General features: G+C 69.7%; 47 protein-coding genes and 2 tRNA genes (1 of these 49 running past the window's edge). 32 read left to right on the top strand and 17 right to left on the bottom strand.

Annotated features, from left to right (window positions below; all coding sequences use genetic code 11):
• Positions 1-207, top strand: partial view of an HAD family hydrolase gene (locus ASE56_RS01590; protein WP_056224330.1) — the final stretch only. The gene continues 693 nt to the left of window position 1, outside the view; only the last 207 of its 900 coding nucleotides appear in the window; its start codon lies off the left edge, out of view; the stop codon is at positions 205-207.
• 30 nt (positions 208-237) lie between these two features.
• On the opposite strand, the gene ASE56_RS01585 is transcribed toward ASE56_RS01590, so the two are convergent.
• Both ASE56_RS01585 and ASE56_RS01580 read right to left on the bottom strand, forming a co-directional pair.
• Positions 238-528 (bottom strand): PLDc N-terminal domain-containing protein, encoded by a 291-nt coding sequence (locus ASE56_RS01585; RefSeq protein ID WP_056224328.1) that lies wholly within the window; start codon positions 526-528, stop codon positions 238-240.
• Positions 529-658: 130 nt separating this feature from the next.
• Complete coding sequence (locus tag ASE56_RS01580; RefSeq protein WP_056224326.1) at positions 659-1,918, bottom strand: DUF2254 domain-containing protein; 1,260 nt, start codon at positions 1,916-1,918, stop codon at positions 659-661.
• Between the two features lie 261 nt (positions 1,919-2,179).
• Here ASE56_RS01580 and ASE56_RS01575 point away from each other — a divergent pair, with 261 nt between their 5' ends.
• From ASE56_RS01575 to ASE56_RS01555, 5 genes are all read left to right on the top strand, one after another.
• Positions 2,180-2,896 (top strand): cohesin domain-containing protein, encoded by a 717-nt coding sequence (locus ASE56_RS01575; RefSeq protein WP_056224323.1) that lies wholly within the window; start codon positions 2,180-2,182, stop codon positions 2,894-2,896.
• 41 nt (positions 2,897-2,937) lie between these two features.
• The gene (locus tag ASE56_RS01570) at positions 2,938-4,761 is read left to right on the top strand and encodes an amidase family protein (RefSeq protein ID WP_056227997.1); all 1,824 of its coding nucleotides are present in this window, start codon (positions 2,938-2,940) and stop codon (positions 4,759-4,761) included.
• Positions 4,762-4,860: 99 nt separating this feature from the next.
• Positions 4,861-4,945, top strand: a tRNA-Ser gene (locus tag ASE56_RS01565).
• A 269-nt stretch (positions 4,946-5,214) separates the two neighbouring features.
• Complete coding sequence (locus ASE56_RS01560; protein ID WP_056224321.1) at positions 5,215-6,504, top strand: LCP family protein; 1,290 nt, start codon at positions 5,215-5,217, stop codon at positions 6,502-6,504.
• Between the two features lie 95 nt (positions 6,505-6,599).
• Positions 6,600-6,688: transfer RNA gene (locus ASE56_RS01555), tRNA-Ser, on the top strand.
• 83 nt (positions 6,689-6,771) lie between these two features.
• Here the strand turns inward: ASE56_RS01555 and ASE56_RS01550 are convergent.
• The 5 genes from ASE56_RS01550 to ASE56_RS01535 form a co-directional block, all read right to left on the bottom strand.
• Positions 6,772-7,608: an alpha/beta fold hydrolase gene (locus ASE56_RS01550; RefSeq protein WP_056224319.1), complete on the bottom strand. Its 837-nt coding sequence runs from the start codon at positions 7,606-7,608 to the stop codon at positions 6,772-6,774.
• 204 nt (positions 7,609-7,812) lie between these two features.
• Complete coding sequence (locus tag ASE56_RS16785) at positions 7,813-7,968, bottom strand: DUF2510 domain-containing protein (protein WP_156371574.1); 156 nt, start codon at positions 7,966-7,968, stop codon at positions 7,813-7,815.
• A gap of 93 nt (positions 7,969-8,061) precedes the next feature.
• Positions 8,062-8,322, bottom strand: coding sequence for a DUF6510 family protein (locus tag ASE56_RS01545; protein ID WP_056224317.1), 261 nt, complete (start codon positions 8,320-8,322; stop codon positions 8,062-8,064).
• The gene (locus ASE56_RS01540; RefSeq protein ID WP_056224314.1) at positions 8,322-9,053 is read right to left on the bottom strand and encodes an FAD-binding oxidoreductase; all 732 of its coding nucleotides are present in this window, start codon (positions 9,051-9,053) and stop codon (positions 8,322-8,324) included. The genes ASE56_RS01545 and ASE56_RS01540 overlap by 1 nt, the downstream gene beginning before the upstream one ends.
• Positions 9,050-9,640, bottom strand: coding sequence for a molybdopterin-dependent oxidoreductase (locus ASE56_RS01535; protein ID WP_056224312.1), 591 nt, complete (start codon positions 9,638-9,640; stop codon positions 9,050-9,052). Before ASE56_RS01535 ends, ASE56_RS01540 begins: the two co-directional genes overlap by 4 nt.
• A gap of 238 nt (positions 9,641-9,878) precedes the next feature.
• Between ASE56_RS01535 and ASE56_RS01530 the strand changes: the two genes are divergently transcribed.
• Entirely contained in the window at positions 9,879-10,766 is an 888-nt protein-coding gene (locus ASE56_RS01530) for a DUF808 domain-containing protein (RefSeq protein WP_056227994.1), read from the top strand.
• Positions 10,767-10,769: 3 nt separating this feature from the next.
• On the opposite strand, the gene ASE56_RS01525 is transcribed toward ASE56_RS01530, so the two are convergent.
• A complete protein-coding gene (locus ASE56_RS01525) occupies positions 10,770-11,282 on the bottom strand; it encodes a class I adenylate-forming enzyme family protein (RefSeq protein WP_056224310.1) in 513 nt (170 codons plus the stop codon).
• Positions 11,283-11,291: 9 nt separating this feature from the next.
• On the opposite strand from ASE56_RS01525, the gene ASE56_RS01520 reads away from it, so the two are divergent.
• On the top strand, positions 11,292-12,017 hold the full coding sequence (locus ASE56_RS01520) for a PDR/VanB family oxidoreductase (RefSeq protein WP_082450273.1): 726 nt from the start codon (positions 11,292-11,294) through the stop codon (positions 12,015-12,017).
• Positions 12,018-12,121: 104 nt separating this feature from the next.
• Here ASE56_RS01520 and ASE56_RS01515 read toward each other — a convergent pair whose 3' ends face one another.
• On the bottom strand, positions 12,122-12,685 hold the full coding sequence (locus ASE56_RS01515) for a flavin reductase family protein (RefSeq protein WP_056224308.1): 564 nt from the start codon (positions 12,683-12,685) through the stop codon (positions 12,122-12,124).
• Between the two features lie 247 nt (positions 12,686-12,932).
• On the opposite strand from ASE56_RS01515, the gene ASE56_RS01510 reads away from it, so the two are divergent.
• From ASE56_RS01510 to ASE56_RS01445, 14 genes are all read left to right on the top strand, one after another.
• Positions 12,933-13,916, top strand: coding sequence for an ABC transporter substrate-binding protein (locus tag ASE56_RS01510; protein ID WP_056224306.1), 984 nt, complete (start codon positions 12,933-12,935; stop codon positions 13,914-13,916).
• A gap of 100 nt (positions 13,917-14,016) precedes the next feature.
• A complete protein-coding gene (locus ASE56_RS01505; RefSeq protein WP_056224304.1) occupies positions 14,017-15,624 on the top strand; it encodes a sugar ABC transporter ATP-binding protein in 1,608 nt (535 codons plus the stop codon).
• Positions 15,621-16,664, top strand: a complete 1,044-nt coding sequence (locus ASE56_RS01500) for an ABC transporter permease (RefSeq protein ID WP_056224302.1) — start codon at positions 15,621-15,623, stop codon at positions 16,662-16,664. Before ASE56_RS01505 ends, ASE56_RS01500 begins: the two co-directional genes overlap by 4 nt.
• Positions 16,664-17,683: an ABC transporter permease gene (locus tag ASE56_RS01495; RefSeq protein ID WP_056224301.1), complete on the top strand. Its 1,020-nt coding sequence runs from the start codon at positions 16,664-16,666 to the stop codon at positions 17,681-17,683. The genes ASE56_RS01500 and ASE56_RS01495 overlap by 1 nt, the downstream gene beginning before the upstream one ends.
• Before the next feature lie 79 nt (positions 17,684-17,762).
• Positions 17,763-19,298 (top strand): sugar ABC transporter ATP-binding protein, encoded by a 1,536-nt coding sequence (locus ASE56_RS01490; RefSeq protein ID WP_327037356.1) that lies wholly within the window; start codon positions 17,763-17,765, stop codon positions 19,296-19,298.
• The gene (locus ASE56_RS01485) at positions 19,291-20,328 is read left to right on the top strand and encodes a LacI family DNA-binding transcriptional regulator (protein ID WP_056224297.1); all 1,038 of its coding nucleotides are present in this window, start codon (positions 19,291-19,293) and stop codon (positions 20,326-20,328) included. The genes ASE56_RS01490 and ASE56_RS01485 overlap by 8 nt, the downstream gene beginning before the upstream one ends.
• Positions 20,329-20,582: 254 nt before the next feature.
• The gene (locus tag ASE56_RS01480; protein WP_056224295.1) at positions 20,583-24,923 is read left to right on the top strand and encodes a family 43 glycosylhydrolase; all 4,341 of its coding nucleotides are present in this window, start codon (positions 20,583-20,585) and stop codon (positions 24,921-24,923) included.
• Between the two features lie 227 nt (positions 24,924-25,150).
• Positions 25,151-29,311 carry a LamG-like jellyroll fold domain-containing protein gene (locus tag ASE56_RS01475; RefSeq protein ID WP_200914098.1) on the top strand — a complete coding sequence of 1,387 codons (4,161 nt, stop codon included), beginning with the start codon at positions 25,151-25,153 and terminating at the stop codon, positions 29,309-29,311.
• Positions 29,312-29,482: 171 nt separating this feature from the next.
• The gene (locus ASE56_RS01470; protein ID WP_056224293.1) at positions 29,483-30,484 is read left to right on the top strand and encodes a LacI family DNA-binding transcriptional regulator; all 1,002 of its coding nucleotides are present in this window, start codon (positions 29,483-29,485) and stop codon (positions 30,482-30,484) included.
• A 101-nt stretch (positions 30,485-30,585) separates the two neighbouring features.
• Positions 30,586-31,836, top strand: a complete 1,251-nt coding sequence (locus tag ASE56_RS01465) for an extracellular solute-binding protein (protein ID WP_082450272.1) — start codon at positions 30,586-30,588, stop codon at positions 31,834-31,836.
• A gap of 28 nt (positions 31,837-31,864) precedes the next feature.
• Positions 31,865-32,839, top strand: a complete 975-nt coding sequence (locus ASE56_RS01460; RefSeq protein ID WP_056224291.1) for a carbohydrate ABC transporter permease — start codon at positions 31,865-31,867, stop codon at positions 32,837-32,839.
• Positions 32,839-33,654 (top strand): carbohydrate ABC transporter permease, encoded by an 816-nt coding sequence (locus tag ASE56_RS01455; RefSeq protein WP_056224288.1) that lies wholly within the window; start codon positions 32,839-32,841, stop codon positions 33,652-33,654. Before ASE56_RS01460 ends, ASE56_RS01455 begins: the two co-directional genes overlap by 1 nt.
• A gap of 17 nt (positions 33,655-33,671) precedes the next feature.
• Positions 33,672-35,429, top strand: coding sequence for an amylo-alpha-1,6-glucosidase (locus ASE56_RS01450; protein ID WP_056224286.1), 1,758 nt, complete (start codon positions 33,672-33,674; stop codon positions 35,427-35,429).
• Positions 35,426-37,480, top strand: a complete 2,055-nt coding sequence (locus ASE56_RS01445; protein WP_056224283.1) for a TIM-barrel domain-containing protein — start codon at positions 35,426-35,428, stop codon at positions 37,478-37,480. The genes ASE56_RS01450 and ASE56_RS01445 overlap by 4 nt, the downstream gene beginning before the upstream one ends.
• A 165-nt stretch (positions 37,481-37,645) precedes the next feature.
• Here ASE56_RS01445 and ASE56_RS01440 read toward each other — a convergent pair whose 3' ends face one another.
• Positions 37,646-39,172: a CitMHS family transporter gene (locus ASE56_RS01440; protein ID WP_056224281.1), complete on the bottom strand. Its 1,527-nt coding sequence runs from the start codon at positions 39,170-39,172 to the stop codon at positions 37,646-37,648.
• A gap of 168 nt (positions 39,173-39,340) precedes the next feature.
• Here ASE56_RS01440 and ASE56_RS01435 point away from each other — a divergent pair, with 168 nt between their 5' ends.
• The gene (locus ASE56_RS01435) at positions 39,341-40,972 is read left to right on the top strand and encodes a sensor histidine kinase (protein ID WP_200914096.1); all 1,632 of its coding nucleotides are present in this window, start codon (positions 39,341-39,343) and stop codon (positions 40,970-40,972) included.
• The gene (locus ASE56_RS01430) at positions 40,969-41,619 is read left to right on the top strand and encodes a response regulator (protein ID WP_056224280.1); all 651 of its coding nucleotides are present in this window, start codon (positions 40,969-40,971) and stop codon (positions 41,617-41,619) included. The genes ASE56_RS01435 and ASE56_RS01430 overlap by 4 nt, the downstream gene beginning before the upstream one ends.
• Before the next feature lie 3 nt (positions 41,620-41,622).
• On the opposite strand, the gene ASE56_RS01425 is transcribed toward ASE56_RS01430, so the two are convergent.
• The 3 genes from ASE56_RS01425 to ASE56_RS01415 all read right to left on the bottom strand — a co-directional run bounded on the left by ASE56_RS01425 (position 41,623) and on the right by ASE56_RS01415 (position 44,449).
• Complete coding sequence (locus ASE56_RS01425; RefSeq protein ID WP_056224278.1) at positions 41,623-42,909, bottom strand: alpha-amylase family glycosyl hydrolase; 1,287 nt, start codon at positions 42,907-42,909, stop codon at positions 41,623-41,625.
• Positions 42,910-43,009: 100 nt separating this feature from the next.
• A complete protein-coding gene (locus tag ASE56_RS01420) occupies positions 43,010-43,294 on the bottom strand; it encodes a hypothetical protein (RefSeq protein ID WP_056224276.1) in 285 nt (94 codons plus the stop codon).
• Positions 43,295-43,426: 132 nt separating this feature from the next.
• Positions 43,427-44,449: a LacI family DNA-binding transcriptional regulator gene (locus ASE56_RS01415; protein WP_056224274.1), complete on the bottom strand. Its 1,023-nt coding sequence runs from the start codon at positions 44,447-44,449 to the stop codon at positions 43,427-43,429.
• A 179-nt stretch (positions 44,450-44,628) separates the two neighbouring features.
• On the opposite strand from ASE56_RS01415, the gene ASE56_RS01410 reads away from it, so the two are divergent.
• Genes ASE56_RS01410 through ASE56_RS01390 form a run of 5 tightly spaced genes read left to right on the top strand, consistent with a single transcriptional unit; the run spans position 44,629 to position 49,916 of the window.
• Positions 44,629-45,981 carry an ABC transporter substrate-binding protein gene (locus ASE56_RS01410; protein ID WP_056224272.1) on the top strand — a complete coding sequence of 451 codons (1,353 nt, stop codon included), beginning with the start codon at positions 44,629-44,631 and terminating at the stop codon, positions 45,979-45,981.
• Positions 45,981-46,952, top strand: a complete 972-nt coding sequence (locus ASE56_RS01405) for a carbohydrate ABC transporter permease (protein WP_235556897.1) — start codon at positions 45,981-45,983, stop codon at positions 46,950-46,952. Before ASE56_RS01410 ends, ASE56_RS01405 begins: the two co-directional genes overlap by 1 nt.
• Positions 46,949-47,773 (top strand): carbohydrate ABC transporter permease, encoded by an 825-nt coding sequence (locus tag ASE56_RS01400; protein WP_056224270.1) that lies wholly within the window; start codon positions 46,949-46,951, stop codon positions 47,771-47,773. The genes ASE56_RS01405 and ASE56_RS01400 overlap by 4 nt, the downstream gene beginning before the upstream one ends.
• A 29-nt stretch (positions 47,774-47,802) precedes the next feature.
• Positions 47,803-48,759, top strand: a complete 957-nt coding sequence (locus ASE56_RS01395; RefSeq protein ID WP_056224267.1) for a glycoside hydrolase family 68 protein — start codon at positions 47,803-47,805, stop codon at positions 48,757-48,759.
• Positions 48,756-49,916, top strand: coding sequence for a serine hydrolase (locus ASE56_RS01390; RefSeq protein WP_056224265.1), 1,161 nt, complete (start codon positions 48,756-48,758; stop codon positions 49,914-49,916). The genes ASE56_RS01395 and ASE56_RS01390 overlap by 4 nt, the downstream gene beginning before the upstream one ends.
• A 9-nt stretch (positions 49,917-49,925) precedes the next feature.
• Here ASE56_RS01390 and ASE56_RS01385 read toward each other — a convergent pair whose 3' ends face one another.
• The 4 genes from ASE56_RS01385 to ASE56_RS01370 are packed head-to-tail and all read right to left on the bottom strand — an operon-like array spanning position 49,926 to position 54,017.
• A complete protein-coding gene (locus ASE56_RS01385; protein ID WP_056224262.1) occupies positions 49,926-50,738 on the bottom strand; it encodes a glycosyltransferase family 2 protein in 813 nt (270 codons plus the stop codon).
• Positions 50,735-51,739, bottom strand: a complete 1,005-nt coding sequence (locus ASE56_RS01380) for a hypothetical protein (protein ID WP_074694841.1) — start codon at positions 51,737-51,739, stop codon at positions 50,735-50,737. The genes ASE56_RS01385 and ASE56_RS01380 overlap by 4 nt, the downstream gene beginning before the upstream one ends.
• A complete protein-coding gene (locus ASE56_RS01375; RefSeq protein WP_056224258.1) occupies positions 51,736-52,872 on the bottom strand; it encodes a glycosyltransferase in 1,137 nt (378 codons plus the stop codon). The genes ASE56_RS01380 and ASE56_RS01375 overlap by 4 nt, the downstream gene beginning before the upstream one ends.
• Positions 52,869-54,017 carry a glycosyltransferase gene (locus ASE56_RS01370; protein WP_056224256.1) on the bottom strand — a complete coding sequence of 383 codons (1,149 nt, stop codon included), beginning with the start codon at positions 54,015-54,017 and terminating at the stop codon, positions 52,869-52,871. Before ASE56_RS01370 ends, ASE56_RS01375 begins: the two co-directional genes overlap by 4 nt.
• 31 nt (positions 54,018-54,048) lie before the next feature.
• Here ASE56_RS01370 and ASE56_RS01365 point away from each other — a divergent pair, with 31 nt between their 5' ends.
• The 3 genes from ASE56_RS01365 to ASE56_RS01355 are packed head-to-tail and all read left to right on the top strand — an operon-like array spanning position 54,049 to position 57,319.
• Entirely contained in the window at positions 54,049-55,017 is a 969-nt protein-coding gene (locus ASE56_RS01365) for a WcbI family polysaccharide biosynthesis putative acetyltransferase (RefSeq protein ID WP_156371572.1), read from the top strand.
• A gap of 17 nt (positions 55,018-55,034) precedes the next feature.
• Positions 55,035-56,009, top strand: a complete 975-nt coding sequence (locus ASE56_RS01360) for a hypothetical protein (RefSeq protein ID WP_056224255.1) — start codon at positions 55,035-55,037, stop codon at positions 56,007-56,009.
• The gene (locus ASE56_RS01355; RefSeq protein ID WP_056224253.1) at positions 56,006-57,319 is read left to right on the top strand and encodes a glycosyltransferase family 2 protein; all 1,314 of its coding nucleotides are present in this window, start codon (positions 56,006-56,008) and stop codon (positions 57,317-57,319) included. The genes ASE56_RS01360 and ASE56_RS01355 overlap by 4 nt, the downstream gene beginning before the upstream one ends.
• Positions 57,320-57,671 lie beyond the last annotated feature (352 nt).

Genomic DNA, 57,671 nt, shown 5'->3' with positions numbered 1-57,671 from the left:
GTGCGCGGGTGGCTGGGCATCGCCCCCGAGCGCGTCCTGGTCATGGGCGACGGTCGCAACGACATCGAGATGATGCAGTGGGCCGTCCGCAACGGCGGGCGGGCGATCGCGATGCACCAGGGTCCTCCCGAGGTGCACGCCGCCGCGGGCGAGGTCGGCCTCTCGGTGACCGAGGGCGGCGTGGCCGCGATCCTGCGCGCGCTCTGACCCGCTGCAGGATCGGCGGCCCGGGGGGCGTCAGACCCGCGCGGACCCGCCCGCCACGTGCGCGGCGCGGTGGGCGAGGTACGCGGTGCGATCCACGACGGTCATCGGGCGACGGGCGGCGCGGCTATCAGCCAGGCGGGCCGCTTCCCACGCGAGGAGTCCGACCGGCGGCAACAGGAGCAGCGCGGCGACCCACGTCGCCTTGAGGCCGGGGGACGCCTGCGGATCGCGGACGGCGACGATCGCGGCGAAGACGGATGCCGCGTAGACGAGCGCGAAGACGGCGAGAACGATCTGCGCTGACAGCGTGGTGACGAGCATGGTGACCTCCTCAACTCGGACGGCCCGACGGGCCGTGGGTGTGATGTTCTCGGTCTACGCCGGGCGCGAGCGCGCGGCAATCCCTCCGCCGAGGAGCGCAGGAAGTCCATAGCTGGGGCGTAGCCGACGCTCAGACCCTTTCGCGCGCCCAGGCCTGCCGCACGGCCGCACGCAGGGTGCGCGTGTCGGAGCGATCGAGCTCCCGACGGCTGCGGTCGAACGCGGCGCGCGCGGCCTCCCGGAAGAGAGGGGCGTGGCCGGGTGAGGATGCGGCGAGCGACGCAAGGCACTTCTGCAGGCGCACCTGCACCTCGATCACGGCGGCGCCGTCGCGCGCCAACGGTCGGAAGGCGTCGTTGACGAGATCGATGAGGCGTGGCGCCGGGACGAACACCCGCTCGAAATCCACGGTGGAATCGATGGGGACGGCGAAGGCCCTCGAGAAGACGCGGTGGAGCGCCGCGATCACCTCGATCGCCGTACCGGGGTCGTTCGTCGCGGACGAAAGGGCACGGCTGCCGATCTCGGTGAGAGCGATCACTCCGAATCGCGGGTCCTGCTCGTACGTGCGGTGGTTCTCGATTCGGAAGGCTCGCCGCACCGCCGCGGCGACGTCGGCATCGACGGGGCCGTCGACGAGGGCGAGGGGGACCCGTGCATCGGCGATCCTGCCGGGGACGGCGCGGACGTGCACATCGATCTGGTGCTGGCGTGCGAGTCGGTCGAGCCCCGCGACGTCGACATGGGTGACGTATCCGACGCCGTCCGCGTGTACGGGCACCGCTCCCGCTGGGGGCGTCGTGGCGGATCGCGCGCCCAGCGTCGGCCGCGCTGCATGCCACTCGAGTGAGGTCGTGGCCGCCTTCTCGACCCGATCGATGACGTCTGCCATCCGTCCGAAGGTCGACAGGTGGGCGATCCACCGCAGGAGCGTGACGACGACGATGGCGATGATGACGAGGGTCGCCACGAAGAGGATCGTGCGTCCCTGGCTTTCGTAATACCCGGTGGAGAGGGCGACGATTCCGACGAGCGAGAACGCGAAGGCGCCGACGAACGTCGATACGGCATTCTGCGAGGTCGGGTCGGCGATCAGCAGCTGCGTCGATCGTGGGGTGGCGGTCGTCGTCGCCGACGAGAAGGCCGTGACCATCGCCGTGACCGAGAAAGTGCTCACGGTGAGCATCGCCGTGGCGATGATCTGCAGCAGCTCGTCGACGGAGCCGGCCGCGAGATCGACGCTGAACGAGAAGGGCAGCAGAGGCCCCACGAACCGCGCGGCGAGCGCCACCACGATCGAGATCGCGGTGAAGAACGCAGCGCGCACCCACACCTGCCGTCCGAGCCGGAGGAAGAAGGATGCCAGCGGGCTTCGCGTCATCGTCGCCATGGACGCGACGTTATCCGGCGCGCCCCCGCGAACCCGGGGGCTGGACGGATGAGGGACTCGCCTGAAAACGCGCCCTCATTCGCCTACGGATATGCGATGGAAATGTGGGGCAACTTGTCGGACATGCCGTGCTGACAAGGTCGGGTCACCCAACGATCGTCGGATGCCGAGAGGCCCACGCGGATCCCGGTCGTGCTCGTTCCATCACCCGAGGAGCCTGACCCACGCATGTCTGCACACAGCCCCGCATCACGCCCGAGAGTGTCACGCCGCCTCGGCGCCGCCCTCGTGGCGGCCCTGACCCTGTTCGGGCCCGTGCTTGCCGCGCCCGCGGCGCACGCCGCCCCTCCCGCGGCGACCCTGTCGCTGTCGGTGAGCCCTATGAGCGTCACCGCCGGTGACGCGCTCGTCGCCACCATCACCGGATCCGGTGTGAGCGACCTCTACTCCTATGACCTCGAGATCACGTTCGACCCGACGCTGCTCGCTCCCGCGGCCGATGCCCCGACCGGTCCCGCCGGTGGGTTCACCTCGACCGTCACGGGCCCCGGCTCCCTCACCGTCTCGCACACGCGCCTCGGTACGTCTCCCGGTCTGAGCGGCGCGAGCGGTGTGATCCTGGCATCCATCCCCCTCCGGTCGCTCGCGGCCGGGTCGGCCGTCGTCGAGCTGTCGTCGGTGCGTCTCGTGTCGTCGACCGGTGACGTCGTGACGGCCGCAGCGGTGGCCTCCGGAACCGTCGTCATCGCGGCGGCACCCGTCCCCGTTCCGCAGCCGTCCACGTCGTCACCCGCGCCCTCACCCGAGGCGTCCGCGTCCGCGTCGGCGACTCCCGCCCCCGCGGCGAAGGGCCCGGGCGACCTGGCCACGACCGGTGTCGATGCGACGCCGTGGTGGATCGCCGGTGCTCTCGGCGTCGCCCTCATCGCCGGAGGCGCGCTGTTCGTCCTCCGCCGCCGTGAGGCGGTGCAGGAATGACCGCGTCCCGTTCGTCCGTCTTCTTCCGCGAAGGATCCGTCATGACCCCCCTGGCCCGCCGTGTTCTGGCCGTGTCCGCCTCGATCGGTGTCGTCGTCGCCGGGGCCGTCGTCGCCCCCACCGCGGCGCTCGCCGCCCCCGCGCCCGCGCCGTCCGCCGCGCCTTTCCTCGCCCCGTACTACACCGAGCTCGACGTCACCGGCGATGCCCAGGTGACGACGGCCGACCTCGCAGCCCTTGCCCCCCACCTGGGGATGACCTCGAGCGATGCCGGATGGGCGGATGCCGCGGGCTTCGACCTCGACGACGACGGTGCCGTGACGGCATCCGATCTCGCCTTGCTGTCGGAGCGCATCATCTACGACGACGGTCCCTTCCAGATCGTCGAGGCCGATGCCGTGGCGATGCAGGCGGCGATGAACGCGGGCGTGATCACCTCGGTCTCGCTGACCCAGCAGTACCTCGACCGCATCGCCGCGTACGACAAGGTCGTGCGCCCGACCGGCGTGCGACCGCTCAACTCGATCATCACGACGAGCAAGGTCGCGCTCGCCGCCGCAGCGGCAGCAGACGCCATCCGCGCCGAGAAGGGCATGACAGGCATGCTTCTCGGCATCCCGGTGGCGTTGAAGGACAACTACAACACCGCCGACATGCCCACCACCGCCGGCTGCGGCTGCTGGAGCGGCAACCAGACCTCGAGCGACGCGACGATGGTCACGGGGCTCCGCGCCGACGGAGCCGTCATCGTGGCGAAGGCCTCGATGGACGAGTTCGCGATCAACCTGTCGTCGCAGTGGTCGGCGTTCCAGCCCGACGGCACCGCGCTGACCGTGTCGAGCCCGTACGACACGACCCAGACCTCGGGCGGATCGAGCGGCGGCACGGGAGCCGCGATCGCGGCGAACCTCGCCGGCATCGGCTTCGGCACCGACACCGGCGGGTCGATCCGCATCCCCTCGACCTACAACCAGCTCGTGGGCGTACGCCCGACGGTCGGTCTCGCCAGTCGCGACGGCATCGTGCCCCTCGCCCTCTCGCAGGACACCGGTGGTCCGATCGCCCGTTCGGTCCAGGATGCCGCGATCGCCCTCGACGCGGTCGTCGGCGAAGACGCGGGTGACCCGGCCACCGCACGCCAGGCCGGAAAGGTCCCCGAGACGTACACGTCGTACCTCGACGGGGAGTCGTTGAAGGGCAAGAAGATCGGCTACATCGCGTCGATGCTCGGAACGAACCCCACCACCCAGCGTCTCTTCGCCCAGGCGAAGGCGGCCATGGAGGCACGGGGTGCGACCGTGGTCGCCGTCACGGCACCCGACGGGTTCTCGGCGATCGTGGGTGAGGGGAGCGGCAGTGGTCCCGAGTTCAACCACGACCTGCAGAACTACATCACCGCCTACCTCGACCCGACGGTGAGCGCGCGCAGTCTGCTCGCCATTTCGCAGTCGCCGAACATCGTGCCGGGCCGCGCGAGCAACCCGTACGGTCAGCGCGCCGCCGTCACCGAGTCGACCTATCAGGCATGGGCCGGTCCGCAGGGCTCGCACACCCTGCAGCTCGCGAAGGGCAAGCAGATCATGACCGCGTTCATGGACGACCAGAAGCTGGATGCCGTCGTCTACCCGACCGGCAACCCTTACGGCACCATCGGCACGAACATGCGTCTGAGCCCGAACACGGGTCTGCCCGCCGTCACGGTGCCGATGGGCCAGGGGCTCTCGACCGAGGCGTCGACCGGGGGAGTGAACCTCGAGTTCCTCGGCCGCGACTTCGCCGAGGGTCCCCTTCTGGGCCTCGCCTACGGCTTCGAGCAGGCGACCCACGCCCGCACGACGCCCGCGGCCTACGGCCCGCTGGGCTGAGCGATGAGGCGGTCCCGGGCGCTCGCTCGCCCGGGGCCGCCTCGCGCGGGTCCTGTCGTGCGACCTCGAGTTCGCGGCTCGGTAGACTCGGGTCGTTCGGGAGGGTTGTCCGAGCGGCCGATGGACCTGGTCTTGAAAACCAGTGGGCAGCAATGTCCCGTGGGTTCGAATCCCACACCCTCCGCAACGACGAAGCGGGCCCCGCAGGGGTCCGCTTCGTCGTTATCACCGGCTGAGCGGGATGAGAACGTCGTTGGGCCCACGCCGCGCGACTCGTCGACCCGGGTCGTCTCGATCACGCACCGTCGGGACGCCTCCCGCACCTGACCCGCGCCGAAACGCCCGATCTTCACGGGATTCACAGATCCTGATCCCTAGTATTACTGCGACCTCCGGCCGTGCCGCGGGTCGACGTGCTGCCGGGCCGGTGGCATCCGTCTCGAAAGGACCCGAGTGAGCAAGACCTCCACCCCGCGCGGTCAGCGGACCGTCGCGCGCCACGGGCGACTCACCTCGCCGGGCCCCCTCGCGCAGCTGTTCCGCGGCGTGGCGATCGCCCTCGCCGTCCTCCTCGTGTCGGGTGGTGCGGTCCTCGCGTACGCCGCGGTCGACCTCACTCAGAGCTTCACCGCGGACGCGGTCGAGCTCAAGGGTCAGCCGGCGGTCCCGCCGGACCTCGGCGAGCTCAAGGGCGGCGTCAACATGCTCCTCGTCGGCACCGACGAGTGCGAGCCCAGCTTCGCCCAGCTCTTCGGCGATCGCTGCACCGGTGCCGACTCCGAGGGCAGCCTCAACGACGTCAACATGCTGGTCCACATCTCCGACGCGCCCCGCCGGGTCACGGTCATCTCGTTCCCGCGCGACCTGATGGTGCCGATCCCCTCGTGCACCGACAAGGACGGCAACGAGACCTCGGCGATGAGCAAGCAGCAGATCAACTCCGCGTTCTCGTACGGTGGCCTCTCGTGCGTCGTGCAGACGGTCTCGGAGCTCAGCGGCCTCGAGATTCCCTTCGCCGCCAAGGTCAGCTTCGGCGGGGTGATCAACATCACCGACGCGATCGGCGGTGTCGATGTCTGCATCGCGAACGGGATCAAGGACCGCTACACCGGCATCGACTGGCCCGCCGGCATGCGCACGGTGCAGGGTCTCGACGCCCTGCAGTTCCTCCGCACCCGTCACGGCGTCGGCGACGGCGGCGACCTGGGGCGCATCTCGAACCAGCAGCAGTACATGTCGCGTCTGGCCAACAAGCTGAAGAGCCAGGACGTGCTGTCGAACCCCGCGACGCTCTACAAGCTCGCCTCCACCGCTCTGCGCAACGTCGACCCGTCGACCTCGCTGACGAACCCGCTGACGCTGGTGCAGATCGCCTCCGCGGTCAAGGACGTGCCGTTCAACGAGATCGTGTTCATCCAGTACCCGACGTACACCGATCCCTCGAACCCCAACCGCGTCGTGCCCGACCGTACCGACGCCGACACGCTGTGGGCGGCCCTCGCCGCGAACCAGCCGCTGGAGCTCTCTGGCAACCTCAGCGACGGCAACGGCGTGGTCGCCGACCAGAACGCCACCCCGGCGCCCACGCAGGCTCCCGCGCCGGTCGACACCGCCAGCCCCACGCCCACCCAGACGGCCCAGGCCTCCCCGGCCCCGACGTCGGACGCGATCCAGCTGCCGAGCGGCATCGCCGGGCAGACCGCCGCACAGGCGACCTGTTCGAACGGAAACGTCCGCGGTTGACCCTCGCCGCCCGGCATCTCGGACGTGGTTCGAATGCCGGGCGGCATCCGGTTAGTATGGACCGGTGTGTTCGCGCCGCAGGGCGTCGATCACCTGGAGACGTCGCATAGTCAGGCCTAGTGCACCACCCTGCTAAGGTGGAGTCCCCGTAAGGGGACCGAGGGTTCAAATCCCTCCGTCTCCGCAGAAAAAGCCCCGGTTCGCCGGGGCTTTTCTGGTTCCTGCCGACGGCGCCCGCGGGGTGCCGCGAGCGCCGTCGGGTGGCGGTCAGGAGCGGATGAACGCCAGGATGTCCGGGTTGATCACGTCGGCGTGCGTGGTGAGCATGCCGTGGGGGTAGCCCTCGTAGATCTTCAACGTCGCGTTCGACAGCAGCTCGGCCTGCTTGAGGGCGGCGGCCTGGTAGGGCACGACCTGGTCGTCGTCCCCCTGCAGCACGAGCACGGGCACCGAGATCGCTTTCAGATCCTCGGTCTGGTCGGTCTCGGAGAACGCCTTGATGCCGGCGTAGTGGGCGAGGGCGCTGCCGGTCATGCCCTGGCGCCACCAGTTGTCGATCACTCGCTGTTGTACCTCGACGCCCTCGCGGTTGAATCCGTAGAAGGGTCCGGATGCCACATCCTCGAAGAACTGCGCGCGGTTGGCGGCGAGGGCGTCGCGGAACCCGTCGAACACCGACATCGGGAGCCCATCGGGGTTGTCGTCGGTCTGCAGCATCAGGGGCGGAACGGCCGCGACGAGCACGGCTTTGGCGACCCGGCCCTGGGGCTCGCCGTACTTCGCGACGTAGCGGGCGACCTGTCCGCCACCGGTGGAGTGGCCGACGTGGACGGCGTTGCGCAGGTCGAGGTGCTCGACGACAGCGTTCACGTCGCTCGCGTAATGATCCATGTCGTGACCGGTGCCGATCTGCGACGAGCGACCGTGGCCGCGTCGGTCGGTCGCGATCACGCGATAGCCCTCGTTGAGGAAGTAGAGCAGTTGCGCGTCCCAGTCGTCGGATGACAGGGGCCACCCGTGATGGAACACGATGGGCTGAGCGTCGTGATCGCCCCAGTCCTTGAAGAAGATCTCCGCGCCGTCGTCCGTCGTGACGTACCCCATGAGTGAACCTTTCATGTTCTGCTGCTCGGCGGTAAGTGGAGCGAGCGCATCTGGGAGCGCTCACACAACAGCATGAAACCCTCCTCGTCGCCCCGTGTCCAGCACGAGTGCGAAGTGTTCAGCCGCGATGCACCTCGAAGGCACGCGAGTCGTGAACGGATCATCGGTCACGGCGCCGCGGGATCGTCGTCACCGGCCGGGTGGTCAGCCCTGCCGCTCGAACACCATCGTGGCCTGGAAGCCCGCGACGCCCGGTTGCGGGGCGGCCGGCTCCTGGAACTGCTCGGTCCACCGCTGCCCGTCCCACCAGCGCATGCGCCCGGAGCCGTCGTCGTACCACTCTGCCCGCGCGTCGCTCATCGACCGCCCCCTGTTCGTCGCTCCGGACCCCACGGCCGGGTGCCGCTGGGTTCGAGTGTTTCGGAGCCTGCTGCTCCGCTGCAACGCGCGGGGTCAGGCGCGGTGCATCTCCACCGCACTCACGCCCGAGAGCCCCAACCAGGAGCGGCCGTCGGGACCGTCGACCATGGTGAGGAGCACGGCCTCGCACCCGCGGCACCGCGCGACGGCTCCCATCGCCGAGGCGTAGACGGCCGCCGTCGCGAGCAGTCCCGTCAGCCCGCAGTGGGTGCATCGAACTCCGGATGCCGTGGCGTCCCAGCCGAGCAGATCGTCGAGGCGACCGGCGAGGGCATTGCCGTCGAGAAGCGTCATCAGGAGCCTCCGAATCGCTCGGTGCGGATGCGGGTGGATGAGTGACCCGCCTCGATGAGCCAGCCCGCGACCGCCTCGACGAACGGAGTCGGTCCGCAGACGAAGACGCGCGGCTGCTGATCGGCGGGGATGACCGCAGCGCGCAGTCCCTCGGCGGTCAGTCGCGCGGGTGCCCGTTGCGCGTCGGCCGGCGCCCGGCGCGTGTAGACGAGGTCGAGGGCGAAGCGATCATCGACCAGCGTGGCGAGCTCGTCGGCGAAGAACACGTCGTCGGGGGAACGGACGGAGTACAGCAGTCGGAACGTGCTCGGATCGGCGCTGGCCGCGTGCGCGGAGGCCATGGCGAAGAGCGGGACGACCCCGGAGCCACCCGCGATCAGCTGCACCGGAGCGGGGTCGTCGGACGGCGTCCACACGAAGAACGCCCCGAGCGGCCCGTGCACCTCGATCCGGTCGCCCTCGCGCAGATCGTGGACGAGGAACGGCGAGACCTCCCCGTCGGGCACCTCGTCGACGGCGAGCACGATGCGCGTGCCCGGGCCCGCCGATGCGATCGAGTACGACCGGCTCGCCTGGTAGCCGTCGGGTGCGGTGAGGCGCACGTCGAGGTGCGAACCCGCCTCGTTGCCCGGCCACGTGGGCACATCGAGCTCGATGCGTCGGGCGGTCGCGGTCTCGGGGCGCGAGGCGACGACCGTCGCGGTGTGCCAGGCCGCGGTGCGCGCGGTCACCCGTACCGTTCCTCGGGCCAGGGGTCGCCGTGCAGGTGGTAACCGTTCTGCTCCCAGAAGCCCGGCTTGTCGGCGGGCATCGTGATGAGCCCCTGCACCCACTTCGCGCTCTTCCAGAAGTACAGGTGCGGCACCAGTAGGCGGGCAGGTCCCCCGTGCTCGGGCGTCAAAGGCGCCCCGTCGGCCTCGAAGGCGATCCAGCTCTTGCCCCCGAGCAGATCGTCGACGGCGATGTTGGTCGTGTACCCGCCGAACGAGTGCACCATCGCGAAGCGGTGAGAGGTGTCGACCTCGGCGAAGAGACGATCGAGAGAGACGCCGCGCCACGGCATGTCGAGCTTCGTCCAGTGCGTGACGCAGTGGATGTCGACGGTGACGTCCTCGACCCCGAGGGCCTCGAGCTCTGCCCGCGTCCAGCGGTGCACGCCGTTCTCGGTGCCGATCGCGAACTCCCAGCCGTCGTCGTCGACGCGGGGTGTCGGGCCGGCCGACAGCACGGGCCAGTCCCCGACGAGCGTCTGACCGGGAGGGAGTCGGGGGTCGCGCTCGCGTCGTCGTCCCGAGAATCCGCGTGTGATGAACGACATGGGTCTCCTCTGCGGTGGCGGTGGCTTCACCCTAGCCACGGTCGCGTGGCGGCGACAGGGCGCCGAGTGCCGGGGTCTGCCGACGCAGGACGACGCGTGCGCGATGCGACCTCTCGTCGCCGGAACACCTCCCATGGCCATCCGGCCCGGCGCCACCCCGTCGGCCACGGCCCCGCGCCCCGATAGGGTCGTGCCTGCGGTGCGCACCTCGCGCGCCCTCGCACCCCGGGAGAATCGCATGTCCGTCGGACTCCTCGCCGTCGTCGATGACATCCTCAGCGCCGCGATGCGCGCGAGTGCCAAGACGGCCGGAGTCGTCATCGACGACGCCGCCGTCACTCCGCAGTACGTGCAGGGGCTGACGCCCGCGCGCGAGCTGCCCGTGGTCTGGAAGATCGCGCTGGGCAGCATCATCAACAAGTACGTGATCATCATCCCGATCGCGTTGCTGCTCACGACGTTCGCCCCGTGGGTGCTTCCCTACCTGCTCATCATCGGCGGCGGGTTCCTGTGCTTCGAGGGGGCCGAGAAGGTGCTCGAGTGGTTCGGCGTGCACCACGAAGACGCCGAGTCCGACGAGCCGCGCGACGAGAAGAAGCTGGTGCTGGGGGCCGTGCGCACCGACCTCATCCTCAGCACCGAGATCATGCTCATCGCCCTCTCGAGCCTCGACCCGAACTTCGGAATCTGGATGACGCTGGGGGCGCTGCTCATCATCGGTCTGGCCATGACGGTGGTCGTCTACGGCGCGGTCGCGCTCCTGGTCAAAATCGACGACATCGGCCTGCGCTTCATGAAGAGCGAGTCGCGGGGCGTCCGCCGCTTCGGGGCCCGGGTCGTGGCATCCATGCCCGCCGTCTTCCGCGTGATCAGCGTGATCGGCACGGTCGCCATGCTGTGGGTCGGGGGTCACCTGGTGCTGCAGAACCTCGCCGACACCCTCTGGTCGGGCCCGTTCGATCTCGTACACGTCGTGACCCACGCGATCGAGGCCGCGGGACCGGTCGTCGAGTGGATCGTCGAGACGGCGATGTCGGCGGTGTTCGGACTGATCCTGGGGCTGATCATCGTGGGCGTCGTGACGGGCATCTCGCGACTGACGCGCCGGGGCGCGACCGCGCACTGACGCTCAGGCGTGGGCGGTCGAGAAGCGCTCGTGCAGCTCGGCCTTGATCACCTTGCCCGACGCTGTGCGGGGGAGGGCATCGACGATCACGACCTCTTTCGGCAGCTTGTAGCGGGCCACCTGGCCGTCGAGGTGGGCGCGGACGGCGGCGGTGTCGACCTGCGCCCCGGGGGCAATGGTGACCACCGCGAGGGGCACCTCTCCCCAGCGATCGTCCGGGATGCCGATGACCGCGACCCCCGTGATGCCCGGGAGGTCCGCGATGAGCGACTCGACCTCGGCGGGGTAGATGTTCTCGCCACCCGAGATGATCATGTCCTTCGACCGACCGCACACGTACAGGTAACCGTCGGCGTCGAGGTAGCCGAGGTCGCCGGAGCGGAACCAGCCGTCGTCGGTCGTGGCAGCGCGGGTGGCGTCGTCGAGCCCGTGGTACCCGGCGAACACGTTCGGCCCACTGATCTGGATCTCGCCGACCTCTCCGGACGGGACCGGCAGCCCCTGCTCGTCGACCACGCGGCGGTGATGAACGCCCTCACGCCGGGGGACCGGCTGGAGCTGACCCAGCCGCTGAACGACTTCCCGCTCAGGCCCGGCGCCGACCGCTACGTGCTGATCGCCGGCGGCGTGGGTATCACCGCGATGGTGGGCATGGCCGCGCGTCTGCGCGACCGGCGGGCCGACTACCGGCTGCTCTACGCCGGTCGTAGTCGACCGCTCATGGCCTCCGTCGACGACCTGCGCGAGGCGCACGGCGAGCGACTGCGGTTGCACGTGCGCGACGAGGGCACGTCGCTGTCGATCCCCGACCTCGTCGACGGCATCGCGGTGGGGACGGAAGTCTACGTCTGCGGGCCGATCCGCCTGATGGATGCCATCCGGCGGGAGTGGATGACGCAGGGGCGCCCCATCGCGGATCTCCGCATGGAGACCTTCGGCAACAGCGGCTGGTTCGAGGCGCAGGAGTTCGTCGTCCGCGTGCCGGCGAGCGGCATCGAGGCGCGCGTCCGTCCGAATCAGTCGATGCTCGAGGCTCTCGAAGGCGCCGGCGCCGACATGATGTGGGACTGCCGCAAGGGGGAGTGCGGTCTCTGCGAGGTCCGCGTCGTCGGCCTCGCGGGCGACATCGACCACCGGGACGTGTTCTACAGCGAGCGCCAGAAGAACGCCTGCTCGAAGATGTGCTGCTGCGTCTCGCGCGTCGTCGCACGGGACGGCGGCTCCGCCGTGGTGGAGATCGTCACGAGCTGAGGGCCGTGTGGCGCGCCGTCGAGATGGCGGGCGCTGCGCGAGACGACGACGAATCGTGGATCGCCCCGCGCCTCGCGGGTGATCTGGGCGCGTGACCCCGTGCGTCAGTCGTCGAGGCGCGAGTGCTCGCCGAGGCGGTGCCAGGCGCGGTTGTGGTACACCAGCGCGGCTCCGGATTCGCCGGGCTCGAGGTCGCGTTCGACGTCGACCTGCAGGGCTTGAGCGGCGATGACCGTGGAGCCGCCGGCATCCATTCTGCTGACGACCTTGCACCGGAGCCACGCGCGCACGCCGTGGTAGACCGGCTCGCCGGTGGGCAGGCGCGACCACGTCGAGGTGTCGGCGAAGCGATCGAGGCCGCTGGTGGCCCCCGCCCGAGCGAGCGAGATGTCCTCCGCGTCGAGCAGGTGCACCACGATCGTGTCCGCCGCGATGATCGTGGGCGTCGCCGACGACAGCGCGGAGACCGAGAAGATCAGCAGCGGCGGGTCGGCGCTCACCGACGACACCGACGAGGCGGTGAGGGCGACGGGGCCGTTCTCGCCGAACGCGGTGATCACGGCGATGCCGCCGGGGTGGCCGCGGAAGGCCCTCTTGAAGTCGTCCGCCGAGACGGAGGTGCCGATGGCGGGGGTGCTCTCGGGGGCGCCGTGCGGAAGCGAAGTCATGAATACGACGGTAGGCGCTCGCGCGGTGCGAAGGCTCTGCTGGCGCAACACGGCGAAACGCTCTGAGCGATCACGTCCGTGGTGATCTCCTCCGTGTGAGGCTTCACATTTATCAATCCGTGATCATTCGAACGCCCGAATTACTTGACACGGCGCGTTCTGTGAGCGCTAACATTCACACACGGCTCACCCGAGGGGCTGCATCACATGACCGGCATCGGAGCCGGCGAAACGAGGAGGTTTCATCATGAAGGCGAACAAGATCATCGCGGGCATCGCGCTCGTCGGCGCGATCGCGTTCACGGCCACCGGCTGCGCCGGAGCGGGCGGCGGCGGAAACGCCGGCGGCGGCAGCGGCGACAAGATCACGGTCGGCTTCGCCCAGACCGGTTCCGAGAGCGGATGGCGCAGCGCCAACACCGAGTCGATGAAGGAGGCGTTCAGCGAGGCCAACGGCTTCAACCTCGTCTTCAACGCGGCCGACAACAAGCCCGAGGCGCAGATCGCCGCCGTCCGCAGCTTCATCAACCAGGGCGTGGACGCGATCGTCCTCGCACCCATCGTGAGCGACGGCTGGGACGACGTCCTCAAGGAAGCCAAGGACGCCAACATCCCCGTCATCCTCGAGGACCGCACGGTCTCTGCATCCGAGGACCTCTACGCCAGCTGGATCGGCCTCGACTTCAAGAAGGAGGGCGAGACCGCCGGCAAGTGGGTCGCCGACAACTTCGGCACGACGCCCACCAACATGGTCGTCCTCGAGGGCACCACCGGTTCGTCCGCCGCCACCGACCGCGCCACCGGCTTCAACGACGCGATCAAGGGCACCGACATCAAGGTCCTCGACTCGCAGACCGGCAACTTCACCCGCGCCGACGGCAAGACGGTCATGGAGGGCTTCCTCCAGAAGTACGGCTCGCAGATCAACCTGCTCTTCGCCCACAACGACGACATGGGCCTCGGCGCCCTCGAGGCGATCAAGGCCGCCGGCCTCAAGCCCGGCACCGACATCAAGATCGTCACGATCGACGCGGTGAAGGACGGCATGACCGCCCTCTCGAACGGCGAGTTCAACTACATCGTCGAGTGCAACCCGCTCCTCGGTGAGAAGACCGCCGAGGTCGTCAAGAAGGTCGTCGCCGGCGAGTCCGTCGACAAGAGCTACATCGTCGAGGACCAGGCGTTCGACCAGGAGCAGGCCAAGAAGGTCCTGGACAGCCGCCCCTACTGATCCGCAGGGATCCGTCGCCGACTCCCCTCGGCGACACCCCGTNGTGCGGGGTCGGTATCCACCGGCCCCGCACGCTCCCGATCCGAGAAAGCGATCGACAATGACATCCGAACGGGCCGCCGCGACGACCTCCGAACGGGCAGCCGTGGTGGAGATGCGCGGCATCAGCATCCAGTTCCCCGGCGTGAAGGCGCTCGACGGCGTCGACTTCACCCTCTACGCCGGCGAAGTCCACTCCCTCATGGGAGAGAACGGCGCCGGAAAGTCCACTCTCATCAAGGCCCTGACCGGCGTCTACGGGATCGACGACGGCGTCATCCGCGTCGAAGGGACCGAGCGACAGTTCCGGGCCACCGCCGATGCCCAGGCCGCGGGAATCGCCACCGTCTATCAAGAGGTCAACCTCTGCCAGAACCTCACCGTCGGTGAGAACGTCATGCTCGGCAACGAGATCCGACGCGCCGGCATGGTCGACTGGAAGGCCACGCACGCCGCGGCCGCCACCTACCTCGCCGAGCTGGGCGTGCATATCGACACCCGATCGATCCTCGCCAGCCACTCGATCGCCGTGCAGCAGCTGGTCGCGATCAGCCGTGCCATGGTGGTCGACACGAAGGTGCTCGTGCTCGACGAACCCACCTCGAGCCTCGACCGCGGCGAGGTCGAGCAGCTGTTCGGCGTGGTCCGCGATCTGCGCGACCGCGGCGTGGCCATCCTCTTCGTCTCGCACTTCCTGGACCAGATCTACGAGATCTCCGACCGCCTCACGGTGCTCCGCAACGGCACCCTGGTGGGGGAGTACCCCGTCGCGGAACTGGGCCGCGAACAACTCGTGGCGAAGATGATCGGCCGCGAGCTCGGAGAGCTGGATGCCATCTCGGCCAGCGCCGAACGCCCGATCGACCGCACCGGAACGCCGGTGCTGCGCACCCTCTCGCTCGGGCGGAAGAACGCCCTCGAGCCCGTGGACCTCGACGTCTACCCGGGCGAGGTCGTGGGGTTGGCCGGGCTCCTGGGTTCCGGCCGCACCGAGCTCGCCCGCCTCATCGCCGGTGCGGATCGTCCCGACGACGGCACCGTCCAGGTGTCGGGCTCCGGGGCGCGCACCGGGTCGCCGCGGCACGCTCTCGACCGCGGCATCGCGTTCTCGTCGGAGGACCGTCGCGCCGAGGGCATCGTGGGCGACCTGACCGTCGCCGAGAACATCGTGCTCGGCATCCAGGCGCGCCGCGGCGCCCTGCGCAAGATCAGCGCCGCGGAGAAGCAGGCCGTCGTCGAGGAGTACATCACGGCCCTCGGCGTGCGCCCCGCCGACCCCAACGCCCTCATCCGCAACCTCTCGGGCGGCAATCAGCAGAAGGTGCTCCTGGCGCGCTGGCTGGCGACCGCTCCCGAGCTGCTCATCCTCGACGAGCCCACGCGCGGCATCGACGTCGGCGCGAAGGCCGACATCCAGCGCAAGGTCGCCGAGCTCGCCGAGAAGGGCCTCGCGGTCATCTTCATCTCGTCCGAGCTCGAAGAAGTGCTGCGCCTCGCGCAGCGCGTGGCCGTTCTGCGCGACCGTCGTAAGATCGGCGAACTGGCCACCCGCGACGTCGACCTCGACGCGCTCGTGGCCTACATCGCCGAGGGGCAGCCCGAATCGGCCGCAGCCGCGTCACACACCGCACCCGAGACACTGTCGTCCGATCGGGAGAAGATCGCATGAAGAAATTCCTCACCCACCGCCTCGTGTGGCCGATCGCGGCTCTGCTCGCGCTCATCGCCATCAACACGATCTCGCGGCCGTCCTTCCTCAGCATCACCATGCAGAACGGTCAGTTCTACGGGTCGCTGATCGACATCCTGCGCAACAGCGCGCCGCTCATGCTCGTCGCCCTCGGCATGACCCTGGTCATCGCCACCCGGGGCATCGACCTCTCGGTCGGCGCGATCATGGCTGTCTCGGGTGCCGTCGCCCTCACGGTCATCGAGGCCTCGCCCGACCCCGGCAACCTCGGCGTCGTATTCACGGCGATCGCCGCGGCCGTCGGCGTGGCCCTGCTCCTCGGAGTTTGGAACGGCTTCCTCGTGTCGGTGCTCGGCATCCAACCGATCATCGCCACGCTCGTGCTGATGCTCGCCGGTCGCGGCGTCGCCCTGCTCATCACGGGCGGCTTCATCACCACCATCAACAGCGATCCCTACAAGTTCATCGCCGGCGGATACGTCCTGGGGCTCCCCTTCGCGTTCTTCGTCGCGATCTTCGCGGTGATCGTGGTCGGCGTGCTCGAGCGTCGAACGGCCCTCGGCATGCTGACCGAGGCGGTGGGCATCAATCCTGAGGCCAGCCGACTCGCGGGGGTCCGTTCGCGCGGCATCATCTGGGGCGCCTACATCGCCAGCGGCGCTCTCGCGGGGATCGCGGGCATCCTCTACAGCTCGAACATCATGGCCGCCGACGCCAACGCGGCGGGTCTGTACATCGAATTGGATGCCATCCTCGCGGTCGTTCTGGGCGGAACCTCCCTCGCGGGCGGCAAGTTCAGTCTCGCCGGCACGGTCGTGGGCGTCTTCACGATCCAGACGCTGAAGAGCACCATCACGTTCCTCGGCGTCCCCCCGGCGGTCAGCCCCGTGTTCATGGCCGCGGCCGTGCTCATCGTCGTGCTGCTGCAGTCGCGTCGCTTCCGCGCGTACTTCCACACGGCGGGGCGCAGTGCTCTCCGTCCGATCACCCGACGTCCTGACGCAAAGGTGCTGTCCTGATGGCCACTCTCACCGAAGAACGACGCTCGACGTCGTCGTCCGCGGTCTCGTACCGCCGCTTCCTCAGCCGTCACATCTCGTGGGTGCCGGTGTTCGCCGCGGTGATCATCCTGGTCGTGATGATCGCGGGAGCCATGTGGTACTTCCCGAACTTCCAGCTGAACCGCATCATGTCGTCGATCCTGCTCGACAACGCGTACCTGCTCGTCCTCGCGGTGGGAATGACGTTCGTCATCCTCACCGGCGGCATCGACCTCTCGGTCGGGGCGGTCATGGCCTTCACCGGCATCCTCTGCGCGAAGATGCTCGGCGACGGCGTGCCGGTCGCGGTGGCGATCCCCGCGATGGTGCTCATCGGCGCGGCGATCGGTCTGCTCATCGGCATCCTGGTGCAGTTCTTCGACGTGCAGCCGTTCATCGCCTCGCTGATCGGCATGTTCCTCGCTCGCGGTCTCGCCTTCGTCGTCAGCCTCGAATCGATCAAGGTCGACAACGAGGGTCTGCTGTGGCTCCAGTCGACGCGCTTCTCGTTCGCGGGGTGGTACATCACCCCCACCGGGATCATCGCGTTGCTGACCGTCGCTCTCGCCGCGTTCGTGCTGCGCTACACGCGCTTCGGCCGCACGGTGTACGCCGTCGGCGGCAACGAGCAGTCGGCTCGCCTCATGGGACTCCCCGTCGTCCGCGCGAAGCTGTCGGTCTACGTCATCAGCGGGGTGTGCGCGGGACTGGCCGGGATCGTCCTGACCGCGTACTCCGGTGCCGGCTACCCGCTGAACGGTGTGGGCACCGAGCTCGACACGATCGCCGCGGTGGTCATCGGCGGCACCCTTCTGACCGGAGGCAGCGGATTCGTCATCGGGTCGATGATCGGCGTCTTCGTGTACGGCCTCATCCGCACGATCATCTCGTTCTCGGGTGCGGAGCAGTCGTGGACGCGCATCACCGTCGGCGCCCTGCTGCTGCTGTTCGTGGTCGTGCAGCGGGTGATCGTCTCGCGCTCCGCCCTCAGCAGGTGAGGCCTTCACCCGCGGCGGCGCGAAACATGCTCCGCGGCGGTGTTAGCGCTCTCGCTCCGTCGCGGGCATGATGGAACCCATGCCCGCCGCCGTCGCCCCGCCCCTCCTCGAGGTGCGCGGGGCGTCGGTGCGTTTCGGGGTCGAGGCGGCCTTGTCCGGAGTCGACTTCCGTCTGCGAGCCGGCGAGGTCCACTCGCTGATGGGCGAGAACGGGGCCGGCAAGTCGACGCTGATCAAGGCGATCACCGGGGCGTTGCGTCTCGACGACGGCGAGATCCTCATCGAGGGACGACCGGTGCGGCTGTCGTCTCCGGCCGAAGCCCAGGCCGCCGGCATCTCGACGGTCTACCAAGAGATCGATCTGCTGCCCAACCTCACGGTGGCCGAGAACATCTCCCTCGGACGTGAGCCCCGCCGGTGGGGGATGATCGACCACGCCGAGATGCGCCGCCGAGCCTCGTCGGCCCTGGCGGCTCTCGGCGTCGACGTCGACCCGGCGTCGGTCCTGTCGTCCCACCCGCTCGCGGTGCAGCAGCTCGTCGCGATCGCCCGCGCTGTGTCGGTCGAGGTGAAGGTGCTCGTCCTCGACGAGCCCACCTCGAGTCTCGACGCCGACGAGGTCGCCGAGCTCTTCCGCGTCATCCGCGAGCTCAAGGACACCGGTATCGCGGTGGTGTTCGTCTCGCACTTCCTCGATCAGGTCTACGAGATCTGCGATCGCGTCACCGTGCTGCGCGGCGGCCATCTGGTCGGCGAGTACGCCACGCGCGAGCTCCTGCGGATCGATCTCGTCGAGAAGATGCTGGGCGCCGCCGCGGGGGTCCTCGCCCCGCTCGGGCAGCGCACCGTCGACGACAGCGAGGGGCCGGCGGTCGTCAGCGCACGCGGGCTCACCGCCGGACCGCGGCTACGTGAGGCCGACCTCGACCTCGCCGAGGGTGAGGTCATCGGGGTCGCGGGCCTGCTCGGATCGGGTCGCAGCGAACTCGCCCGGGCGTTGACCGGGGTCGACCGCCCGGGATCGGGCGAGGTGTTCGTCGACGGTGCTCCCGTGCGCTTCGGCTCGCCGCGCGAGGCGATGAGCCGTCGCATCGCCTACTCGTCCGAGAACCGGCGCACCGAGGGGGTCATCGGCGACCTCAGCGTGCTCGACAACATCAGCCTCGCCCTCCAGGCGCAACGCGGCGTCCTGCGCCGGATGAGCACCGCGCGACGCCGTGAGTTGGCAACCAGCTGGGTCGAGGCTCTGCACATCCGCCCCGCGGACATCGATCGCCCCGTCTCGACGCTGTCCGGAGGCAATCAGCAGAAGGTGCTCCTCGCGCGGCTTCTCGCGCTCTCTCCCCGCGTGATCGTGCTCGACGAACCCACGCGCGGCATCGACGTCGGTGCCAAGGCCGAGATCCAGCGCCTCGTGGGGGAGCTGTCCGACAACGGTCTCTCGATCATCTACATCTCGGCCGAGCTCGACGAGGTGCTCCGCGTCGCCCACCTGGTGGCCGTCATGCGTGACGGCGTCCTGGCGCAGATCGTCCCCGCCGCCGATCTCACCCCCGATGCCCTCCTGGCTCTCGTGGCCAAGCCCGAGAGTCCCGGTGAGGCGGCGAATGGCTGACGACAAAGCGGCACGCACGGCGAACATCTTCGATGTGGCCCGGCTGGCGGGCGTCTCGCACCAGACGGTCTCGCGCGTGCTCAACAACATGCCGAACGTGCGTCCCGCCACCCGCGCGCGCGTCGAGCAGGCCATCGCCCAGCTGCGGTACAGCCCCTCGCCGGCGGCGCGCGCCCTCGTGACGCGGCGCACCCGCACGATCGGTCTGGTCACCCCGGGCAACGTCGACTACGGTCCCTCGTCTATCGCCATGAACTTCAACTTCGCCGCGCGCGCGGCGCGGTACAACGTAGATGCCATCAGCTCCCCGCAGAGCGACGCGGTCGCTGTGCGCGCCGCGATCGACGGTCTTCTCAAACAGCGCGTGGATGCCATCGTGCTCATCGTCGTCGACACCGAGGTGCTGGCATCCGTCCAGGCCCTCGACCTGGACATCCCCATCGTCGCCTCGGCCACGACCAGTCGTCCGCACCCGCGGCTCGTCGCGATCGATCAGTATCGCGCGGGCCGCAGCGCCGTGCGGCACCTGCGCGAGGCGGGGTACGGTCCGATCCGTCATATCGCCGGTCCCGCTCGCAACCCCGACGCGGTGGAGCGCATCCGCGGATGGCGCGAGGAGCTCGCGTCCTCGCGCAGCGAATCGACCGCCCTCGTCCACGGCGACTGGTCGGCCGAGAGCGGTTACCGCATCGCGAGCGAGGCCGACATCGCCCCCGGCGAGGGGATCTTCGTCGCCAACGACCACATGGCGATCGGTGTTCTCTCGGCCCTCCGCGAACGCGGACTGCGGGTGCCCGAAGACGTCGGGGTCGTCGGAATCGACGACGTCCCCGAGGCGGCGTTCCTCTACCCGTCGCTGACGACCGTGCGGCAGGACTTCGCCGCCCTGGGCGAGATCCTCATGCAGAAGGTGCTGCTGGCGGTCGAAGAACCCGACACGGTGAGCGAGAGCACGCCCCTGCCCACGCGCCTCATCGTGCGCGATTCGGCGCCGGTCGAACGGCCTGTCGGCTCACGCCGACCCCGCTGACCTCGAGCTCGCCGCCGGCGTGTCGGGGCGATCGAGGCGGCCCCGAGACCCCACCGCCGCCGTGACGACCACGTCCGCGGAGCGGGACGCCGTGCTGGCCGGGAAACGAGATGTGATGACACGCCATCGGGGCACCAGGCCCGCGGCTGTTGACGTAACCATGCTGGTGGTCTGGGCGTGTGAGCGCTAACATGCGAGGACCGTCGAAGACGACGGTTCCTGCAATGACGCACCCACGAGAGGACCCCACCCCCGTGACCCCTTACGATCGCTCGGCGCCGCCACGACGCCGTTCTCGCTGGACGCTCGCCGTCCCGGTCATCGCCGCCCTCGTCGCGGCACCCCTCACCGCCCCCGTGATCGCCGGCGCTGTCGCCGCCGACGCGGGCCTCGTCGCCTCCTACCCCCTCGACGAGACCTCCGGAACAGTCGCGCACGACACCTCCGGCAACGGCCGCAACGCCACATTCGAAGGCGGCCCGACCCTCACCGGCGCCGACGGCGCCCGCCTCGACGGAAACGACGACGACGTCAAGCTGCCCAACGACATCCTCAAGGGCCTGGACTCCATCACCGTCAGCACCGACGTCATCGTGCGCCCCGAGCAGAGCGGCAACTACTTCATCTGGGGCCTCGGCAACACCACGGACTGGTACGGCAACGGCTACCTGTTCGCAACCGGCAACCCGGCGCGCACCGGCATCGCCCTCGGCAACTGGACCACCGAGCAGAAGGCCGAGAGCACCACCGCCCTCGAGCGCGGGGTCTGGAAGAAGTTGACCTACACGCTCGATGCGGCGTCGAAGACATCGCGTATGTACATCGACGGCGTCCAGATCGCCGAGAACACCAACACGACCTCCCTACCGAGCATGATCGGCGGCGGAACCACGACGGCGAACTATCTCGGCCGGTCCAACTACACCCCCGACAAGCGCCTGGCCGGTAGCCTCCGCGACTTCCGCATCTACGACCGTGCGCTCACCGCAACCGAGGTGAAGGGCCTGGTCAAGACCCCCGAGGACAGCGCAGCAGTGCAGTCCGCGCTCAGCGCGCTGGCGGTCACGAACATCGATGACGTCCGCGGCAACCTCACGCTGCCGGGCACCTCGCAGGGGCTCCCCGTCACCTGGACGACCTCGAACGCCTCGGTGGTCACCGCTGACGGCGTCGTTACGCGACAGAGCGCGGACGCGACGGTGACGCTCACGGCATCCATCACGAAGAATGCCGTCACCTCGACGCGGGCGTTCACCGCGACCGTCCGAAAGGCCGCGCAGATCGGGCCCTTCGAGGGGTACACGTTCGCCTACTTCACGGGCAACTCCGTCGCGGGAGAGAACATCTACTTCGCGGCGAGCAACGGCAACAACGCGCTGTCGTGGACAGAGCTCAACAGCGGGCAGCCGACGCTCACCTCGACCTTCGGCGAGAAGGGTCTCCGCGACCCGTTCCTCATCCGCTCTCCCGAGGGCGACACGTTCTACCTCATCGCCACGGATCTCTCGATCGGTCGCGACAGCAACTGGGACCGCGCGCAGCGCACGGGATCCAAGTACCTCGAGGTGTGGGAGTCGCACGACCTCGTCACCTGGAGCGCTCAGCGCCACGTGAAGGTGTCGCCGGATACGGCGGGCAACACCTGGGCCCCCGAGGCCTACTGGGACGAGTCGCTCGGCCAGTACGTCGTCTTCTGGGCCTCGAAGCTCTACCCCGAGAACGACCCCAACCACACCTCGAACGTCGCCAACAGCATGCTGTACGCCACCACGCGCGACTTCGTGACCTTCAGCGACACCAAGGTCTGGCAGGGCGGCATGTCGCGTATCGACTCCACCGTCATCAAGGCGAACGGCGTCTACCAGCGCTTCACCAAGGACGAGGGCGCCGGCACCACCGGGTGCAGCGACATCATCCAGGAGAGCTCGGCCGTGCTGACGGCACCGCTCGACCAGTGGAAGCTCGTCACCTCGTGCATCGGCAAGAACGCCGGCACGCAGGCCGTCGAGGGACCGAGCATCTTCAAGTCGAACCCCGGCGACGTCAACGGAGACAAGTACTACCTCTTCGTCGACGAGTACGGCGGACGCGGGTACATCCCCCTCGCAACCACCGACATCGCCAACCCGGACTGGAAGGTCCCGGCCTCGTACCGCCTGCCCGGCAGCCCGCGGCACGGAACCGTCATGCCCGTCACCCAGGCCGAACTCACGGCCCTGCGTGCGAACCTGCCGCAGCCGCTCGCGGCCAACGAGAAGGGCGAGCTCCTGCGGTACGACTTCACCGACGGGTCGGGGTCGACCCTGCACGACCGCTCCGGTGCGGGGCGCGATGCGCAGATCAAGGGCAACGCCGTGTGGAACGCCGACGCCCTCACCTTCGACGGCACCGACGACTACGTCGACCTGCCCGACAACGTGCTCGCGGGGACGACCGACATCACGGTCCAGGCCGAGATGCGCGTGGACGCCGCGCAGAAGAACCCGTACTTCCTATACGCGTTCGGAAACACCGCGCAGGATGGCACCGGCAACGGCTACCTCTTCGCGACGGGGAACAACCAGTTGCGCGGGGCGCTCACCACGGGCAACTGGTCGGGGGAGCAGAACGCGCAGTCCTCGGCCGCCCTTCCGCGCGACCGGTGGGTGAACGTCACGTACACGCTCAGCGGGTCGACGGCACGCCTGTACCTCGACGGGCAGCAGGTGGCGGAGAACACCAACGTCACGGTGCGCCCCGGCGACATCGGCGGCGGTCGCACCCTCGCCAACTACATCGGCAAGTCGGTCTACAACGCCGACAACCTGCTCCGTGGACAGGTTCGCGAGTTCGCGCTCTACAACCGGGCCCTGAGCGCGGACGAGGTCGCCTCCGCGAACCCCGGCGTGCTGTCGAAGGTCAGCCTGCAGGACCCCAGCGTCCTGAAGGTCGCGCCGATCATCGACTCGGCGACGCGAACGATCACGTTCCCGGTGACGCCGGGCACCGACCTGACGAAGCTCCGTCCGACCTTCACCACCGCGTCGGGGACGACGGCGACCCCGGCCTCGGGGACGCTGCGCAACCTGAGCTCCCCGGTGACGGTCACGCTCAAGACGGCGGGGCAGGATGACACGGTCTGGACGCTGACGGCAGTCGAGATGAAGAGCCCGGTCCTGCCGGGGCTGTACGCCGATCCGAACATCGCGGTGTTCGGCGACACGTACTACATCTACGCCACGACCGACGGCACCCCGGGCTGGGGCGGCAACACCTTCTACGTCTGGAAGTCCAAGAACCTCGTGGACTGGACGCGGTCGGACAAGCCGTTCCTCACGCTCGACGGCGCCAAGGGCAACGTCCCCTGGGCCACCGGCAACGCGTGGGCTCCGACGATCATCGAGAAGGGCGGGAAGTACTACTTCTACTTCAGTGGCCACGAGCCGAACGCCAACCGCAAGATGATCGGTGTGGCCGTCGCAAACAGCCCCGAGGGCCCGTTCACCGCCGAGGCGCAGCCGATGATCACCAACGGCGAGAGCGTCAACAGCGGGCAGGCGATCGATCCGGCCGCGTTCCGTGATCCTCAGACCGGCAAGTACTACCTGTTCTGGGGCAACGGCAAGCCCGTCTACGGCGAGCTGTCCGATGACATGAAGAGCATCAAGGCGGGCACGATCAAGCCGATCACCGGTCTGCCGGACTTCCGTGAGGGGCTTTTCATGAACTTCCGAGACGGGACGTACCACCTGACGTACTCGATCGACGACACCGGATCCCCCGACTACCGCGTCGGCTACGCCACGTCGACGAGCATCGACGGACCGTGGACCTACCGCGGCATCCTGCTGCAGAAGGATCCGTCGCAGGGCATCCTCGGACCGGCGCACAGCTCGATCATCAACGTGCCGGGCACCGATGAGTGGTACATCGCGTACCACCGCTTCGCGATCCCGGGCGGTGGTGGGACCAACCGCGAGACGACGATCGACCGGATCCAGATCGGCTCCGATGGGCTCTTCCAGACCGTGAAGCCGACGCTCACCAGCGTCGCTCCGCGCGAGGTCCCCACGGAGACGAACCCGGAGCCGAGCCCGTCGCCGTCGCCCAGCGGTTCCTCGACCGGCAGCCCGTCGCCCTCGCCGAGCGACGCGCCCACCGGGACGCCGTCGCCGACCGTCGCCCCGACGGGGCAGCCCACGGCGCAGCCGACGGCGTCTCCGGCGGGCCCCTCGGCCTCGGTGTCGACGTCGACCGTCGAGCGCGGCGGCACGGTGCGGGTGACCGTGACGGGCCTGAAGGCCGGTGAGCAGGTCACCGCCGAACTGCGCAGCACGCCGATCCGCATCGCCGGCATCCCTGTCGCCGACGCGGCAGGTCGGGTCGTCTTCGACGTCCGCATCCCCGCGGACCTCGAAGCGGGCGCGCACACGATCGTCGTCTTCGCGGCGGATGGCTCGATCATCCAGCGTCTGCCGATCACGGTCGTGCCGAAGGGTCAGCTCGCCGCCACCGGTGCGCAGGGCCCGCTCGGGGGAGCACTGCTGGCGACGTTCCTGCTGGTCGCGGGAGCGGCGGTCTGGGCGACGCGTCGACCGCGTCGCACGGTGTCGTAGCAGGCAGAAGGTGAAAAGGGAGGGGCCCGGGTGCCATGGCATCCGGGCCCCTTTTCTGTGGAGCGGACGCGGGATGGGGCGCATCGCGGGCGGGAGACGCGACGACCTGCGCCCGCCCCGCGACCTCGAAATCACCCATTGACCTTCCGCGGGTCATCCGTCTACTGTGTGTCGAACCGGTTCGATGATTGAACCGTATTTCCCCTCGACGATGAGAGAAGAGTTCCATGAGGTCGACACGACGGCGTGCCGCACGCGCGCCCATCGCCACTGTCACCGCAGGGCTGGCCGTCGCCGCCCTCGCCATCGGTTCCCCCGCACATCCCCCGCAGGCCGAGGCGGCGGCAGGCGCCGACGCCGGCAGCCACATGATCCTCGACTACGACTTCGACGGTGCGGCATCCGTCACCACGACGGTGAAGGACGAATCGGGCAAGGGGCGCGATGGTCTGCTGGCAAACCCGGGCTCGGCGCAACTCGTCGACGGCCCGTCGGGCGGAAAGGCCCTCCACCTCTCGGGCGGCGCGGCCGGCTCGACCACTTCCCCCTACATCACGGTGCCCGCGGGACTCTTCCAGGGGCTCACCTCGACGACCATCTCCTCATGGGTCAACTGGGACGGGGGCGACGCCTTCCAGTGGTTGTACACCCTGGGTAAGGACAAGGACAGCGCGGCCTTCTACACCCCCCGGTTCCAGGGCGACGACAAGGCCCGCTCCAACGTCAAGCCCACCACCCAGGGCGAAGTCGGGGCGTCGGGGTCGACGGCTCTGCCCACCGGTGAGTGGCACCTCGTCACCACGACCATCGACTCCGGGGCGCTGGTCTCCTACCTGGACGGTCTCGAGGTGAGCCGCACCACCGTCGGTGCCGACGTCTCCTCGGCCCTCTTCGGCTCCTCGTCCCCCACCTCCGGTTACATCGGGCAGCCCTTCTGGACCGGGGTGCACCCGTTCTTCGCCGGCGCCATCGACGACTTCCAGGTGTACGACACCGCCCTCACCCCCGGACAGGTGCGAGCACTCGCCGGCGACGCTGCGCCGAAGCTCACAACCGTCCTGCAGAAGAACGTCGAGGTGCAGACCGACGTCGGTGCAGCTCCGAACCTCCCCGGGGTGAAGGCCGAGTTCGACGATGGTCAGCAGCGCCTCGCTCCCGTCACCTGGGCCGATGTGCCGGCATCCGCCTACGCCCAGCGCGGCGTCTTCACCGTCACCGGCACGGTGGACGGGACCGAGACCGCGGTCACCGCGACAGTGCGCGTCACAACGCCGGATGAGTTCTCGATCGACGTCGGCGACCGAACCGGGGCGTTCATGGGCGGCGCGTCCGGGACGCTCTACGGGCTCTACGGTCCCGGCCTCCCCTCGAACAATCTGATCGACGGTATCCAGCTGCGCACCGTCTCGACCAAGGCTCAGGACGGGCCACAGCACCCCGGTGCCGACGCCCTCGAGGTGGTCAAGCCGCTCGCCGACTCCTCGAACGGCGACGTGTACATCTACATGACCGACATCAATCGCGGCTTCCCGTACGAGGTGCCCGGGGCGAACGGCGCGGAGAAAGAGGCGTGGTTCCTCGATTCGATCGGCAAACAGGTCGACCAGGTCCTTCAGCTGCCCGAGGAGTACCGCAAGCGCATCGTCTTCGTGCCCTTCAACGAGCCCGAGGGCAACATGTACGGCAACGGCGGCCAGTCGTTCTGGGGTCAGAGCTGGCTCGACAACCCCGATCGCTTCTTCAGCGCCTGGGATCGCGCATACCGGCTCATCACCTCGAAGATCCCCGATGCGCGAATCGGCGGCCCGAACACCAGCGTGCTCTTCGATCAGGACTACGGGTTCCTCCAGCACGCGATCGCCGACGACACCGTGCCACAGGCCTTCACCTGGCACGAGCTCAGCAATCCCGCCACGATCCGCGACTCCGTCGCGAAGTACCGCGGGTGGGAGGACGAGCTCTTCGCGGGAACGAAGTGGGCGGGTCAGCACCTGCCGATCAACGTCAACGAGTACGCGTTCAACTACCACACCTCGGTTCCGGCGCAGATGATCCAATGGATATCCGCGATCGAGGACAGCAAGATCGACGCCGACATCGCCTACTGGAACATCGACGGCAATCTGAGCGACTCCGCCGTCCAGTCCAATCGCGGCAACGGCCAGTGGTGGCTGTTGAACGCCTACGGCAACATGACCGGGGACACGGTGACGGTGCATCCGCCGCGCCCCGGCCAGAGCTACACCCTTCAGGGCGTCGCCACCGTGGACGACGCCGACAAGAAGGTCCACGCTCTGCTGGGTGGCAGCTCGGGTGACCAGAACGTGTACTTCGACCGCTTGCCGGACTACCTGTCGCAAACGGCTCACGTCCAGGTGCGAGACATCCGCTGGACCGGTCAGATCGGCGACTCGGGCGAGCCGCAGACGGTCGCGGAATTCGATGCTCCTGTGACGAACGGGTCGCTCGGGCTTCGATTCGGCGAGGGTGGCCTGCCGCCGCTCGGTACCGACTCGGCCTACGAGATCATCGTCACTCCGGGGCAGAACGCCTCGAGCCCGGCGCAGTCGCCGGTGTCGTGGCGCGGCGTCTACGAGGCGGAGAACGCCCGGTTCGAGGGAGCCACCCCCGAAATCAACGGTCCCGAGGGAACGCCCGGCAATGTCGGTGGCTTCTACACCTCGGGGACGAAGGATGTGGGCGGCATCCGCGCAGGATCCAACCTGCGGATGACCTTCGACGTCGACGTTCCGGCTGCGGGGTCGTACGACCTCAGTGTGCTCGCGAGCGCTTACAACAAGGACGCTCTGAACCTCGCGCAGGGGCCGGTGAACATGTTCGTGACAGTCGACGGCGGCGCCGAGCAGGAGATCTACGCGGAGCTCGGCTACAAATGGGTCGTCTGGAACCACGCCGACACGAAGGTCGATCTGAAGGCGGGAAAGAACAGCATCACGATCGCGGCGAAGAGTCTCGATGGAACGAGGCAGACCGTCGGCACGGCCATCATCGACAAGATCGACCTGACCCAGCCCAACCCCGCGTACACGCCGATCTATGAGGCGGAGAACGCCGTGCTGCACGGCGCCTCGGCGGCCTACGACAGGGCAGGCGTCTCGGGTTCGGGTTACGTGCCGCTCTCGAACGGTCAGTCGGCCACCTTCTGGGTCTACAACGCCGACGACTCCGAGAAGGCCCTCGAGGTGAAGACCCTCGGGGGCGGCACTGCGACGCTCCGGGTGAACGGTGTGGACCTGGGGACGGTGTCCGACGCCGCGACCGTTCCGGCCTTCCTCGTGGGCGGTGTCAACAAGGTGGAGGTCGTGGGGACATCGGGGACGATCGCTCTGGATCGCGTCGCGGTGCGCGGGTCGGAGAAGGCCCTGGCGTCGCAGACCATCGAGGCGGAGGCGGGAACCCTCGCGGGATCCGCCAAGGCCCAGGACCTCTCGCTCGCCAGTGGCGGCAAGGCGGTGGTCGGCATCGGTGGAGCGCCCGGCAACGGCAACACCCTCACCCAGAAGGTGACCGTCGACCAGCCGGGGACGTACGCGATGACCCTGCGCTACTCCAACGAGGAGCAGTCGCCGTCGTCCCACTACAACCCCGACCCGGTGGCTCGTCGTGCCGACATCTCCGTCAATGGAGGCCCGGTGCAGAAGGTGCTGTTCCCGCAGAGCTACAACGCCAACCAGTTCTGGGAGCTCACCGTCGAGGTGCAGCTGCAAGCGGGGGAGAACTCGATCCGGTTCGCGTCGGAGGAGCAACCCGACTTCAACGGGGTCACGTATATCTCCGAGCGGTACCCCACCCTGGGACTTCGTTCGCAGTGGGCGCCGAATCTCGACCGGATGACCTTCACCGCCCTTCGGCCCGACACCACCCCGGCCGCCGCAACGGTCGCGACCAACGCCTCCTCGGTCGCGCAGGGGGGATCGATCGAGGTGTCGGGCGCCGGATACGCGCCGGGCGAGAGAGTCGGGTTCGTCCTGCACTCCGACCCGATCGTGCTGGGCGAGGCGACAGCGGATGCCGCGGGTGCGGTGTTGACGACCCTCACGGTGCCGGCATCGGCCCCGGTCGGAGACCATCAGTTGATCGCCACGGGGGCGCTCTCTCAGCGCTCGGCGTCGACGGCTCTCGCGATCACCGCCGCGGTCGGCGGCGGAGCGGGCGGCGGTGGCGCCGGGGCGGGCGACGGTGTCTCCGGCAACGGCGGGGGAGCAGCGGCCGGCGGATCGGGCACGTCGACGACGGCGTCCGCGTCGGGTTCCCTCGCGATGACCGGCACCACCTTCGCGGGCTTCGGTGGGCTCCTCGCCGGAGCGGCGGCCCTCGCGGCAGGCGTGGCCCTGATCGCTCGTCGACGGGAGCGCGCTCGCTCCTGACCGCACATCGCGGAGACGCCCCGGGAACCGGAACCCCGGGGCGTCTTCGCGCCGTGGAGCGTGCGCGGACGGGTGGAAATAAGCACACTCGTTCGACTGCGAAAATGTTGCTGAGCGCGATACACGGCGCTAGACTGATCGAACCGGTTCGACGATGAAGGGAGCGGGTGAATGACCACCATCGGTGACGTGGCCAAGGCTGCGGGAGTCTCGCGCAGCACCGTCTCGTACGCGCTCTCCGGCAATCGCCCCATCTCTCGCGAGACTCGCGAGCGCATCGACGCCGCGATCTCCGAGCTGGGCTTCACCGTGAACGCGGGCGCTCGCGCCCTCGCCACCTCGCAGACCATGGTCCTCGGGCTGCTGTTGCAGTTCCACGAAGACGAGTTCCCGCCGGCCATGCTGCAGTACATCCTCGCCGTGTCAGACGCTGCCCGTGAGCTCGGCTACGACATCCTCATGGTCACCGACGGTGATGGTCCGGGAGCGATCCGTCGCATCACGTCGTCGAACATGGTCGACGGTGTCGTCCTGCTCGACGTCACTCACGACGACCCCCGTCTCGAGGCGCTGCGTCAGGCTCGACAGCCCGGTGCGCTCGTGGGTCTTCCGCGCGACACCGAGGGCCTCGACGTCTTCGACCTCGACTTCGGCGAAGCGGCGCGCCTCATCGTCGACCACCTCTATGGCCTCGGCCACCACGACATCGTCCTCGTCTCGCCCCCGCGGCACGTGTTCGAGCGTGGCGGCGCCTACGCCTGGCGTTTCCGCGACGCCGCGCTCGAGCGCGCGGCACGGTACGGCATCCGCATCCATGCTCACTACGGCGAGTCCCAGCAGCCCGGGATCGAGCGCAGCCTCAACGCGATCCTCGACACGCGCACCGACGCCACGGCGCTCATCGTCCACAACGATGCCTCGATCGCCGCGCTCCCGGGCGTGCTCCGCGAGCGCGGCACCGTGGTCCCCCGAGATCTTTCCGTCGTCAGCCTCTACTCCAGGGACTTCGGACGCACCTTCCTTCTGCCGTACACGGCAGTGGAGACCTCCCCCGACGGTCTGGGCCGCAGGGCGGTCCAGCACCTCGTCCGGCGCATCGCCGACCCCGCCTACGGGCCCCCCGTGGTCGGGTTCATCGAGCCGGAACTGACCGACCGGGGGAGCACCGCCTGACGGGGCGGTAGGCGCGCCCCGTTCTCGTCGGCCCATCGTCGAACCGGTTCAACGCGTCACTCGCACGACAACGCAGTCACATTTCAGAGAGGAAATCGCAAGTGAGCACGTCAATCACCCGTACCCGCGCTCTCGGAGCGCTCGCCATCGGCGCCGTCGCCGTCGGCGTCCTGGCCGGTTGCTCCGGCGGTGGCGCCGGAGGTTCCGGTAGCACCGACGCCGCCGGCGGCACCTTCACCTTCTGGGACCCATACCCGCAGTACGACGCCAGCTCGGACTGGGCCAAAGTCATCGACAAATGCGCGGCCGACGCCGGCGTCACCGTCGAACGCACCGGTTTCGACACCAGCGACCTGACCAGCAAGGCCCTCCTCGCCGGACAGCAGGGCGATTCGCCCGACATCCTGCTGATCGACAACCCCGCGGTCTCGACGCTGGTTGAGGCGGGCATTGTCACGGCGACCGACGAGAACGGCCTGCAGGTCGGCGACGTCGCCGAGAACATCCTCGGCGCCTCGGTCGTCGACGGGAAGACCTACGGCGTCCCGATCGGGGCGAACACCCTCGCCCTCTATTACAACCCCACCGTTCTCAGCGCCGCGGGCGTCGACCCGTCCTCCATCAAGGACTGGTCGAGCCTGAACAGCGCGATCGAGAAGGTCGTGGCATCCGGCAAGAAGGGCATCACCTTCTCGGGGATCGGCACCGAAGAGGGCAGCTTCCAGTTCCTGCCGTGGTTCTGGGGTGCGGGCGCCGACCTCACGCAGCTCGACTCCTCGCAGGCCGCCTCGGCCGTGCAGCTCTGGACGGACTGGGTCAAGAAGGGCTGGGCACCGAACTCGGTCATCAACAACACGCAGACCACCAGCTGGCAGGAGTTCCAGACCGGCGACTTCGGTTTCGCCGAGAACGGCACCTGGCAGAAGGCCGGCGCCGCCAAGGCGGGCTACGAGGTCATGCCCATCCCCGCGGCCAAGGGCGGTGCGGCGCCTGCTCCCACGGGAGGCGAGTTCCTGACGCTGCCGGTTCAGAAGGACTCCGCCCGCTACGCCACCTCGTCGAAGATCGTCGAGTGCCTCACCAGCACCGCGAACGTGGTCGACACCGACAACACGCTGAACTACATCGCGGCGACTCCCGAGGCGCAGAAGGCGCAGCTCGCGAAGGACTCCACGCTCGAGCCCTGGATCGAGGCCGTCGGTGCCGCCAAGGCGCGTACCGGAGACAACCTCGGCGTGAAGTACCCGGTCATCTCCGAGCAGTTGTGGACCGCTGTGCAGAACTCCCTCACCGGCGCCCAGTCGCCGCAGGACGCCCTGAAGGCCGCCCAGCAGGCCGCCTCGTCCAAGTAATCCCATCCATCGAAAGGGGTACGCCGACATGACCGCGACGCAGATCACTGCTTCGACGGGCACCGGCGACACCGGGAGGGCGGCGGAGCGATCCGCTGCCCTCCCCACCCCCGGTCGCCGTCCGCGGCGCCGGGGGCAGTGGGCGGCGTGGGCGTTCCTCGCCCCCGTCGTCGTCTACCTGGTCGTCTTCTACGCCTATCCGCTCTACCGCAACCTCGATCTGAGCCTGCGCGACTACACGGTCCGCTCGTTCATCGACGGGAACGCGCCCTTCGTCTGGTTCGCCAATTACGTGGCGGTCTTCCAGGACCCCACCTTCTGGCCGGCCCTCGCCAACACCGCCACGTTCACCCTCGTCTCGATCGCGTTCCAGTACTCGATCGGCATGGCGCTGGCGGTGTTCTTCTTCCAGCGCTTCCCGCTCTCGGCGACGCTTCGCGCGCTCTTCCTCGTACCGTGGCTGCTGCCGCTTCTGGTCTCGGCCTCGGCGTGGTCGTGGATGCTCAACTCCGACTCGGGGGTCGTCAACGCCGCCCTCAGCGCGGCGGGCATCGACCCGGTGAACTGGCTGACGTCCCCGCAGTGGGCCCTGGTGTCCGTGCTGATCGCGAACATCTGGATCGGCGTGCCGTTCAACCTCGTCATCCTGTACAGCGGCCTGCAGAACATCTCGACCGACATCTACGAGGCGGCCTCCATCGACGGGGCGAACGCGGGGCAGAAGTTCTGGCGCATCACCTTCCCGCTGCTGCGCCCGGTCTCGGCGATCACCATCCTGTTGGGGCTGGTCTACACGCTGAAGGTCTTCGACATCATCTGGATCATGACGCGCGGCGGTCCGGGCTCCAGCTCGACCACGTTCGCGATCTGGTCGTACCGGTTGGGCTTCGGTTCGGCCCTGCCCGATCTCAGCCCCGCAGCCGCGGTCGGCAATCTGCTCATCGTGATCGCCCTCGTGTTCGGGCTGATCTACATCCGCGCCCAGCGCCGCCTGGAGGTCTGATGAAACGCCGACCGTGGTGGATCACCCTCGTGGGGGTGGTCCTGACCGGGATCATGCTGTTCCCGATCTACTGGATGATCAACGTCTCGCTCACCCCGCAGAGCGACATGCGCAAGTCGCCGCCCGACCTGTTCCCGCTCACCCCGACCTTCGAGGGGTACGAGAAGGTGGTGTCCGACCAGCTGCCCTACCTCGGCACCAGCTTCGTCATCGGCGTCGGCACGGTGGTGCTGACCCTCGTGCTGTCGGCTCCGGCGGCCTACGCCCTCGCCAAACTGCGCCCGCGCGGCGGCAACGCGTTGAGCTTCGCGTTGCTGATCGCGCAGATGATCCCCGGGATCATCATGGCGATGGGGTTCTACGCGATCTACCTCAACGCCGGGATCCTCAACACGGTGCCGGGGCTGATCCTCGCCGACTCCACGCTCGCGGTGCCGTTCGGTGTGCTGATCTTCACCGCGTTCATGCGCGGCATCCCCGACGAATTGCTCGCCGCCGCCCGCATCGACGGGGCCGGAACGTGGCGCACCTTCCGCTCGATCGTGCTGCCGGTCAGCCGCAACTCGATCGTGACGGTGTCGCTGTTCGCGTTCCTGTGGTCGTGGTCGGACTTCATCTTCGCCTCGACCCTGAACAGCGGCGGCAAGCTGCAGCCCATCACGATCGGCATCTACCGCTATATCGGCAACAACAACCAGGAGTGGAACGCGATCATGGCGACCGCCGTCGTGGCATCCATTCCCGCCGCCGTCCTGCTCATCCTCGCCCAGCGTTACGTGGCGGCGGGTGTCACCGCCGGCGCCGTCAAAGACTGACCCTCGAAAGGCCCTTCGTGTCCGTTCCCTCCTTGCCGTCGTTCGACGTGCGCGAGATCCCCTTCAGCCGTCGCGGATCGTGGATGAACCTGTCGCCCGTGATCGGGCTGCACCGTCGCGTCAGAGACGTGCACCTCGTGTCGCACCTCACCGGAATGCACGCGGTGCTGCGTCTGTCTCTGAGCCGGGACGGTTCGTCGGTGGATGCCGAGACCTCGGCCGACCCCTCGACGCTGTCGTGGCTGGTCGGGGGAGAGGTCGTCGCTTCGGCGGTGTTCGCATCGAGCGACGTCGTGCGACTGAGGGGCGCCGGGGCCGATCTCGTGCTCGCGGATGCCGCCGAGGAGCTCACCCCGTTCACCGGCTCGTACTTCTTCCGCGAGCCCCGCGACGGATCGTGGGTGTTCACCTCGTACGAGACGGGCCGGCGCTACCGCATCAGCGTGCTGACGGGTTCGGCATCCGCAGAGGGGGAGGAGGCCCTCGGCCAGAGCGTGCGCGCCGTGACGGTGAGCGGCGCCGACGGGTGGGAGGTCGCTGTCGAGCAGATCGAGACCGCCGCGCCCGCATTCACCTCCCTCGAGACCTTCGCCGAGGTGGCGCAGCGCGTGACGGAGGAGTTCGAGGAGTATCTGGCCGCGGTCGGCGGGTGGCGCAGCGACGACACCCCCGCTGTGGCGCTCGCCGCCTACGTGCTGTGGTCGGCCACGGTGGCGCCCGCGGGCTTCGTGACCCGCGAGTCGGTGCTGATGTCGAAGCACTGGATGGACAAGGTCTGGAGCTGGGATCACACCTTCAACGCCCTGGCCCTTGCCCCCGGGGCCCCCGAGCTGGCACTCGACCAGTTCTTGGCGCCGTTCGACCATCAGGATGCCGCGGGTGCGATGCCCGATTCGATCACCCACTCCGAAGTGCTCTACAACTTCGTCAAGCCGCCAATCCACGGGTGGGCGCTGACCCGCCTGCGCGAACGGCTGGGCCGCCCCCTCGACCGCGTCGAACTCGAGACGGTCTACGCGCGGCTCGCGCGCTGGTCGCGGTTCTGGCTCGATTCGCGCACGGTCGCGGGTCGCGCGCTGCCCTACTACCAGCACGGCAACGACAGTGGCTGGGACAACTCCACGACCTTCGACCACGACCGCGTCATCGAGGCGCCCGACCTCGCGGCCTTCCTCGCCGTGCAGCTCGACGTCGTCGCCGATCTCGCCGACGAGCTCGGACTCGACGACGCATCCCACTGGCGCGACGAGCGCGACCGGGTGGAGCAGGCGCTGCTGACCGAGCTGCGCGACGACAGCGGCTTCTTCGCCGTGGGCGCTCTGAGCCGCGCGCGCAGCAAGCGCACGAGCCTGCTCAATCTGCTGCCCGTGCTCGCCTCGCCGCGGCTGCCCGGAGAGGTGGTCGACACGCTCGCCGACGGGATCGCGGCGCACCTGACCGAGTGGGGACCGGCGACTCAGCGCGTCGACACCGAGGAGTACGAGAGCGACGGGTACTGGCGAGGTCCCATCTGGGCGCCCTCGACGATGCTCATCGAGGAGGGCCTGCGCCGCGGCGGTCGCGACGGGCTCGCCGACACGATCAGCGAGCGGTTCCGCGCCCTGTGCGAGCGCTCCGGCTTCGCCGAGAACTTCGACGCCCTGACCGGTGAGGGGCTCCGCGACCGCGCCTACACCTGGACCGCGAGCGTGTACCTCGTCTTCGCGCACGACCACGTCGAACGCCGGCGCGCGGCGCGGGCCACGGGCGAGGCAGACGTCGAGGCGCGCGTGTGACCGCCGTCACCGCGCACTTCTCCGTCGACGGGACTCGCCTCCTCTGGCGCGGAGACGGCGAGACCGTGTTGATCGAGCCGTGGGGCCGAGACAGCGTCCGCGTGCGCGCACGCCTCATGCACGATGTCGCCGACCACGACTGGGCGCTCCTTCCCGCCGAACCCGTCGACGCGGCGATCGAGGTCGATGCGGAGCGGGCGACCCTGACGAACGGGCGCCTACGGGTGGTGGCGACCTCGAGCACCGGCATCCAGCTGCAGACCGGATACGACCGGAACTTCTGCCATCTCGCCTTCTTCGACGCCTCGGGTCGTCTGCTCTTCCAGGAGCGGGATGCCGGCGGCTCGCTGGCCCTCGTGGCGCGAGAGCACCGACCGATCCCCGGCGGGGACGTGCGACTGATCGCGTCGTTCGAGACCGCCGCCGACGAGCGGCTCTACGGCATGGGGCAGTACCAGCAGGACGTTCTGGACCTGAAGGGATGCTCCCTCGAGCTCGCACATCGCAACTCGCAGTCCAGCGTTCCGTTCGTCATGTCGAGCCGCGGTTACGGCTTCCTCTGGCATAACCCGGCGATCGGACGAGCGACGTTCGCCGCGAACGGCACCCGATGGGAGGCCGAGTCGACCGAGCAGCTCGACTACTGGGTGACCGCGGGTGAGACGCCGCGTGAGATCGCGCGGGCGTACGCGGATGCCACGGGGCACGCCCCGATGATGCCCGAGCGGGGTCTCGGGTTCTGGCAGTGCAAGCTGCGGTACTCCTCCCAGGACGAGCTGCTCGCCGTCGCCCGGGAGCACACCCGTCGTGGGCTGCCGCTCGACGTGATCGTCGCCGACTTCTTCCACTGGCCGAAGATGGGCGACTTCCGCTTCGAGGACGAGTTCTGGCCCGACCCTGAGGCGATGGTGCGCGAGCTCGACAGCCTCGGCGTCGAGTTGATGGTGTCGGTCTGGCCTCAGGTGTCGCTCGAGAGCGAGAACTACGCGCTCATGAAGAAGGAGAACCTCCTCGTCCGTGCCGAGCGCGGGCTCGACGTGCACATGTCGTTCGAAGGCCCGAGCGCCTTCCTCGACGCGACGAACCCGCGCGCACGCGACTTCGTGTGGCAGCGATGTCGGCAGAACTACGGGCGGCACGGCATCCGCACCTTCTGGCTCGACGAGGCCGAACCCGAGTTCGGGCTCTACGACTACGACAACTATCGGTATCACGCGGGTCCGGTGCCGCAGGTGGGCAACCTGTACCCGCAGCACTACGCGCGCGCCTTCGCCGAGGGGCAGTGGGGTGACGGTGAGGCCGAGGTCGTGAACCTGCTGCGTACGGCCTGGGCCGGGTCGCAGCGGTACGGAGCCCTGGTGTGGTCGGGCGACATCGCCTCGACCTTCGCGGCGCTGCGCGCGCAGATCACGGCCGGAATCCATATGGGCGTCGCGGGCATTCCGTGGTTCACCACCGACATCGGCGGCTTCCACCACGGAGACCCCGACGACGAGGGCTTCCGCGAATTGCTCGTGCGATGGTTCCAGTTCGGAGCGTTCAGCCCGGTGATGCGACTGCACGGCGATCGCCTACCCACGCGAGAGGTGCACGCCGCCGACGGGTCACGGCGCTCGCCGACCGGTGGGCCCAACGAGGTGTGGAGCTTCGGCGACGAGGCCACACCGATCCTCGAGCGCTACCTCTTCGCGCGCGAGGCACTGCGCCCGTACCTGCGCACGGTCATGCGCGACGCGCACGACGACGGTCAGCCGGTGCTGCGGGGGCTGTTCCACGAGTTCCCGGACGACGAGCGCTGCTGGACGGTGAAGGACCAGTACCTCTTCGGCCCCGACCTGCTCGTCGCGCCCGTGACGGAGGCGGGCGCGGGCTCGCGGACCGTGGTGCTGCCCGCCGGCGCGGAGTGGACCGACCTGTGGAACGGTGAGGTGTTACCCGGCGGCGGCGAGCTCGAGGTGGAGGCGCCGCTCGATCGGATCCCGGTGTTCGTGCGCGACGCCGCCGTGCCCCAGGTCGTCGCAGCTGTGCGGTCGGCGCTCGGCATCGCGTGAGATCGCGGTGGAGCGGGCGGGCTGGGGGCTCTCCTCGATGAACGCGATTCCTCGCTAGAAACGCCGTGCCGCGGCATGTCTCGGGAGGAATGGCGTTTGTCGGCGGGAGCCCACATGGCGAGGACCCCGGATGCCATGGCATCCGGGGTCCTTCTCCGTTCGGTGTCAGCCCAGCAGCGGCACCGCGCCCACGAGCACGCCCACCGCCAGCATGACGAGCGAGACGACCGTCGCGCGCCACAGCACCTTCTTGTGGTGGTCGCCGAGGTTGACCCCGGCCAGCGAGACGAGCAGCAGGATCGCGGGGACCAGCGGGCTCTGCAGGTGCACCGGCTGGCCGGTGATCGAGGCGCGGGCCATCTCGACCGGGGCGATGCCGTAGTTCGCGGCGCTCTCGGCGAGCACCGGGAGGATGCCGAAGTAGAACGCGTCGTTCGACATGAAGAACGTGAACGGGATCGACAGCACACCGGTGATGACGGCGAGGAACGGTCCCATCGACGAGGGGATGACCTGGGTGATCCAGTCGGCCATGGCGGTGACCATGCCCGTGCCGTTGAGCACGCCGACCAGCACACCGGCCGCGAGCACCATCGACACGACCCCGACGATGCTGGGCGCGTGGGCGACGATCTCGTCGGCCTGCGAGCGCAGCTTCGGGAAGTTGACCACGAGCGCGATCGCGGCGCCGACCATGAACACGAAGGCCAGGGGGAACAGGTCGAGCACGAGCAGCACCATCACCGCGACGGTCAACGCGAGGTTGAACCAGATGAGCTTGGGTCGCAGGGTCGCCCGGTTGGGGTCGAGCATCGTGTCGGCCATCGCGGTGTCGGCGGCCTCGACGAGCTGCGGGGCGGCGACGGCTCCCTGTCCACCGCGGACGGTGACGATGTTGCCGGTGCGCAGCGACGCGAGGGCGCCGGGCTTGTGCTCGGCTCCGCGGAAGATCTTCGGGGCGCCGAGGCGACCGAAGCCTCCGGGACCGTCGATCTTGGCGGTGTCGATCGAGCCGGCCAGGCGCTTGCGCTCCGACAGGCCGAGGAACCAGGCGAAGGCGAGCGAGACGACCAGGCCCGCGAGCAGCGAGGGGATCATCGGCACGAAGACGTCGGTGGGCTGAAGCCCCAGGGCGGTGGCGGCGCGAACGGTCGGGCCACCCCACGGCACGATGTTCAGCGTGCCGTTCATGAGGCCCGCGACGCAGGTGAGCACGACGGGGCTCATACCCAGGCGCAGGTAGAGCGGCAGCATCGCTGAGGTGGTGATGATGAAGGTGGTCGAGCCGTCGCCGTCGAGCGAGACCGCGCCCGCGAGGATCGCCGTGCCGAGCACGATCTTGGCCGGGTCGTTCCCGAGGAAGCGCGTGATCACACGGATCAGCGGGTCGAACAGCCCGACGTCGATCATGATGCCGAAGTACATGATGGCGAACAGCAGCAGCGCGGCCGTGGGGGCCATCTTGCCGATCGCGTCGATCACCATGTCGCCGAGGCCGAAGCCGGCGCCCGCGATGAGGCCGAACACGGTGGGCACGAGGATGAGGGCGACCATCGGGGTCATTCGTCGCGTCATGATCAGCGCCATGAACGACAGGACCATAAGGAAGCCGAGGGCGACGAGCACACCGTCGGCGGGCGTGTAGGCCACCGCGTACTCTTCGGCTTCGGCCGCAAGGATCAGGGGGGTCATCGCGACTCCTTCGTCGTGGATGCCGGCACGGGGCGCGCCGTCGATTCGGTGACACTACGGATGCGGGGTGCTCGGCCGCGCGCTTGCTCGCATTGCGGGGCGTTATGCGCGTACCGTGTGTTCTGCGCATTTCGCGCACGATGATGTCGCGGAGCGGAGGAGGTGCACATGAGGTTCGCCACGCGCATGCTTCTCGTGCAGATCGCCACCCAGCTCGTGGTCGTGGTCGTCTGCACCGCCGTCTTCGCGTGGCTCGGCGTGCAGCAGCTCAAGGCCGAGGCGGATTCCTCGGCCCTCAACATCGCCCGCTCCGTGGCCGAGGCGCCCGAGGTGCGCGGGCGCGTGGCGCAATATTCGGCCGATCCCGGCACTCCGGATGCCGCGGGCCTCCGCGGCGGTGAGCTTCAGCAGTACGCGGCCGACGTGACCGCCCGCACGCAGGGCTTGTTCGTCGTGATCACCGACGACCACGGCATCCGTCTCGCGCACCCCGATCCGGACCGGTTGGGCGAGGTCGTCAGCACGAGCTTCGCCGACGCGCTCGCCGGGCGCGAGGTCGTGACGTGGGAGACGGGGACGCTGGGCGAATCCGCCCGTGCGAAGGTACCGGTCTATCCGCCCGGCGGGGGAGCGCCCGTGGGTGAGGTGAGCGTCGGTTTCGAGCGCGCGAGCGTGTTCGACGACCTCCCGGCCCTCATCGGTGGGATCGCGGTCGCCGTGGCGCTCGCCGTGGCGATCGGGGCCGTGGTCGCCCTGCTGATGCGCCGCCGACTCGAGCGACTGACCCTCGGCGTCCAGCCCGAAGAGCTGGTGTCGCTCGTGCAGACGCAGACCGCCGTTCTCGAGAGCGCCGACGAGGGAGTGCTCGCCCTCGACGACGCCGACGTCGTGCGCGTGTGCACGCCCTCCGCCGAGCGGCTCCTCGGGATCACGGATGCCGTGGGCCACCGCCTCGACGAGCTGGGCCTCCCGACGGCCGTCGTCGACGCTCTGTCGGGATCGGGTTCGTCGAGCGGCCTCCCGCTGGGTGATCGCGTGGTCTTCCTCGACGTGCGTCCGGTGCGCCGCGGAACGCGCACGCTCGGCCGGGTGGCGACGCTGCGCGACCGCACCGACGTCATCGCCCTGTCGGGCCGTCTCGACAGCGTCCGCGCCATGGGCGATGCCCTGCGGGTGCAGCGCCACGAGAACGCCAACCGCCTGCACGCCGCGGTGGGTCTTCTCGACGCCGGCCGCGCCGACGAAGCGCGAGCGTTTCTCACCGACCTCGTCGACCGCGGGTCGGTGGACTGGGCCGTGCCCGGCATCGAACTCGTCGGCGACCCCATGCTGCAGTCGTTCCTCGGTGCCAAGGCGCTGTCGGCGCGCGAGCGCGGCGTCGCCCTGCGCGTGGCCGACGACACGTTCTCGACCGCCTCGATCGACGACGTCGAAGACGTGGTCGCCGTGCTCGGCAACCTCATCGACAATGCCGTGACGGCCGCGGCGTCCGCTCCCGAACCCCGCGGGGTCGAGGTGAGCGTGCTCGACGACGCCGACGCGGTCGTGCTGACGGTGGCCGACACGGGTCCCGGCATCGCCGACGTCGAGGCGATCTTCGCGCCGCGCGAGCGCGGAGATGATCCGGATGCCGTGCACGGACTCGGCATCGGACTTCCGCTCTCGCGCGAGTTCGCCCGGCGCCGGGGCGGCGAGGTGTGGGTGGTCGACGCGGGCGGCGGCGACCACGGCGCGGTGGTGGCGGCGCGACTGCCGGGCGTGCGAGGCGGGACGAGCGAGCGAGAGGGAACGAGCGAGTGAACGGCATCCGGGTTCTGGTCGTCGACGACGACTTCCGCGTGGCGGGACTGCACCGCGACGCGGTGGCGGCGCGGCCGGGCTTCGTCGCGCTCGAGCCCGCGCGCACGGTGGGTGAGGCGCGCGCCGCGGTCGCCGCGCACGCGCCCGACCTCGTGCTGGCCGACGTGTACCTGCCCGACGGTGACGGCATCGAGCTCGTGCGCTCGCTCGACGTCGACGCGTTCGTGCTGTCGGCGGCGACGGATGCCGCGACCGTGCGCCGAGCGTTCTCGGCCGGTGCGCTGGCCTATCTCGTCAAGCCGTTCGATACGCGGGTGCTCGCCGAGCGCCTCGACCGCTTCGCCCGATACCGCAATCTGCTGTCGAGTTCGCGTCCGCTCTCGCAGGACGACATCGACCGAGCGGCCGCCGCGATGCGGGGCGAGCGCGACGGACCCTCGCTCGCGCGCTCGGCGACCGAGCAGACCGTCCTGGCCGCCCTCGGCGCCGACGAGGCGTCGGCGTCCGAGGTGGCCGAGCGGATCGGGGTCTCGCGTGCGACCGCGCAGCGCCACCTCACCGCTCTCGCCGAGCGCGGGCTCGTGCAGGTGAGCCTGCGGTACGGGTCGACCGGCCGCCCCGAGCACCGCTTCCGCGCCGGCGCCTGAGGCTCAGCCCTCCAGCGCCGCCCACCCGCGCGGGCCGAGCTCGACCCGCCCGTCGGCGAGGGTGCCGTCACCGGTGACGATCGTGCGCGCGTCGGCGGCCGGCACCGACACCGGCTCGTCGCCGATGTTCAGCGCGACCACCACCGCGTCGTCTCCCACGGCGGTACGCAGCACGATCGCGGCGTTGGCCACCTCGACCACGTCGGTGTGCGCCCGCCACAGCCACGGCTTGCGGCGGCGCAGCGCAATGAGCGCCCGGTGCGCCTCGAGGATCCGCTCGTCGACGTCTCCGACCTCCGCGGCGGATGCCGGGAACTCCGGCCGCACCGCGTCGTCGCCGCCCTCGCGCTCTTCCTTCACCCCGGTCCACCCGAACTCGTCGCCGGCGTAGACCGACGGGGTCCCCGCGACGGTGAAGAGCACGGTGAGGGCGTGCGGCACAAGATCGGCCCCGATGGCCGAGGCGATGCGGGTGACGTCGTGGTTGCCGACGAAGGTCTGCGGGGCGAAGGTCGCGAGCAGTTCGTCGTGCCGCTCGATCGCGTGGCTCAGCTCGAAGAGGTTGCCGTCGGCGATGCCGTGCCAGATGCCCTGCCACAGCTCGTACTGCGTCAGCGAGTCCATCGTCGAGGCGCGCACGATCGCGGGTCCGTCCCCGTGGATGACCTCGCCGACGAACCACGCCTCCGGGAATCTCTCGCGCACGCGCGGCAGCACCTCGGCCCAGAACTCGGTCGGCACCGCGTACGCGGCATCCAGTCGCCACCCGTCTATCCCGCGCTCGAGCCAGTGGCACATGACGTCGACCACGAGGTCGGCGACCGCCGGCGACGAGTGGTCGAGGGCGACGAGCGCGCCGTGCCCCTCGAACACCTCGGCCTCGAGCGTTCCGTCGACCCAGCGCCCGCGGAACAGCTGAGGTCCGTCCTCCGACGCGTCGCGGAAGGCGGGGTGCGCCCGCCCGACGTGGTTGAACACCCCGTCGAGCAGCACCCGGATGCCGCGTTCCCGCGCCCCCGCGAGGAGGCGATCGAAATCTCCGTCGTCGCCGAGGCGCGGGTCGATGCGCAGGTGGTCGACGGTGTCGTAGCCGTGGGTCTCCGACGCGAACACCGGTCCGAGCAGCAGCCCGTTCAGGCCGAGCCCGATGACGTGGTCGAGCCAGGGCTCGAGGCGGTCGAGGCGGTGTTCGATCTCGGCATCCGGCCCCTCGCCGTCGCGGATGGGTGCGCCGACGAAGCCGAGCGGGTAGACGTGCCACCACATGACGTGTTCGGGCCACGAAGGCATGGGGTCTCCACCTGTCCGGGGATCGGACCGGACCCCTCGACGCTATCCGTCCGCGCGATTCGCGCCGCGGGGGTTGTCCTGTCGCTCCGGATGCCGTGGCTCAGGCCCGCGCGCAATCCTCGGGCAGCGCGAAGACGGGCAGGTCGAGGGCGTTCTCGCGGGCCGCCTCGACGGCGGCGGCGACCGCGCCGATCGAGACGATGTCGGCGCCGAGGCCCGATGCGACGATCTCGGGGGCGGGCAGGTCGAGGGCGCGTGGCAGGGCGGCGATCGCGGCGTCGATGATGGGGCCCGCGCCCGCGGCGATGGCGCCCGAGACGATCACGCGGTCGACGTCGAACAGGCTGCCGAAGATGCCGACCACCCCGGCCAACGCCCCGCCCACCTGTCGCGCGATGGCGAGGGCCCCGGTGTCCCCCGTCGACCGAGGTGCGCGTCGACGTAGACCTCACGGCGATCGTCCCCGAGGCCTCGCGCCATCAGGACGCCGCCCGCGACTTCGGGCTCGCCGCGCGGATCACCTCGGCTGGATCGACTCCCGAACCACCACCGGCATGTCCACGAGGTGACGACCGGCGGGGGGACCGCCCGGCATGAGCAGCAGCTCGACCGCACGGCGCCCCATCTCCTCGTGCGGCAAGCCGATGGTCGTGAGGCCCGGGCGGAGGTAGGCGGCGAGCTCGTCATTGTCGAACGACACGAGCGAGACGTCCTCGGGGACGCGGAGTCCCGCATCGCCGAGAGCCTGGAGGGCGCCGAAAGCGAGCCGGTCGTTCAGGCACACGATCGCCCGAGGGCGCATTCCGTCGTTGAGCAGGCGCGCGGTGAACTCGTAACCGGGAGCGGGCTCCCACAGCCAGATCGACTCCTCGTGCAGGAAGCTCGCTCCGGCGTCGGACATCGCCGCTGAGATTCCCCGAACGCGCGCAGCGACGGTGTCGGAGCGGAAGAGGTCGCGTTCTGCATCCGCGTCGTATCCGAGAAGCAGGATGCCGTCGCGGATGCCCGCCTCCACCAGGAGTTCGATCGCGCGGCGTCCACCGGTTTCCTCGTCCGGCAGGACGCTGCATCCGTGCAGTTCATTGGTCGCGTTGAGCATGACCGTGCGCAGCCCCGTCGGCAGGGGCGGGACAAATGTCTCTCGAGCACGCATCGAGGCGAAGATGATCCCGTCGACTTGACGATCCAACAGGGCCGAGACCGCTTCGGCCTCTCGCTCGGGCTCTCCGCCGGTCTCCGCCACGAGCACCACCTGCCCGGCTGCCTCGGCGGCACCCAGCGCTCCCTTGATCAGGCCGCTCGCGAAGCGGGTCGTGGCGACGAGGTCGGAGACGAATCCCACGGTGTGCGACGTGTCGGTCCGAAGGGCCCGTGCCGCCATGTTGGGTCGGTATCCCAGCTCCGCCGCAGCGGCGTGGACCCGCTCGTGCGCGTCCTTCGACAGGCGGGTGTCGGGCCGACCGTTCAGGATCATCGAGGCCGCGGCCGGCGAGAGCCCGGCGAGGCGGGCAACGTCAGCCAGCGTGACCCTCTTGCCCATCGATGCTCCCCGTTCTGCGGCGCCGGTGCCGCGGTAACGATCTTCGCAGTGATCTTGACAGCGTCACGGACGTCTGCGTAAATGATGCTGCTAAATCCTTTCAGCAAAGGTTAGCGCACCAGAGTCCGACGCTCGAATCACCCGAGCATCGGCTACGCAGCATTGACGAAGGAGTCGACATGAACCCCCGTTCCCCGCGCCGTCGCAGAGGGGCATCCCTGGCGCTGCTGACCATCGCGGGCCTGACCGGCGCCGCGCTGACCGGATGCGCACCCGGCAGCTCCGCGCCCGCCGCACAGACCGATACCCAGGTGAGTACAGAGCTCACCAGCGACCCCGTTCAGCTCACGATCGCCGATGAGACGGGATTTCCGGTCACCGACAAGCTGACCGAGGAATTCACCAAGCAGCACCCCAATGTGACGTTCACGATCAACCGCGACACGTTCCAGAACCTCACCGCGAACGCGCCGAAGCTGCTCGCCAGCTCCACCCCGCCCGACCTCATCCGCCTCCCCACCCTGGGCGACACGGTGCGCGACGGCCTCGTGGCCAACCTCGACCCGTACTTCGACGCATACGGCTGGAGCACCTGGCCGGCGTCCCAGCTCGCGCCGCTGCGCATGAGCGAAGACGGCGTGCGCGGATCCGGCTCGCTCTACCAGCTCGGCCTCGGTTACAGCATCACCGGCATTTACATGAACACGACCCTCGCGAACCAGCTGGGCATCGACTCCCCGCCGCAGACCCTCGCTGAGCTCGAAGACGACATGGCGAAGGCCAAGGCCGGGGGAGTCCTGCCGATCATGGCCGGCGACAAGGACGGCGTCGTCAACTTCGTGGTGCAGGCCGCGATGAACCAGTACGTCGACAAGGACCAGTTCCTGTCGTGGATGTTCAACGAGCCCGGCGCGCGTTACGACGAATCCGGCAACGTGAAGGGTGCCGAGCTCGTGCGCAAGTGGGCCGATGCCGGTTACTTCCCGTCCGACGTCAACGCGATCGACTACTTCACCTTCACCAGCCGCTTCTCGGCGGGCGAGGGTCTGTTCACGTTCAACGGCAACTGGGAGGCGGCGAACTACCAGAAAGCCCTCGGGTCGAACGTCGAGTTCTTCCTCGTCCCGCCGGCGGAAAAGGGCGCCGACCACGTCGCGATGGGTGCGGCGAACTCGTTCTCGGTCGCGGCGAAGTCCCCGCACATCAATGAGATCGTGTACTTCCTCAACTGGGTGCACACCGACCCCACTGCGCGTCAGATCATCGTCGACGTCACAGGTGCCTCTCCCGGCGGCGACCCGGCCCAGGAGCTGCCGAAGGTCGAGTCCGGCTCGCTGATCGAGAACGCGCTGAAGATGTCGGCGCAGATCGGTGCCGAGAACGGACAGGTTGACTTCATGGCCAACACCACGGCGGGCATCTACGCCGGCTCGATCATCCCTGAGTCGCAGCTGCTGGTGACCAGCCAGATCACCGGCCAGGACTTCGTCGACCGGGTGCAGAAGTTCTACGAGAGCGAGGTCGGCAAGTAATGACCGATCGTGCGGTCGCCGTCGCGGCGGCCCCCCGAACCGCCGACGCCGATGCGGCGACGACGACCGCACCCCCTCGCCGGGCCGCCGCACGCGCGGTGGCCCGGCGGGCGGCCCTCGTCGGGTGGCTCCTGCTGGTTCCTGCCCTGGGCTTCTACGTCGCGTTCGTGGTGTGGCCCCTCATCCAAGGCGTGCAGTACTCGTTCTACGACTGGAACGGCATCGGCGTCGCCCGCTGGGTCGGCGTCGACAACTACCTCACCGTCTTCACCGACCCCGACCTGCTCGGGGCCATCCGCAACGCCTTCATCCTGATCGCCTTCTTCACCTTCATCCCGGTGGGGCTGGGTCTCGTGCTGTCGACCTTGATCCGCGGCATCCGGAACAAAGCCTTCGCGGCCACCGCTCAGACGGTTCTCTTCCTGCCGCAGATCATCCCCCTCGCCGCCGCCGGCATCGCCTGGTCGTGGATGTACGCCCAGACCGGCGCGGTCAATCAGATCCTCGGGTGGCTCGGCCTCGGCTGGATCACCCGCCCGTGGCTCGCCGACTACGGCACGGCCCTGCCGGCGGTGGGACTCATCGGTTCGTGGGTGCTCACGGGCCTGTGCACCGTGCTGCTGCTGACCGGTCTCGGGAAGATCGACGTGTCGCTGTACGAGGCGATCCGCCTCGACGGCGCGGGCTGGTGGCGAGAGTTCTTCACCATCACCCTGCCCGGGCTCCGTCAGGAGATCGCGGTGCTGGTCACCGTCACGGTGATCGCCGCCCTGTCGAGCTTCGACATCATCTACACCTCCACCCAGGGCGGTCCCGGCCGCGCGACGCTCGTGCCGGGTCTGTCGATCTTCCGCATCGGATTCACCCAGAGCGACGTGGGCCTGGCCTCGGCCTTCGGCATCGTGCTGATGGTGCTGGTGCTGGTGGTCGTGCTCCCCATCCAACGCCTCTCGAGAGCGAGCGACTCGTGATCGCCAGCCGCACCGAGCGCCTGCTCGGCATCGTCCTTCTCAGCGTCGCCGCGATCGTGACGCTGCTGCCCCTGATCAGCATGTTCTCCGCCGCGCTGCAGCCGGCCGACCGCAATCCCACCGGTCTGACCTGGCCCACCGATCCGCAGTGGGGCAACTTCGCCACCGCGTTCGAGACGGGTCACGTCTGGCAGCTCATGGGCTCGAGCCTGGTCATCGTGCTGGGTGTCGTGCCGGCGAGCCTCATCGCGGCCACCCTCGCCGGCTTCGCGCTGGGGTCCCTGCAGGTGCGCTTCGGCCGCGGCATCCTGGTCTTCTTCGTCCTGGGCCTCACGATCCCGTTCGAGGCGCTGATCATCCCGCTGTACTACCAGGCGCAGTCGATGGGCACCGTGAACACCCCGTGGGCTGTGATCTTCCCGCTGATCGGACTGTACATGCCGTTCGGCGTCTTCTGGATGCGTGCGCACTTCATCAACGTGCCGCGCGAACTCTCCGAGGCCGCGCGGGTCGACGGCGCCTCGATCTGGCGCGAGTTCCGCAGCATCCAGCTGCCGCTCGCCGCTCCGGCCCTCTCGGCGCTGGCCATCCTGCTGTTCATCTGGACGTGGAACCAGTTCCTGTTGCCGGTCGTGCTCATCGCCGACCCGCTGCAGCGCACCGTGGCGGGCGCGCTGACGTTCTTCCAGGGTCAGTACTCCCTGAGCATTCCCCTGCTCAACGCCGGCGCACTCATCATCATCACCCCCGCGGTGCTGCTGTTCCTCGTCTTCCAGCGCCAGTTCATCCGCGCGCTCGTGCAGGGCGCCGTCAAGGGCTGATCGCCCCTCCTCCTCTCGAAACGGATCTCATGACGTTTACGCTGCCCGACCACTGGGTCTGGGATTTCTGGCTCGCCCGCGACGGCGACACCCACCACATGATGTTCCTGCAGGCCCCGACGAGCCTCGGTGACCCCGACCTGCGTCACCGAAACGCCAGCGTCGGCTACGCCACGAGCGACGATTTGCGTTCGTGGACCGTGCACGGAACGGTGCTCGAGCCATCGGGCGGCGATGCTCCGGATGCCACGGCCACCTGGACCGGGAGCATCGTGGGGGCGACTGCCGACTGGCGCATGTTCTACACGGGCTCGCGATTCCTCCGCGACGGCGAGATCACCAACGTCGAGACAGTGCTCGCCGCGGCCTCGACCGACCTCGCCACGTGGGTCAAGGACCCCGAGGTCGTGGTGGCTGCCGATCCTCGCTGGTACGAGACCCTCGACGCGGGAACCTGGCACGAAGAGGCGTGGCGCGACCCGTGGGTGTTCGCCGATCCCGATGGCGACGGGTGGCACATGCTCGTGACCGCCCGCTCCCGCGAGGGCCGCGAGCGCGATCGTGGGGTCATCGGCTACGCGTGGTCCGCTGACCTGCACCAGTGGCAGGTCCGTCCCCCGCGGAGCGTCCCCGGCGCGGGTTTCGCGCACCTCGAGGTGCCGCAGGTCGTGCAGATCGCGGGCCGGTGGGCGCTGGTGTTCTCGTGCGACGCCGCGCACCTGGCGGGGGAGCGCGAGGGGCAGCCCGGCGGCATCTGGGCCGTCGCCCTCGATGATCCGCGCGGGCCGTATCCGGTCGAGCGCGCACGTCTCGTCGCCGACGAGCGCCTGTACAGCGGCCGGGTCGCCGCTGACGCCGAGGGCCAAGCCGTCATGCTCGCGTTCGAGAATGTCACGACCGACGGGGTCTTCGTCGGAACCCTCTCCGATCCGCTGCCGCTGCGGTGGGACGACGATCGCCTCGTCGTGGCGGAGGCGGGACGATGACCGCGGTGCAGGGGACCGTCTCGACCGGTTTCGACGTGGTCGGCGAGGCCTTCGCCGAGGCGTTCGAGGGGCTGCCCGAGATGGGCGGGGCTCTCGCGGTGCGGGTCGACGGGCGCGCGGTCGTCGATCTCTGGGGCGGGATCGCCGACAGTCGCGACGGCCGGCCCTGGGAGCGCGATACCCCGACGGTGGTCTTCTCGTGCACGAAGGGGCTCATGTCGATCCTGGCGGCGCGGCTCGTCGAAGCCGGTCGGCTCGATCTGGACCGCCCGCTCGCCGACATCTGGCCCGACTTCACCGCGCACGGCAAAGACCGGGTGAGCGTCGGCGACGCCCTGGCGCACCGGGCAGGGGTCTCCGCTCCGCGCGTCGACGTCACGCGCGCGCAGCTGCTCGATTTCGCGGCGATGGCGCAGATCGTCGCCGACCAGGAGCCCCTGTGGCGGCCGGGTGACGGGTGGGCCTATCACGCGCTCACCCACGGTTGGCTGTCGGGCGAGATCGTGCGGCGCGCGGGCGGCGTCGCCCCCGGTGACGCGTTCGCGGCGATGGCCGAGGCCGTGGGCGGCGGGGCGTGGCTCGGGATGCCGGCCGAGGTCGCGGCCTCCGCCGCTCATCTGCGCGTCGGTCCGACGCTCGACGCCCTCGTGGCCCGGCAGGCGGCCGAACGCGATCCGGCGACGACCGACTGGCTGGACCGCGCGATGACCCTCGGCGGAGCGTTGCCGGCGACCCTCGTCACCGCCGATGACGGCTTCAACGCCGACGACGTGCGCGAAGCCGTCATCCCCGGTGCGGGGGCGGTCGCGACCGCGCGCGCGCTGGCGGCGGTGTGGTCGGCCACGGTGGCCGAGACCGACGGCGTCCGTCTGCTCCAGGACGACACCCTCGAGGTCGTCACGCGCGAACGCACGGCGGGTGCACCGGTCTTCGCGGCGCCCGCGCCGTGGCCGCGCTGGGCCGCCGGGTTCCAGCTCGACTCCGAGGCCCGCCGCTACCTCGGCCCCTCGAGCTTCGGCCACGACGGCGCCGGAGGCCAGGTCGCCTTCGCCGACCTCGATTCCCGGGTCGGATTCGCGTTCGTCACCAACTGGATGGAGGCGGACGACCCGCGCGCGACGCGGATCGTGGATGCGCTGCGGAGCGTCGTGGGCTGAGCCGACCGCTCAGCGCACCCGCACCCAGCCGTCGCCGCGCCGCTCGATCGCCCCGGCCGCCGCGAACGCGTCGAGCCACCCGCCCATCGGCCACGACCCCCACCGCTCGTGGAAGGTCGCCCCGTTGCGCAGGATGTCGTCGAGGTGCTGCCAGGGCGGAGAAGACACCGGATGCCACTGGTGAAAGGCGTCCGCACCCCCCACCCACCGCATCTCGACGTCGGCTTCGCGCGCGGTCCAGGCGAGGTCGGTGTCTTCGGCGCCGTATCCCTCGTAGCCGGGGTGGAAGCCGCCGATGCGGTTCCAGGTCGAGGCGGTGACCGCGAACGACAGCGACCAGAACAGGTCGTATTCGTCGCGTGACGCGGCGCGAGTCCCACCCGCGGGAAGGGCGGGGCGGGCGCGGTGGGGTCGGACGAGGAAGGGCAGATCGGATGCCGTTTCCGGGCGCTGCACGCTCGAGAGGTACGTCACCGCTCCGCAGAGCACGGCGTCGGGGTGCGCCAACGCGGCTGCCCGGTAGGCGGGGAGCAGCCCCGCGCCGGGAAGGCAGTCGACGTCGAGGAAGACCAGCAGTTCCGCTCCCGCTCCGAGGGCGGCGGCAGCGGCGCGGTTCCGCCCCTCGCCCACGCGCAGACCGTGCGGCCCCGGCGGCACATGGAGCGTGAGGGTCTCGGCATCCGGGGCGTCCTCCGGGGGCGTCTCGTCGAGCCACGCCTCGACGCGCACGATCTCGCCGGCGACCTCCGCGAGGGTGCGTCGCTGCCGCTCGAGGTGCTCTCGGCGTGCGGCCGAGGCGACCGTGATGACGGCGGTCCTCACGGGAGGACCGCCTCGACCGCCGCAGCCATGCGGCGCGCGCCGCCTGCGACTTGCCATCGCGACCAGTCCGGCGCGTCGCGGGCGGCTCGTTCGACGAGGTCGACGAGGTCGGCGGGGGCGATTCCCGCCGCCGCCCGCCGAGCGAGACCCCAGCGTTCGAGGGCCTCGGCCGTGTGGTGCTGCTCGTCGAAGGGGCGCTCCTGCGAGATCACGACGGTGCGGGCGCCGGATGCCGCGAGATCGGCGACGCTGTTCTGCCCCGCGGCGCTGACCACGACCGTGCTGCGGGTCAGGAGCGGCCACGGATCGTCGATGCGCGACGCGGCGTCGTGACCGACGGTGGTGACCTCCCATCCGCGATCGCGCAGGAGCGAGACGACCTCGTGACGGGCGTCGTCGTCGAGCATCCGGCCGAGCAGCAGCACGCTCCGCTCGTCGCGCGGGCCGTCGACGTCGCGCCCGTCGAAGCGCGAGATCCCGCCCGTCCACATGACGCGGTCGGAGTGCTCCGACAGTGCCGGGGTCGCCACGGCCCCGTGCGCCCACGGAGCGACGATGCGATCGGCGAGGGAGTAGGCGAGGGCGTGCGGGGCATCGGTGCGCGCGCCCGGCTGGGTCACGGCGATCGTGCGCAGCCCCAGGAGGCGCGCGAACGCGACCACCTCGGCGCTCACATCGATGACGAACGCCCGCAGGTCCCGCGCGGCGGCAGTGGTGGCGATGGCCGCCAGGCGGGCGCGGTGCCCGGGGTGGTCGTGCGGGGCCCAGTGCAGGGCGCCCCGCGCGGTCGGCTCGGCGTCACGCGGGTCGACGGTGGTGCCGTCCGCGGATTCGAAGGGATCGGCGTCCGGGGGCAGATCGATCCATTCGATGTCGGCGGGCAGCCCCGCGGGCCGCGGCATCGACGAGAACGCCACGACCGGCTCCCGCAGGTGCGGCGCCACGGCGAGGAACCGCGAGAGGTGGCCGAATCCGTGGTGGTGGATGTACCAGCCGATCACCACGACACCGCCGGCATCCGGCGGGCGGGAACCGGCTGCGCGCTGTGGGCGAGAACGCGTTCGACCTCGCGGTATCGCTGAACGAGCGAGTGCTGGCGGATGGTCGCGCGCCGCGTCCACACGCGGGTGAGGGGTTCGCTCGCACCGGTCTCGGCCAGGTGCGTGGCGGCCTTGGCGAGAGCGACGACGTCTCCGGGCATGACCGTGGTGGTTCCCGGGATCCCGGCCACCACCTCGGATACCCCGCCGATGTCGAACGCGGCGACGGGCGTTCCGGTGGCGAGGGCCTCGACGATGACGAGGCCGAACGGCTCCTCCCACATCGGGGTGACGAGAGCAACCGCCGACGATCCCACGAGGCGGCACAGGTCGGGCTGTCGCAGAGGGCCGACGTACCGCGCGTGCGCGCCGAGGCGCGGCACGATCTCCTGCTCGAAATAGTCCACGTCGCCGATACGGCCCGCCAGAACGATGTGCGCGCCCGCCTCGCGGGCGGCCTCAATGGCGAGGTGCGGGGCCTTCTCGGGCACGACGCGCCCCGACCACACCCACGATCGTCCGCCGTCGCCGCGGGTCCACTGTTCGGTGTCGACGCCGTTGGGGAAGACGAACGCGTCGACGCCCTCGACTGACCAGGCACGGGCGGTGGCCTGGCTCACCGCGACGAAGCGGTGGGAGCTGTCGCGCACCTCCGCGGCCGCTTCGAGCAGCGGCTCGAGCGGAGGGGTGTGGAGGGTCGTGACGACGGGGATGTCGGCCTCGACGCTCCACCGGATGGGGGCCGGGTGGAGGCTGTGGTTGTCGACGACGTCGAAGAGGTGGCGGTCGGCGACCAAGCGGTCGCGCGCGGCGTCGAAGGCGGCGTCAACGGCGGCGGCGTACCCCGTTGGGTAGTCGGTGTCCGAGGCATCCTCGGGGCGGGTCCACTCGGGCGTCGGCAGGCGGAACTCGTCCGTGTCGCCGAGGAAGTCCGAGCCGTCGGCGGCGCACAGGGTCACATCGTGACCGCGGGCCCGCAGCCAGCGCACGCGGTCCCAGACGGCCGCTTCGAGGCCGCCGGCGTGCGGCTGGCGAAGCGCGTAGCGCGAGGGGGCCACGACGAGCACGCGCAGGGGGCGTTGGTCGCGCATCATGCCGCGAGCTCCCGTGCGAGGACTCTGCGGTACACCTCGACGTGCGCGTGGCGCACGTGTTCGAGCTCGCGGAGGCGTTCGGTTCGTCGGCGCTCGATCTCGGCCGTGCGTCGGCGCGAGCCGGGCACCGACCAGGCGGGACTTGTGGCGTCGATGACGGCGCGCTCGAGCGAAAGCGGTTCGCCGAGGTCGAAGGTGTGGAAGTCGGTCGGATGCTGAGCCGCCATGTGCCCCACACGGGTCCCGACCACCGGCACGGCCAGGTCGTAGCAGAGTTCGGCCCAGCCCGACTGGGTGCCGTGGCGATAGGGGAGCAGGCACGCGTCGAGATCCGCGAGCCAGGCGGCGAGTTCGTCGTCGTCCTGCCGGGGCCCTCTCTCGATGCGTACGCCGTCGCATCCCTCGGCGAGGAGGACGATGGATGCCGCGGCCTCCTCGTCGCGGACGCGCTCGTTCATGCGGACGACGCCTTCGATCCGCGCGCCCTGCGCCCGCAGGTCCGCGATCGCGCGCACGAGTGTCGCCGTGGTCGCGACGCCGTCGATGTTGGGCCGGAGGTCTCGCAGATGGACGCCGACGCGCACGGTGTCGTGGGCGGTGCCCGCCGGTCGCTCCGCCTCCCCCAGCAGTGTGGGGTGTGCGACCACGGTGGCTGCGCGCCCGGTGATCGCGGCCACCTCGTCGGCAGCCGAAGCCGTTAAGGTGATCAGCTCGTCGGCGGCGTGCGCCAGCACCGCGAGACCGGCCCGGTGGGCGTCCTGCGACGACAGCTGCGGGTTCTCGAGGTCGTGCACCGTGTAGACCAGCGGCTTGCCCAGACGCTCGAGTGCGGCGACGGTGAGCGCGAGCTCGTCCGCGGTGTAGGACTCGATTCCGAAGTGGACGTGCACGAGGTCGAACTCCGCTGCGTGGGCTTCGAGCCATTCGGGGAGCAGGACCTGGGGCGGCCACCACTGACCGGCGGGCACGCCGGGCGGGGGCGGGTCGGCGAGGAGCCTGACGCCGGCGGGGTCCGCGACGGCGGTGACGTACGGATGGGCCGAGGGAACGGCGGCGACCCGGACCAGGGGGACGGTGGTGGCGACGATCTTCTCCTCCTCGAAGCGTTGCGGGCGTAGGGATGCGCGTACCGCATCACCAGGCACATCGCAATGCAACGGGGCGGTTGTGACGACAATGGCACCGACGGATACGTTCCTCATCATGGGCGGCGAGACGGCGGGGCTGGGAAGCCTTGCGGACCACGGGGACGCGGTGATAGCGCGCCGAGCGCACTACGCCGCCTTCTTCGGCGATGAGGCGCCGCTCGCGGGCTACGGCATCGTCGTCGGCAACTGCCAGGCCGAGTCGCTGCGCCTCGTCATCTCGTCCGACGCGCTGCCCGCCATCCGGGTGCCTGCCGTGCACGAGCTCGACGCCGCCGACACCGCTCGACTGCACGCGCTGCTCTCGAAGGCGGCGTTCCTGGTCGCCCAGCCCATTCGCGACGACTACCGTGGCCTGCCCCTGGGCACCGCGCAGTTGCGCGGGTCGCTTCCCGTCGGCGCGCGGTCGGTGACCGTCCCCGCCATCCGGTACGCGGGACTTCATCCCTTCCACGCCGTCCTGCGCCTTCCCGCGTTCCCCGAGGACCCGCCGCTGGTCGCCTATCACGACGTGCGCACCGTCGCCGAGGCGTCGGGGCTCTCGGTCCCCGCGATGCTTCCCCCGGCCGCCGTCCGCTCGATCGCCGACGCCTCCGTCGCCGAGTTGCGGCGCCGCGAGGGGAGGGGGCTCGACATCGTGGCATCCGACCTCTTCGTCCCCGTCGTCGCCGACCTGATGCGGACCGTCAACCATCCGGGCAACGCCGTCTTCCTGCCGCTCGGGGAGCGCATCGCCGCGGCTCTGGGAAACCCGGGCGGCGCCGTGGATCCCGGACGCCCCATCCTCGCCTCGGTGCGTGCGCCGCTCGAATCCTGGGTCGTCGACGCGTGGGCGCTCGATGAGGCCCCCCGGGAGGACTGGATCGTGGCCGGCGAAACCCTCGCCGCGGCTGTCGTGCAAGAGGCGCACCTCGCCTACTACCGCGAACGGCCCGCCCTTCTCGCCGCCGTCGTCGAGCGCATGACACCGCTCCTGCGCACCTGGGCGGCCGCGGCGTGACCGCCTCGACACCGGGGATGGATGCCACCCCCGTGCTCCTCGCCCAGCCCGGGCCGCACGGGGTCGCCGTCTACGCACGCGAGATCGCGGTCGAGGTGCAGCGCGAGAGCCCCGGGACCCGCGTCGTGACCCCCGACGCGATCGCCGAGCTCGTCCCCGGAACCCCCGTGCACGCTCACGTCACGGATCGTTTGTGGGGTGCCTCTCCCGAGGAGGCCACCGAGCGCGTCCGAGAGCTGGCGCGGCGCCACCCGCTCACCGTCACCCTCCACGACGTGCCCCAGTCCTCCGACGGACCGCGCAACCTCCCGCGTCGCCGGGCGTTCTACCGCGCGGTGACGGAGGCGGCCGTGGGCGTCGCCGTGAACAGCGCCCACGAGCGCAGCCTTCTCCGCGAAGAAGGAGTCTGGACCGGCCCGGTCGAGGTCGTTCCCCTGCCGGTGGAGTCCTCGCCGGTCGGAGAGCGCCCCGTTCCCGACGAGTCCGTCGGCGTGCTCGGCTACTTCTACCCCGGCAAGGGGCACGACGAGGCGCTCGCTGCCGCTGCAGAAGCGGGCCTGAAGAGGCTGACCGTGCTCGGTCGAGCCTCGGACGGGCATGCCGACGACCTCTCCGCCTTCGTCGGGCGGGCCGCGGCAGCCGGGGTCGCCGTCGAGGTCACCGGTTGGCTCGACGAGGCCGACATGGCTTCCCGCGTCCGGCGCATCGCCGTCCCCGTGATCGCGCACCGCCATGTTTCCGCTTCCGGCTCTCTCGCCTCGTGGATCGGCTGGGGACGTCGCCCCCTCGCCGTGCGCAACCGGTACGTGGACGAGATGGCCGCTCTCCGCCCCGGCACGGTGAGCACGGTCGACGAGGCGGGCCTCGCCGACGCCATCGCGTTCGCGCGCGCCACCGGCGACAGCACGTGGCACGGCATCCATCCCGTGCCCTTCGGGCGAACCGACGCCGCTCGCGCCTATCTGGAGTGGTGGGGAGCCGTCACCGCATGAGCGACACCTGGAACGACCGGATGCCGTGGGTCCCCGGCAATCGCTGGGACCTGCTCGCCCACCGCGAGCCCGAGCCTCCGCGCGTGAGCGTGATCGTCACGCACTACGCCCAGCCGACCGAGCTGCAGCGCACTCTCATCGCGCTCGCTCGGCAGGACCACCCGGCTGACCGTCTCGAGGTCGTCGTGGCCGACGACGGTTCGCCCGAGACACCGGTCGTGCCCGCGGGGGTGCGTCTGGTCCGTCAGGAAGACCGCGGCTTCCGGGCCGCCGCGGCGCGGAACCTCGGAGCAGCGGCGGCATCCGGTGACGTGCTGTGTTTCCTCGATGCCGACACGACGCCGGAGCCCGATTACGTTCGCCGGCTCACGCGCCTGCCCGCGTTGCTCCTCGAGGCGGTGACCGTGGGGCGACGGCGTCACGCCGACCTGGCGGGAGCGAGCGTCGACGCGCCGATCGCCGCGCTCGGCCCGGTTCGCGAGTTGACCGAGCCGGCCTGGCTCCGCGACGCCTACGCCGCGAGTCGAAATCTGCTCGACGCCGACGACCGGTCGTACCGCCACGTCATCAGCGCGGTACTCGCGTGTTCCCGGGCCTTCTTCGACGAGGTGGGCGGGTTCGACGAGACGTTCTCGACCTACGGCGGAGAAGACTGGGAGTGGGCGCACCGTGCGTGGCAGGCGGGGGGAGTGCTCGCTCATGTTCCGGATGCCGTGGCCTGGCACGACGGTCCCGATTGGGCAGGCCGCTCCGAAGAGCACGCCGCGCAGGGCAACAGGCAGACCCTCAGCCTGGCCGAGAAGATCCCGATCGAAGGGTCGCGGCCCCGTGGATTGCTGTCACGAGCCATCGACGTGGAAGTACAGCTCCCCACGGGGATCCCCGCCGATGCCGCCTTCCTCTCCGTGGACTCCCTGCTCGCGGCCCTTCCTCATCTGCGCGTCGTGACGGATGCCGCCGACCACCCCCTGCTCGCGGCCGACCCGCGGGTGACCCCCGCGGGGGGCGTCGATCCCCGGGTCACGATCGAGCTCGAGCAGCCGATCGTCGTCCTGGATGCCGCTCCTCTCGCGAGGGCTCTCGCCCTGCTATCGAGTGCCGAGGTCGGAGGGGTCGTGTTCGTCACCGGCGAGGGTGAGACCGTGGGCCGTGCGGCGAACCGACGGGCGCGTCGTCGCGCGAAGCGCTGGGGGACGGATGACGCGCTCGATACCGTGACGGTGCACGTGGATGGCGCACACATCGTCGGCGCGCGGCCGCACCTCGAAGCCTGGGTCGGCGGGTGGGGAGGGCCGGACAGGTATCTCTGACCCGCGTCGTGCCCTCGCGAACGAGCGCGACACGCCCGGGACGTGCCTGGATTCGACGGGTCGGTCGTTCCCGCGTAACTTAGTACTTGTTCGCCCCACAGGGGAGAGCGGAGCGGCCGAAAGGCCCCGCGTCCTCTCAAGCGGCGAACCGTCCCCAACACCAGCACTTGAGAGTTTCGACTCTTTGGTCTACAGTTGGGATCCTGCCAATCGGCACACCCTCACTGCAGCGAAACCCTTTCTGGGGCGTCGCGAGATGTGATTGGCGTGTTGCCATGGTGGACATATAGAAGTGAACTGCCTCACGGGTAGGTCGAGAGATCGTTTCTGTGGGTGCGTCCGTTCCTTGAGA

The sequence above is a fragment of the Microbacterium sp. Leaf203 genome (genome assembly GCF_001421275.1).
Classification (GTDB): Bacteria; Actinomycetota; Actinomycetes; order Actinomycetales; family Microbacteriaceae; genus Microbacterium; species Microbacterium testaceum_A.
Note: the sequence above shows the minus strand (reverse complement) of the source record. Positions and strands in the feature narration are given on the sequence as shown.

What these genes read in the sequence shown, in the direction of transcription:
- ASE56_RS01585 (WP_056224328.1), bottom strand. Translation starts at nt 528, where the DNA reads ATGCTCGTCACCACGCTGTCAGCGCAGATCGTTCTCGCCGTCTTCGCG.
- ASE56_RS01580 (WP_056224326.1), bottom strand. Translation starts at nt 1,918, where the DNA reads ATGGCGACGATGACGCGAAGCCCGCTGGCATCCTTCTTCCTCCGGCTC.
- ASE56_RS01570 (WP_056227997.1), top strand. Translation starts at nt 2,938, where the DNA reads ATGACCCCCCTGGCCCGCCGTGTTCTGGCCGTGTCCGCCTCGATCGGT.
- ASE56_RS01550 (WP_056224319.1), bottom strand. Translation starts at nt 7,608, where the DNA reads ATGGGGTACGTCACGACGGACGACGGCGCGGAGATCTTCTTCAAGGAC.
- ASE56_RS16785 (WP_156371574.1), bottom strand. Translation starts at nt 7,968, where the DNA reads ATGAGCGACGCGCGGGCAGAGTGGTACGACGACGGCTCCGGGCGCATG.
- ASE56_RS01545 (WP_056224317.1), bottom strand. Translation starts at nt 8,322, where the DNA reads ATGACGCTTCTCGACGGCAATGCCCTCGCCGGTCGCCTCGACGATCTG.
- ASE56_RS01535 (WP_056224312.1), bottom strand. Translation starts at nt 9,640, where the DNA reads ATGTCGTTCATCACACGCGGATTCTCGGGACGACGACGCGAGCGCGAC.
- ASE56_RS01530 (WP_056227994.1), top strand. Translation starts at nt 9,879, where the DNA reads ATGTCCGTCGGACTCCTCGCCGTCGTCGATGACATCCTCAGCGCCGCG.
- ASE56_RS01520 (WP_082450273.1), top strand. Translation starts at nt 11,292, where the DNA reads ATGAACGCCCTCACGCCGGGGGACCGGCTGGAGCTGACCCAGCCGCTG.
- ASE56_RS01515 (WP_056224308.1), bottom strand. Translation starts at nt 12,685, where the DNA reads ATGACTTCGCTTCCGCACGGCGCCCCCGAGAGCACCCCCGCCATCGGC.
- ASE56_RS01510 (WP_056224306.1), top strand. Translation starts at nt 12,933, where the DNA reads ATGAAGGCGAACAAGATCATCGCGGGCATCGCGCTCGTCGGCGCGATC.
- ASE56_RS01505 (WP_056224304.1), top strand. Translation starts at nt 14,017, where the DNA reads ATGACATCCGAACGGGCCGCCGCGACGACCTCCGAACGGGCAGCCGTG.
- ASE56_RS01500 (WP_056224302.1), top strand. Translation starts at nt 15,621, where the DNA reads ATGAAGAAATTCCTCACCCACCGCCTCGTGTGGCCGATCGCGGCTCTG.
- ASE56_RS01495 (WP_056224301.1), top strand. Translation starts at nt 16,664, where the DNA reads ATGGCCACTCTCACCGAAGAACGACGCTCGACGTCGTCGTCCGCGGTC.
- ASE56_RS01490 (WP_327037356.1), top strand. Translation starts at nt 17,763, where the DNA reads ATGCCCGCCGCCGTCGCCCCGCCCCTCCTCGAGGTGCGCGGGGCGTCG.
- ASE56_RS01485 (WP_056224297.1), top strand. Translation starts at nt 19,291, where the DNA reads ATGGCTGACGACAAAGCGGCACGCACGGCGAACATCTTCGATGTGGCC.
- ASE56_RS01475 (WP_200914098.1), top strand. Translation starts at nt 25,151, where the DNA reads ATGAGGTCGACACGACGGCGTGCCGCACGCGCGCCCATCGCCACTGTC.
- ASE56_RS01470 (WP_056224293.1), top strand. Translation starts at nt 29,483, where the DNA reads ATGACCACCATCGGTGACGTGGCCAAGGCTGCGGGAGTCTCGCGCAGC.
- ASE56_RS01460 (WP_056224291.1), top strand. Translation starts at nt 31,865, where the DNA reads ATGACCGCGACGCAGATCACTGCTTCGACGGGCACCGGCGACACCGGG.
- ASE56_RS01455 (WP_056224288.1), top strand. Translation starts at nt 32,839, where the DNA reads ATGAAACGCCGACCGTGGTGGATCACCCTCGTGGGGGTGGTCCTGACC.
- ASE56_RS01440 (WP_056224281.1), bottom strand. Translation starts at nt 39,172, where the DNA reads ATGACCCCCCTGATCCTTGCGGCCGAAGCCGAAGAGTACGCGGTGGCC.
- ASE56_RS01435 (WP_200914096.1), top strand. Translation starts at nt 39,341, where the DNA reads ATGAGGTTCGCCACGCGCATGCTTCTCGTGCAGATCGCCACCCAGCTC.
- ASE56_RS01425 (WP_056224278.1), bottom strand. Translation starts at nt 42,909, where the DNA reads ATGCCTTCGTGGCCCGAACACGTCATGTGGTGGCACGTCTACCCGCTC.
- ASE56_RS01415 (WP_056224274.1), bottom strand. Translation starts at nt 44,449, where the DNA reads ATGGGCAAGAGGGTCACGCTGGCTGACGTTGCCCGCCTCGCCGGGCTC.
- ASE56_RS01410 (WP_056224272.1), top strand. Translation starts at nt 44,629, where the DNA reads ATGAACCCCCGTTCCCCGCGCCGTCGCAGAGGGGCATCCCTGGCGCTG.
- ASE56_RS01405 (WP_235556897.1), top strand. Translation starts at nt 45,981, where the DNA reads ATGACCGATCGTGCGGTCGCCGTCGCGGCGGCCCCCCGAACCGCCGAC.
- ASE56_RS01395 (WP_056224267.1), top strand. Translation starts at nt 47,803, where the DNA reads ATGACGTTTACGCTGCCCGACCACTGGGTCTGGGATTTCTGGCTCGCC.
- ASE56_RS01390 (WP_056224265.1), top strand. Translation starts at nt 48,756, where the DNA reads ATGACCGCGGTGCAGGGGACCGTCTCGACCGGTTTCGACGTGGTCGGC.
- ASE56_RS01375 (WP_056224258.1), bottom strand. Translation starts at nt 52,872, where the DNA reads ATGATGCGCGACCAACGCCCCCTGCGCGTGCTCGTCGTGGCCCCCTCG.
- ASE56_RS01365 (WP_156371572.1), top strand. Translation starts at nt 54,049, where the DNA reads ATGGCACCGACGGATACGTTCCTCATCATGGGCGGCGAGACGGCGGGG.
- ASE56_RS01360 (WP_056224255.1), top strand. Translation starts at nt 55,035, where the DNA reads ATGGATGCCACCCCCGTGCTCCTCGCCCAGCCCGGGCCGCACGGGGTC.
- ASE56_RS01355 (WP_056224253.1), top strand. Translation starts at nt 56,006, where the DNA reads ATGAGCGACACCTGGAACGACCGGATGCCGTGGGTCCCCGGCAATCGC.